Source organism: Hyphomicrobium sp. (assembly GCF_051860585.1).
Taxonomy (GTDB): Bacteria; Pseudomonadota; Alphaproteobacteria; order Rhizobiales; family Hyphomicrobiaceae; genus Hyphomicrobium_C.
On sequence record NZ_JBHYDS010000006.1, the window covers coordinates 57,374 to 111,705 of the forward strand.

Genomic DNA, 54,332 nt, shown 5'->3' on the forward strand with positions numbered 1-54,332 from the left:
CGGAATGGCATTCGGCCCTGTCCGGGGCCGAGCGCGGGCGCGTCTGGCGGGCGGCGGCGACAGGGGAAGCACGCGTCGTGGTCGGCGCGCGTTCGGCGCTGTTCCTGCCGTACAGCGACCTCGGCCTCGTGATCGTCGACGAGGAGCACGACCCCGGCTTCAAGCAGGACGACCGCGTGCACTACCAGGGACGCGATCTCAGCGTCGTGCGCGGCAGCCTCGGCAAATTTCCGGTCATTCTTGCGTCGGCGACGCCGTCGATCGAAAGTCACGTCAACGCACGCACGGGACGCTATCGGCACATTTTGCTGCCGGGACGATTCACGGGCGCGGATCTGCCCGAGATCACGCCGATCGACATGCGTACGCACCCGCCTGAAAAGGGCCAGTGGCTGTCACCCGTGCTGGTCGATGCGCTGAAGGAAACGCTTGGCGATCGCCAGCAATCTCTGCTGTTTCTCAACCGGCGGGGCTATGCGCCGCTGACGCTGTGCCGGAGCTGCGGCCATCGCTTCGAGTGTCCGCAATGCACGGCGTGGCTTGTCGAGCACCGCTTCCGCCGCAAGCTCAACTGCCACCATTGCGGGTTCTCGCTGCCGATGCCGGAGACCTGCCCAAAGTGCGGCGAGGAGGGCTCGCTTGTGGCGTGCGGGCCGGGCGTGGAGCGCGTGGCGGAAGAGGTTCGCGAGCGATTTCCGGAGGCGCGCCTGGCGCTGCTGTCGTCGGATCTCATTCCGGGCCTCGAGGAGATGCGCCGCATCATCGGCTCCATCGAGAGCGGGGAGGTGGACATCATCATCGGGACGCAGATCGTCGCCAAGGGGCATAACTTTCCGCTGCTCGCGACGGTCGGCATCGTCGACGGCGATCTGGGGTTGTCGATGGGGGCGGATCCGCGCGCGGGCGAACGCACGTTCCAGCTCCTGCATCAGGTGACGGGACGCGCGGGGCGCGCGCTGACCAAGGGACGCGGGTTCATTCAGACACACATGCCCGAGCATCCCGTGATGGAATCGATCATTCTCGGCGACCGGGAAGCGTTTCTCGATCGCGAGATCGACATGCGCCGGCGCGGAATGCTGCCGCCGTTCGGCCGATTGGCGGCGCTCGTAATTTCGGCGCGCGACAGGGATCTGGCGGAAAAGTTCGCGCGCGAAGTGGCGCGGCGGGCACCGCGCGCAGACCAGATCGAAGTGCTGGGCCCCGCCGAGGCGCCGATCTCGGTCGTGCGCGGGCGGCATCGCTGGCGGTTGCTCGTGAAAGCGCCCCGAGACAGGAATATTCAGGCCTATCTCAGGGCGTGGGGTGAGGCGCTTCCCAAAATCGGAGGGGACTTGCGCCTCACCGTCGATATCGATCCCTACAACTTTCTGTAGGGCTGCCTCTCTTAGCGGCCGTGCGCCAGGATCGAGCCGACCGCGAGAACGCCGAGGCCGATCGCGAGGCCCTTAGCGACGTCCCGGCCGTGGTGGTGGCGCTTGTAGCCATAACCGTAGCCGTTGCCGTAACGCGGGCCGCCATGATTGTGGAAGTGGCGCGGGCCGTTGTTGTAGTGGGCGCCGTATCCTGGGCCGTAGCCCTTGTTCCAGCTACCGTGCGCGCTTGCAGCGGTCGTAAGCGGGGCCATGCTGGCCGCGATAAGGCCGGCCATGACGGCTGCGGAGGTGGCGAATTTCTTGATGGTCATCTTTATTCCCCTTCCAACTGATCCAGGTGCCGAGGTCTTCGGGCACTTTGGAGAGCACGTTATCGGGGGCGCGCTGAACTCGCCCTGAATGGCGCGTGCAGCTTACGTTCATATTCGTTACCTTCCGGGAACAAAAAAAAGCCGCGCTGGAGAGCGCGGCTTTTTTCGTGTCGTGTTGGAAGTGGTTCGCTCCGCTATCTCAGGTAGGGGCAAAGCCGGCGTGGCCTGCCGCCGCCGGGATTGTACGTTCCCGTGCGGGCGTCGAACGAGCGATAACGGGATGCGCAGCGCGCGACGGCGTCGCCACTGTCGACGTATCCGCCGCCATTGTCGTAATAGTCGTCGTCGTAATAACCGTCGTAGTAGCCGTAGTCGGAATAGTACGGGACGCCGTACCAGCGCGGCCGATGGCGATGATGGTGGCCGTGATTGCCATGACCGTGGCCATAACCAGGACCATGACCAGGACCAGGATAACCGCCGGGCCGACCCGGCCGACCGCCGCCGCCTAAGGCTGGACCGCCGCCACCCCCGCCGCCTTTCCAGCCACCTCCGCCACCTCCTCCTCCGCCGCCACCGCCGCCGCCACCGCCGCCGCCACCACCGCCGCCAGCAGAGAAGCCGCCCATGTTTTTTTGGACCTTCACGATGTCGGTCGGTGCGCCGATTGCGATGCCGGCTTTACCCACGCTCGCGCCCGCAGGCGCAGCCGATGCCGGCGTCATGCCGGCCATGGGAAGCGCGACGAGCGCTGCGAGGGCAAATATCCTCGATCCACTCATGCCTTTATGCTCCTTGTTCGTCATTTCGTCCTTGTTCGGTCTCCGCGCTTCCGTCGGCGCGGGCATGCCGGATATGTGGGGTGGCATCCGTAGAAATCCCACCGGGACGAGCAAGGTTCTCTATAATTTCAAGAGGGCCGCCGACGGAGCGATGAAAGGCCGCGCAAATGCCGCGTCTCGCCCGCGCCTCGCCGGTTGATGCGCCGTGACGCACATGATACAGAACCGCGGGTTTTCAGGTGGGGTTCGCGCATGGTTCCCGCGCGGCTTTTGTTCCCGTCTGCTTTCCCAGATTCATGAAAAGGGCTGTGGCTTCGGCCGCGGGGCTTCCTCCAACCCCTTGAGCACGCGAGATTTCTTGACGTGGCGACAGATCAACCAATCGTTTCCGGTGTTGCGGGCCGCTATGCAGCCGCATTGTTCGATCTCGCGGTCGAGCAGAGCAAAGTTCCCGAGGTCGAGCAGGATCTCGCCAAATTTCAGCAACTTTACGACGAAAGCGCCGATCTGAAGCGCTTGGTGCGCAGTCCGGTCATCGCGGGCGAAGATCAGGCGCGTGCGCTGTCCGCCGTGCTCGACAAGGCCGGGGCCGGCGCGCTCTCGAAAAACTTCTTCAGCCTGGTGGCTCGCAACCGGCGCCTGTTTGCCGCGCCCGACATGGCGCGCGCTTTCCAGCAGTTGGCTGCCAAGGCTCGCGGCGAAGTGACGGCCGTCGTGGCGAGCGCTCATCCGCTCACGGATGCGCAGTCCACGGCTCTCAAGGCCGCTCTCAAGGATGCCGTCGGCAAGGACGTGACGCTCGCAACCAAGGTCGATCCTTCGCTGATCGGCGGTCTGGTCGTGAAGCTCGGCAGCCGGATGGTCGATTCGTCCCTCAAGACGAAGCTCGCCAGTCTCAGTCTTTCGCTCAAGGGAGGCCATTGACGCCGGGTTCGCCCGACGCCTTTTCCTCCCCCGCGATTCACGTACGTCAATGAGCAGGCCTAAGGTCCGCTCGCTCGAAGAAACAACCAGAGAAAACGCCCCAGAAGACGAGGTCAAGTTATGGACATCCGGGCTGCAGAGATCACCTCGATCCTCAAGGATCAGATCAAGAATTTTGGTAAGGAAGCCGAGGTTTCCGAGATCGGACAAGTGCTGTCGGTGGGCGACGGCATTGCACGCGTCTACGGTCTCGACAACGTTCAGGCCGGCGAAATGGTCGAGTTCCCGGGTGGCATCCGCGGCATGGCGCTCAACCTCGAAGCCGACAACGTCGGCGTCGTGATCTTCGGCGACGACCGCACCATCAAGGAAGGCGACACGGTCAAGCGGACCGGCGCCATCGTTGAAGTTCCGGTCGGCAAAGGCCTTCTCGGCCGCGTCGTCGACGGTCTCGGCAACCCGATCGACGGCAAGGGCCCGATCAAGTCCGACACCAAGAAGCGCGTCGACGTCAAGGCGCCCGGCATTCTGCCCCGCAAGTCGGTGCACGAGCCGATGGCAACCGGCCTCAAGGCCGTTGACGCCCTGATCCCCGTCGGCCGCGGCCAGCGCGAGCTGATCATCGGCGACCGCCAGACCGGCAAGACCGCGATCATTCTCGACACGTTCCTCAACCAGAAGGCCGCCAACGCCGGCACGGACGAGAGCGCGAAACTCTATTGCGTCTACGTCGCCGTCGGCCAGAAGCGCTCGACGGTTGCCCAGTTCGTCAAGGTGCTCGAGGAGCGCGGCGCACTCGAATACTCGATCGTCGTGGCGGCCACCGCTTCCGATCCGGCTCCGATGCAGTACCTGGCGCCGTTCACCGGCTGCACCATGGGCGAGTACTTCCGCGACAACGGCATGCACGCCGTGATCGCCTATGACGACCTCTCCAAGCAGGCCGTCTCGTATCGCCAGATGTCGCTCCTGCTTCGCCGCCCGCCGGGCCGCGAAGCCTACCCCGGCGACGTCTTCTATCTCCATTCTCGCCTTCTGGAACGCGCAGCCAAGCTCGGCGACGCTGCCGGCAAGGGCTCGCTCACGGCACTGCCCGTCATCGAGACCCAGGCCAACGACGTGTCGGCCTACATTCCGACGAACGTGATTTCGATCACCGACGGCCAGATCTTCCTCGAAACCGACCTTTTCTATCAGGGCATCCGTCCGGCCGTGAACGTCGGCCTCTCGGTGTCGCGCGTCGGCTCTTCGGCGCAGACGAAGGCGATGAAGCAGGTTGCCGGCAAGATCAAGGGCGAGCTCGCGCAGTACCGCGAAATGGCGGCGTTCGCGCAGTTCGGCTCCGATCTCGACGCGGCCACGCAGAAGCTGCTCGCTCGCGGCGCACGCCTGACCGAGCTTCTCAAGCAGCCGCAGTTCTCTCCCCTCAAGATGGAAGAGCAGGTTGCGGTGATCTTCTCGGGCACGCGCGGCTATCTCGATGCGCTGCCGGTGTCCGCCGTCGGCAAGTTCGAAGCCAGCCTCCTCACGGGGCTGCGCGACGAGAAGTCGATCCTCGGCGCGATTGCCGCCGACAAGGCGATGAGCGACGAAACCGAGAAGAAGCTCATCGGCTTCCTCGACACGTTCGCGAAGAACTTCGTCGCCTAATGGCTCATTCCGGCTGGCGGCGCGCGAGCGCTGCGGCCGGGATTTTAGAGTGAACGACCGGATCAAGCAGGGAAGCTAAGGCGCCATGCCGAGCTTAAAAGATCTCCGAAACCGCATCGCCTCCGTCAAGGCGACGCGCAAGATCACGAAGGCCATGCAGATGGTGGCGGCGGCGAAGCTGCGCCGCGCGCAGGAGGCCGCGACCGCCGCTCGGCCTTACGCCCAGCGGATGGATACCGTGCTTGCCGCTCTCAACCAGCGGGCCATCCGCGAAGGCGCCTCGCCGCTGCTCGTCGGCACCGGGCGCGACCAGGTTCATCTGCTGATCGTCATGACGGCCGAGCGTGGTCTCTGCGGTGGCTTTAACTCGAATATCGCCAAGCTCGCACGCGCCGACGCGCAGAAGCTTGTCGCGGCCGGCAAGCAGGTGAAGATCCTGACCGTGGGCCGCAAGGGCGCCGACAACCTGCGCCGCGACCTCGGCCGCAACATCATCGAGCGCATCGAGCTCAAGGGCATCCGCCATCTCGGATTCGTCAACGCCGAAGACATCGCGACCAAGGTGCTCGCGCTGTTCGAAGCGGGCGAGTTCGACGTCGCGACGCTCTACTTCTCGGAGTTCAAGAGCGTCATCGCGCAGAAGCCGACGGCGCTGCAACTCATCCCGGCCAAGCTGCCTGAGGCGAGCGCCGCGGACGACGCCAAGGCTGCCGGCGCGCAGGCGGTCGTCGAATATGAACCGGATGAGGATGCGATCCTCGGCTACCTGCTCTCGCGCAACATCTCGACGCAGATCTTTCGTGGTTTGCTCGAGAACGCGGCCTCGGAACAGGGCGCGCGCATGAGCGCCATGGACAGCGCCACGCGCAACGCCGGCGAGATGATCAACAAGCTGACGGTCAAGTACAACCGCCAGCGTCAGGCGAACATCACCAAGGAACTCATCGAAATCATCTCGGGCGCGGAAGCGCTCTAAGGGTTTCGGCGAGCTCCGCCAGCTCAGCGTCGAGGAGTAGACATGGCCTACAAAACGACAGCAACGACGAAGGGCGGCCGCGACGGCCGCGCGATCCTCGAGGATGGCAAGCTCGCGCTTGCCATGGCGCTGCCGAAGGATCTCGGCGGATCGGGCGAGGGCCACAACCCGGAGCAGCTTTTTGCGCTCGGGTATTCGTCCTGCTTCGGTCAGGCCATCCTGGTGCTTGCGAAAAAGCACGGGCTCGACGGCCAGGCCGCGAAAGTGACGGCCGAGGTCACGCTGAACACCACCGACGGCTTCTCGCTTGCCGTCGATCTCAAGGTTGCGCTTCCCGGCGCCGACAAGGCCGCACTTCAGGCCCTCGTCGAGGAAGCTCATACGATTTGTCCCTATTCAAAGGCGACGCGCGGAAACGTTCCCGTCACGCTGTCGATCGCCTGAACATTCGACTGGAGAGGAAAATGGCTAGCAAGGTTGGTAAGGTTCGCCAGGTTATGGGCGCCGTCGTCGACGTACAGTTCGACGGCGATCTGCCGGAGATTCTGAACGCGCTCGAGACCCAGAACCAGGGCAACCGCCTCGTTCTCGAAGTCGCGCAGCATCTCGGCGAGAACACGGTGCGCACCATCGCCATGGACAGCTCGGAAGGTCTCGTGCGCGGCCAGAAAGTCGTCGACACGGGTGCACCGATCGAGGTGCCGGTCGGCGAGGAAACGCTGGGCCGCATCATCAACGTCATCGGCGAGCCGGTGGACGAAGCCGGTCCGATCCCGACCAAGGCGCGCCGTGCGATCCATCAGACTGCTCCTACGTTTGCCGAGCAGGCAACGGACGCGCAGATCCTGGTCACGGGCATCAAGGTCGTCGACCTGCTGGCGCCTTACGCCAAGGGCGGCAAGATCGGCCTGTTCGGCGGCGCCGGCGTCGGCAAGACCGTTCTGATCATGGAGCTCATCAACAACATCGCCAAGGCGCACGGCGGCTACTCCGTGTTCGCGGGCGTCGGCGAGCGTACGCGTGAAGGCAACGATCTCTATCACGAGATGATCGAGTCCAACGTCAACGTGGACCCGAAGAAGAACAACGGCTCGACCAAGGGCTCCAAGTGCGCCCTGGTGTACGGCCAGATGAACGAACCGCCGGGCGCACGCATGCGCGTCGCGCTGTCGGGCCTCACGGTCGCCGAGGACTTCCGCGACAAGGGCCAGGACGTGCTGTTCTTCGTCGACAACATCTTCCGCTTCACGCAGGCCGGCTCGGAAGTGTCGGCACTGCTGGGGCGCATCCCGTCGGCAGTCGGCTATCAGCCGACGCTCGCAACCGACATGGGTGCTCTCCAGGAGCGCATCACCACGACGCAGAAGGGTTCGATCACCTCGGTTCAGGCTATTTACGTTCCGGCCGACGACTTGACCGACCCCGCGCCTGCCGCTTCGTTCGCGCATTTGGACGCCACCACGGTTCTCTCGCGTTCGATCGCTGAAAAGGGCATCTACCCGGCCGTCGATCCGCTCGACTCGACCTCGCGCATGCTGGATCCGCGCATCGTCGGCGAAGAGCACTACGCGGTCGCCCGCCAGGTGCAGTCGATCCTGCAGCGCTACAAGGCGCTCCAGGACATCATCGCCATTCTCGGCATGGACGAGCTGTCGGAAGAGGACAAGATCGCGGTCGCGCGCGCCCGCAAGATCGAGCGCTTCATGTCGCAGCCGTTCACGGTCGCCGAAGTCTTCACCGGCTCGCCCGGCAAACTCGTGTCGCTCGCCGACACGATCAAGGGCTTCAAGGGCCTCTGCGACGGCGATTACGACCACCTGCCGGAACCGGCATTCTACATGGTGGGTTCGATCGACGAAGCCATCGCCAAGGCAGAGAAGTTGGCTGAAGCCGCGTAACACGATTAGAAACACGGATAGGCTCCTTCGTCAGACGAAGAGCGGGAGATGACATGGCAGGGACATTCGGCTCGTGCTGCGAAGAACTTAAGGACGCGATGAGCGGCGAGGAATTCGAACCGCTGATCACGCTCGGAGACGACGGCGTTCTTTACATGTCGGTCGGCCTCGTCGAACTCGACGAGGAAGAGCCCGGCATGGTCGACCATCCGGTGTTCTTCTGCCCGTTCTGCGGCAAGGGCCTGCAGACGCCGGAAGAAGTCAAAGAAAAGACCGGCGACGACGATGAGGAAGAGGCCGACGCGTAAGGCGCAAGCCGGCGCGGTTGGTTCCCACGCTCGGGTGGCCTTAAGATCAGGACAGGAAGTCTATGGCTCAGACGTTTACATTCGAGCTTGTCAGCCCCGAAAAGGTTCTCCTTGCCGGTGAGGCGGAGCAGGTTCAGCTTCCCGGCGCGGAAGGCGACATGACCATTCTTCCTGGGCATTCGCCGCTGATCTCGACGCTGCGTCCGGGCGTGATCGACGTGATGCTCGGCGGGGCGCGTTCGCGCATCTACGTGCGTCAGGCGTTCGCGCAGGTCGAGCCGGACCGGTTGACGGTACTGGCCGAGAAGGCGCAGGACGTGGCGGAGCTGACAGGCGCCGTCATCGCGGAAGAAGTTGCGGCTGCCGAAGCGGAACTGGCGCAGGCCAAGACCGACGAGCAGCGTCTGGTGGCGAACCAGGCGATCGCAGCGCTCTCCAGTCTTCGCGGCTAAGCCGCTCGCGTCACAGGATCCACGAATTGAAAAGCGCCCGGGAAACCGGCGCTTTTTTGTTTTGGGGTTGCGGTGCCGGGATTGAAGGGCGTCGCGGTCTTCGAGGCTTGCGTGGGCCCCGACCTCCGTCGGGGTGACGTTGAGGTGAGGAGGCCCGGCCAGCACAATACGGACGTCATGCCGGCGTCATGGCGAAGCCGTGCTTCGCATGGACGGCCGACGCCCAAGCAAGTTTGCCGAGTGTGGGCCGATCACGTTGGTTCGGTTGTTATCGGCATGTCGAAGGGGGGTCGAAGGAGAACCGGCTAGCGCGCGCTATTTCTGCTCGGCCATGTCCAGCTTGCGGCCCATGCGGCGCAGGAGCTGGCCGACGTTGGCGATCAGATTGTGCTCGATCGCGAAGTAGATGCGCTCGCCCTTGAACTTCTTCTTGATCGGGTCCCAGGGGAACAGCAGCGCAACATCGAACTCGATCGGATGGTTGGTCGAAGGCAGCTCAAGGAGGCCCGCACCATCGTGCACGCCGTTGAAGTGGGCTTCTTCCACCACGCCCTGCGGGCCGATGAAGACGTTGGTGACGGCGAAGCAGTTCTCGGGGAAGCCGGTCAGGAAGGACTCGTAGAACTTGGTCGCGCCCTCGTGCCCATGCCACGTCTTGCCGTTGTTCAGCATCGTGTAGACGCAGTCTTCGGTGAGGGTGGCGAGGAGGCCCGGGATGTCACCCGCATGCTCGGCTGCGATGTGATCGAGCCAGAGTTCCTTGATGCGGTCGTATTCAGCCTGATCGAAGGGGTGTCCGGATTGATAGTTCGCGCCATCGGTGAACGGCGGAAGCGTTCTCGTGAACTTGCGCTCGGACATGGGACTCAACTCGATCAAATGGGCAAGGAATGACAGGCGTCTCGCTTCAAGACGCCCGCGGACGGACTATACCGCCCTTAATTTCAGGTTTGAGCAAGATATGCAAATCTCTCAACGACGGATTGGTAAACCGGCCGCTTGAAGTCCACGATGAGATCCGCCAACTCGGATATGTCGCGCCAGGCCCAGCGGTCGAACTCCGCTTTGCCGGATCGGGGCTGGATATCGATCTCGCTGTCGTCGCCCCAGAACCGCATCGCAAACCAGCGCTGCCGCTGGCCGCGATACTTGCCTTTGAGAGCGACACCCAGCAGCGGCTCCGGCAGGTCGTACGTCAGCCATTGATGAATTTCGTCGACCACGTCGGCGCTCGTGATGCCGGTTTCTTCGCGCAGCTCGCGGATCGCAGCTTCGACGGGTGGTTCGTCCTTGGCGATGCCGCCCTGGGGCATCTGCCAGATGTAGGCCGATGAATCGCCTGCCCATTTCGGCAAACGGCGGCCGGTCCAAACGCGCCCTTCCTTGTTCAGCAGCATGATGCCGACGCAGGTGCGGTAGGGAAGTTCGATCGGGACGGTTTCAGTGTTGTCGATTTGGGCGTGCTTCATGACGTGTTGGGACCTGGGAAAATGATTGCCCGGACGAGGAATGGCGTCCGCGGCTCTGCGCCGGCGGGCGAATCATCTCTCATCTAGCTGAGGAAGTTAGCGGATTTTTGACCGCCCGTCTGTGCCGTGAGGAATACCCCTAAAGGGGGGCTTTTGTGCGTCAGCTGTCCACGAGAAGCGGGCGGAACTGACGCAGCACCTCCAAGTACAGGTCGCGTTTGAACGGGACGATGGCGGCGGGCAGCTCTTCGATCGTGCACCAGCGCCAGGCGACGAATTCGGTGTGCGGATCGCCGGGCGCGCCGAGATCGATTTCGCTTTCGTCACCGGAAAAGCGAACGGCGAACCACTTTTGGCGCTGCCCGCGGAAGCGCCCGCCCCAGACCTTCGGGATCAGGTCGACCGGAAGGTCGTAGGTCAGCCAATTTTCCGATTCAGCAAGGAATTCCACGCTTGTGACGGAGGTTTCCTCGCGCAGCTCGCGGAGCGCGGCGAGGCGCGGATCCTCGTGCTCGTCGATGCCGCCTTGGGGCATCTGCCACCACGTCGCTTCGGCGTCGCCCGGGGCGTCGGCGCGGCGGCCGACCCAGATCTTGGAGGCCGGGCTCAGAACCATGATCCCCACGCAGGGGCGGTAGGGCAGGGATTCGACATCCGGCAAGGACTTGGGATCCCGCACGGCTTGAGGGTCGACGGTCGGCTTGGTCATGGGTCAGTTCCCGAAACGGCGATTGGGGGCCGTTAGCGCCCATCGGAGGTAATTCTTGAGGAGCGCGGTGCCTAGTTGGGGACCGTGCTCTTGTTGGCATCGGCCGCGCCCTCGGTGCCTGCGGCCGGCGGTGTGGCTGGCTTCTTGGCCACCGTCTCGCCGGTCGCCGTGCCGCGCAGGAAGCTCAGCGCATACTGGAGCTGCGTGTCCTTTTCGGGCTCCTTCGGCACGTAGGCCGACGAGCCGGACTCTTCCTTCACGGGCTCCTTGGACTCGCCGTCCTTAGCTGCGTCCTTAGCAGCGGCGTCCTTCGCCTCTTCGGCCTTCTTGGCGGCCGCTTCGGCTTCCTCGCCTCTCAGATGGCCGCGGAGGCTCGCTTCGCCGCGGGGCTTCTCCGGCGTCTTGCTCTTCAGCTCCTCCGGAAGCTCCTGCTCGATCACGATGTCGGGGTCGATGCCCTTGGCCTGGATCGAACGGTTCGACGGCGTGTAGTAGCGGGCCGTGGTGAGGCGGATGGCGCCGTTGGCACCGAGCGGGATGATCGTCTGCACGGAGCCCTTGCCGAACGAGCGCGTGCCGATGATCGTTGCGCGCTTGTGATCCTTGAGGGCGCCGGCGACGATTTCCGAAGCGGAGGCCGAGCCGCCGTTGATCAGCACGACGATGGGCTTGCCTTCGGCGGTATCGCCGGGGCGGGCCTGGGCGCGCTGGGTCTCTTCGTTGTTACGGCCCTTGGTGATCACGATGGCGCCGCGTTCGAGGAAATCATCCGACACGGCGATGGCCTGATCGAGGAGACCGCCGGGGTTGTTGCGCAGATCGATGACGATGCCGCGCAGCTTGGGACCGATCTCCTTCTTGAGGGCGTCCATCGCCTTCACGAGATTGGTGTGGGTCTGCTCGTTGAAGGTCGTCACTTTGATGTAGGCGATGTCGTCGCCTTCCTTGCGGGCCTTGATCGCGTTGATGCGGATGAAGTCGCGCACGATCTTGACGTCGAACGGCTCGTCCTTGCCCTTGCGGACAATGGTGAGGGTGATCGGCGTGTTGACCGGCCCGCGCATCTTCTCGACCGCCTGCTCGAGCGTCAGGCCGGAAATCTGTTCGCTGTCGAGATGGGTGATGAGGTCATTCGCCTGGACGCCGGCTTTCGAAGCTGGCGTCTCGTCGATGGGCGAGACAACCTTGACGACGCCGTTCTCCATCGTGACCTCGATGCCGAGGCCGCCGAATTCGCCGCGTGTCTGCACCTGCATGTCGCGGTAGTTCTTCGGGCTCATGTAGGACGAGTGGGGATCCAGCGCGGCGAGCATGCCGTTGATCGCGGATTCGACCAGCATCGTGTCGTCGGGCTTCTCGACGTAGTCGGACCGCACGCGCTCGAAGACGTCTCCAAACAGATCGAGCTGACGGTAAAGCTCGGAGTTGGGCGAATTCGCCGAATAGGTTTGCGTGACGTTGAGCACGGTCGTTGCGCCCGCGAGACCCGTCATCGTCAAAAACGTCCAGAATACGAGGTCGGTCTTGCGCATTAGTCCTGCACCTTCTGATGAGAGGCGGCCCACCATGGATTGGAGTCTATGGGTTGCCCGTCCTTGCGGAATTCAATGTAGAGAACTGGCGCGCTGGAGTGAGGCGCGGATTGGCTGATTTCCGTTTTTTCGGTTGCCAATTGTGCTGTGCGGGGCGCACCACTCATCGTCCCGATCGGCTCGGCAGCCAAGACAAATTGACCTGGCCCGACGTCCATTCGGGACAGTCCGGCCACGAGCACATGATACCCGCCGCCGGCGTTAATGATCAAGAGTTGCCCGTAGCTGCGGAATTCGCCCGCATAGACCACCCAACCGTCACAGGGTGAGGTCACCCGCGCACTGTAACGAGTTTCGATCACCAAGCCTTTCGACGTTCCACCATATTGGGTTTTTTCGCCGAAACCCAAGACCCGGCGGCCGCGGGCGGGCAAGGAAAGTTTGCCTCTGGCTTCGTGGAAGGCGATGGCCGGGCGGATGCGGTCCGGATTTCCGGGCATCAGGCTGGTTGCGGTCGGCGCCAGCTCGACGATGGACGACGATGGCGGTTCAGGCGCGGCAGCCGGCGTTCCGGGCGACAGGAGGGCCACTTCCTCGGCCTTTTCCGGCGGCGTCGCGGCGGCGGGCGGAATAGAAACGGCAGCATCGCGGGCGACGGCGTTGATGGCGGGGCTGCTCGGGACGGGTTCGGCCGGCGCGGGCTGGGCGGCAACGGTCGGCGGCAGCACGGCGACCACCTGATCGCGGCCTTCGCGCTCGACCTGCGGCATGGATGGCGCCGTATCGACCTGCTGGCTCAGCTTGGAAATCAGCTCGCTCAAGTCGCTGACGTTCTTGGAAATCTCAGCGGCCGCCTCGCGGACCTGGCGCAGCTCCGTCTGCCGTTCCGCCAGTGTCTGCTTCTTGGTTTCGAGCAAACTCGCCAGCTGGGCTTGCACGGCGTTGAATTTCTCGCGCTCGGCGCGCAGCGTTTCACCGTCGCGGCGAATACGGGTCATGATGGACACGAGGTCTGTGAGCTTCGTCGAGAGGGCCTTCGCCTCGTCCCGGAGGCCCGGAAACGCGACGCCGATCAACATGGCGCTGCGCACCATGCGAAGCGCGTCCTCGCGGCGTGTGATGATGACGGGGGGCGGATTGCGGCCCATGCGCTGAAGCGCGGCCAGCAGGCCCGAGATCTTGCCGTGCTCCTTGGCGAGGGACTCGCGGAGGGTCTTTTCCTGCCGTTCGAAACCGGCCAGCCGTTCCTCGACGGCCGTCATCTTTTCTTCGCTGGCCTGAACGCGGGCCGCCGTTTCGACCAGGCGCGCGTTGATTTCGCGGCGATCGTCGGTGAGGGTTGCGAGGTCTTTCTGAAGTTCGCGGTCGCGCAGTTCCTTGGCTTCGAGCTCGTGCTGCTGGCGGTCGAGCTTTTTCGAGGCCTCTTCGGCGGATTGCGGCGTCGTGGCGGTCGGGGCGGTGTTTTGGGCACGCACGGCCGGAATCGACACGCTCAGCGCAAGAGTGGTCAGCGCCGCAGCCGTCGCGAACGGCCGCTGGGGGCGCTTGGGTCCGGTCGAGGCCCGCATGCTCCGGGCCCGCTTGTTCGCCTCTGTTCGGCTCACGCCTTCGTCCACCTCATATGTCGTCAGAGCCCGCGATTGACGCGCTAAAACCGATCCGCACGTGACCAGCCCGTCTGCATTTGCCAGGCGCAGGACTTCGGTGAAACCGGCCGCCGGATTCGCAACCCGAAGCGTCCGCTACACTGCCTGTATCCGCAAGGCCGACGCAATCCCGTCCGTACGCCACCACGCCCGTATAAGTGGTTAGAATTAGGGCATGCAAATTACCAATGCGATAGGTGGCCCGCCTCATCCCGCGAAAGTCCCCGCCTTTTGCCGCGGCGCGTGGTATTTGAATGCCCCGCCTCCTAAATGCTAGGTCATTGCAGCTCAACTCTTCGAGGCGAAGGTTCCGATGCAGTCCGCCCTGTCCTTGTTTTCGCTCGCCACCATGCTGGCCGTTGCCCTCGTGCTGTTTGCGGGGCTCTGGGTGATGTTGCGGGGGAAAAACCCGAACCTCAGCCAGACCTTGATGCGCTGGCGCGTGGGGCTTCAGTTCGTGGCCGTGGTGCTGCTGGTCGTCTACGCGTACGTCGCGCACATGTAGCCGGACCTCCGGCGCCCGCCGCTTACCGCCAGCCCTCCTGCCGAAAGCGGTTTGCATAGGCCAGGAAGCTCTTTAGGGTGTGCGCCGAACAAGCTTTACGGCGCGCTCCGCACATTCTTCCGGGCGTGCGCTCCACACGTTGTTGGGGGCGTGCTCCGCACGCAGGGGACTACGGGACGACGCATGGTCAGGCTCAATAAAATCTACACAAAAACCGGCGATGCGGGCACGACGGGGCTCGGCACGGGCCAACGCGTGCGCAAGGACGATCTGCGGATTACCGCGTACGGCACGGTCGACGAGACGAATGCGACGCTTGGCGTCGTACGCCAGCACCTTTCCGGCCATCCGGGCCTCGACGCCAAAATTCTGCGCATCCAGAACGACCTGTTCGACCTCGGCGCGGATTTGTGCGTGCCGGATCGCGGCGAAAAGCTTGAGTTCGAGGCGCTGCGGATCACCGAGGGTCAGGTGACGCGCCTCGAGGCTGAGATCGACGAGATGAATTCAGAGCTTAAGCCTCTGAAATCGTTTATTCTTCCTGGTGGGTCGCCGGCCTCCGTGGCGTTCCACGTGGCGCGCACCGTCAGCCGTCGAGCCGAGCGCGACATGGTCTCGCTGGCGGCGGCCGAGAACGAGCCGGTCAGCGCCGCGGCGCTCAAGTACATCAATCGGTTGTCGGATTATCTCTTTGTGGCCGGACGGTACGTCAACGACCGCGGCAAGAGCGACGTGCTCTGGGTGCCGGGCCAGAATCGCTAGCCAGAATTACTAGGACGAACAAGGTTTTGACGGGGGTCACGATGTTTGTTCCGCTGCATGACGAAAACACGCTGAAGTCGATCCGCTTCCAGTTCGTCACCCTGGCGATCATCGTGATCAACATCGCGATTTATCTGCTCGAGGCGACCCGGCTCGAGGACGTCGCCATCGCCAGTTTCGCGATCATTCCCAGTGAGTTGTTCGACACCAGCCTGTTTCCCATTGCGACCGAGGCGGCGGGCCCCGCATTTCCGGAGCGGCTGACACTGCTGTCGTACATGTTCTTTCACGGCGACATTCTTCATCTGGCCGGTAACATGCTGTTTCTGTGGGTTTTCGGCGACAACGTCGAAGATGCGCTGGGGCACGTGAAGTTCCTGTTCTTCTATCTCGCCTGCGGGGTTGCGGGCGGATTGCTGCACGCCTGGATCGAGCCCACGTCGGGGGTGCCGCTAATCGGGGCGAGCGGAGCCGTGGCCGGCGTCATCGCCGCCTACCTCATGCTGCACCCGCGCGTTCGGGTCTGGGTGCTGGCGCTCAAGGCCATCCCGTTGCGCATTTCGGCGGCCTTCGCGCTCGGGATCTGGATCCTGATCCAGGTCGTCATGGTGTTCCTGCCGCAGGTGGGGCCAACCGCGTGGTGGGCGCATATCGGGGGGCTGTTGGCCGGCGCGGTGCTCGTTGTCTTCCTGCGGCGCCCTGGGGTCCCGCTTTTCGATCGCGGCCTTGGGTACGGGACCTGACGGCCACTGTACCTGACGGCATGGAACCGGAGGCCGGATCGTCCACTACGGCCGCGACTGTCGCGGGTTAGCCCGACGTTGGCCGCATTGACTTGGGGGGTAACGGCTCGTAATTTCGGCGTTCGCAACTGCGAAGAGCTCGAATTGTCACACGGTTGGCATTTTGCCCCGGTGACGGACAATGGGGGCGAGCGACGCGGTTCAACCGCACATCAACCCTCGCGGAATAATTCGGAAAAAACCAGGACACCAATGACAACAAAAAGGCAGTGCGCCGGGGAGCGTCGCGCATCATGAAGATACTCGTCGCGGTTAAGCGCGTCGTCGACTACGCGGTCAAAATCCGCGTCAAGGCGGATGGCTCGGGGATCGAGCTCGCCAACGTCAAAATGTCCATGAACCCGTTCGACGAAATCGCCGTCGAAGAAGCGGTTCGCATCAAGGAAAAAGACGCGTCGACGGAAGTGGTCGCGGTGTCGATCGGAACGGCGAAGTCGCAGGAGACCCTGCGGACGGCGCTCGCCATCGGCGCGGATCGCGCCATCCTGGTCGAGACCGACGATGCGGTCGAACCCTTGGCGGTCGCCAAGCTGCTGCGCGCCATCGTCGACGCGGAAAAGCCGGACCTCGTTGTGCTCGGCAAACAGGCAATCGACGACGACAGCAATCAAACGGGCCAGATGCTGGCCGCGCTGCTCGGATGGCCGCAAGGTACGTTCGCCTCGAAGGTCGTGCCCGAAGCGGGCGCCATCGCCGTGACGCGCGAAGTGGACGGCGGTCTCGAAACGCTCAAGCTGACGTTGCCGGCCATCGTGACCACCGACCTGCGTCTCAACGAACCGCGCTATCCTTCGCTGCCGAACATCATGAAGGCGAAGAAGAAGCCGCTCGACGTGAAGAAGCCCGCTGACCTCGGCGTCGATATCGCGCCGCGCTTGAAGGTCCTCAAGACGACCGAGCCGCCCGTGCGGAAGGCCGGCGTCATGGTCGCGGACGTGGCGGAGCTGGTGCGCCGTCTCAGGACAGAGGCGGGGGTGATCTAATGGCTGTTCTTCTACTTGCCGAACACACGAACGCGACGCTCAGCGGCGCAACGGCGAAAGCGCTGACCGCTGCGAGGGCGATCGGCGGCGACGTGCATGTGCTCGTTGCGGGCCATGCGTGCGCGCCCGCCGCGGAAGCGGCCGCCAAGCTCGACGGCGTCGCCAAGGTTCTGGTCGCGGATGCGCCACATCTGGCCAACGGTCTCGCCGAGGAAGTGGCGGCGACCGTCGTCGCGCTCGCCGGCGCGTACGATGCGATCCTGGCGCCGGCCACGGCCTCCGGTAAAAACGTTCTGCCGCGCGTCGCGGCGCTGCTCGACGTGATGCAGATCTCCGACGTCATCAAGGTTCTGTCGCCGGATACGTTCGAGCGGCCGATCTATGCCGGCAACGCGCTCCAGACGGTTCAGTCGGGAGAAGCGAAGAAGGTGATCACGGTGCGCACCTCGGCGTTCGCGGCGCAGGGCGAAGGCGGATCCGCCGCTATCGAAAGCGTGCCCGCGGCAGCAGCCGTCGGGCGCTCGTCGTTCGTCGGCGCGGAGCTCACCAAGTCCGACCGTCCCGAGCTGACGGCCGCCAAGATCGTCATCTCCGGCGGACGTGGCATGGGTAACGGCGAAAACTTCACGAAATACATCGAGCCCGTGGCCGTGCGCCTCGGCGCGGCGATGGGCGCCTCGCGCGCGGCGGTCGATGCCGGGTTCGTTCCGAACGATCTCCAGGTCGGCCAGACGGGCAAGGTCGTGGCGCCTGATCTTTATCTGGCGGTCGGCATCTCGGGCGCCATCCAGCACTTGGCGGGCATGAAGGATTCGAAGGTCATCGTCGCCATCAACAAGGATGCCGAGGCACCGATCTTCCAGGTGGCGGACTACGGTCTTGTCGCCGATCTCTTTCAAGCCTTGCCTGAACTCGACGCGGAACTCGGCAAAGCCGGCCTTTAGGCAAGCTGGGCAGCGGATCAAAAAGGACATTCACCATGGATGTTGCAGTCAAGGCCGATGCCAAGGGTAAACCGGCCCCGCGGCCCGTTCCCGTCATCAAGCAGGTCGGCGTGATCGGCGCGGGTCAGATGGGCAGCGGTATCGCTCATGTGATCGCGCTCGGGAAATACGACGTGCTGTTGACCGACATCCGCAAGGAAGCCTACGACAAGGCGATCTCGGTCATCGAAAAGAACCTGAGCCGGCAGGTCGCGAAGGGTGTCGTCAAGGAAGACGACATGAAGCAGGCGCTGGGGCGCATCAAGTTCGCGCCGAATCTTGATGCGCTCAGCGACAGCGACATGGTGATCGAGGCGGCGACGGAAGACGAATCCGTCAAGCGCAAGATCTTCCAGGAGCTGTGCCCGAAGCTGAAGCCGTCGGCGCTCGTTGCGACCAACACCTCGTCGCTCTCGATCACGCGCCTCGCGTCGACGACGGACCGGCCCGAGCATTTCATCGGCATGCACTTCATGAATCCGGTGCCGCTGATGGAGCTCGTGGAACTGATCCGCGGCATCGCCACCGAGGATGAGGTGTTCGGCGTCGCACGCGTGTTCGTCGAGAGCCTCGGCAAGACCACGGCGGTGTCGGAAGACTTTCCCGCCTTCATCGTCAACCGCATCCTGCTGCCGATGATCAACGAAGCCGTCTACACGCTGTATGAGGGCGTCGGCACGGTGGAGGGCATCGACAAGGCCATGCGTCTCGGCGCGCATCATCCGATGGGGCCGCTGGAACTCGCGGACTTCATCGGTCTCGATACGTGCCTCGCGGTGATGCAGGTGCTCTACGAGGGTCTTTCGGATTCGAAGTACCGCCCGTGCCCGCTGCTCGTGAAGTACGTCGAAGCGGGATGGCTCGGGCGCAAGACCAACCGCGGGTTCTACGACTATCGCGGCGAGAAGCCGGTTCCGACGCGCTGAGCGCGAGCAGGGCGGATGACGGGGAACGCCAGAGCGGCCGTGGTGACCGGCGCCGGAAGCGGGATTGGGCGCGCGGTCGCGGTCGCGTTGTTCGATGCCGGTTTCGATGTCGTGCTGGCGGGGCGCCGGCCAACGGCGCTGGATGAGACGGCGGCGCTATGCGCGCGTCATTCCGGCCGGCGGGCCATCGCCGTGCCGACCGACGTGGCCGACGAAGCTGCGGTGGCTCATCTCTTTCACACGGCTCAGGACGCATTCGGGCGCGTAGACGTGCTGTTCAACAACGCCGGGCTTTCTGCGCCCGCCGTGCCCATCGACCAGATCACGCTGGGCCAGTGGCGGGCCGTCGTGGACGTCAATCTCACCGGTGCGTTTCTCTGCGCGCAGGCGGCGTTCCGGATCATGAAGGCGCAAACGCCCATGGGCGGACGTATCATCAACAACGGATCCATTTCGGCCATCGCGCCGCGGCCGCTGTCGGCGCCGTACACGGCCACCAAGCATGCCATCACCGGCCTGACGAAGTCGCTGTCTCTCGACGGGCGCGCGCACGACATCGCGTGCTCGCAAATCGATATCGGGAATGCGGAAACCGACATGACGGAGCCGATGGCGCGGGGCGCGTTCCAGGCCGACGGGAGCGTGCGCCCGGAGCCGCGCATGGAGGTGTCCCACGTAGCCGAAGCTGTCGTCTACATGGCCAATCTTCCGCTTTCGGCCAACGTCCAGTTCATGACGCTGATGGCCACCAAGATGCCCTTTATTGGCCGCGGGTGAGACTCTCGGGCCACATATGCGTCTTGCGTGGGTTGCTTGGCTCACCTAAATCTCTGCGTGACGTTTCGCGTTCAGCATTCCAGGGTCGGGCTTAGATGCTGTCCAATGTCGCCACTTCTTTGGTGAGGCTGTCGCTCGCCGCCGTCATGGTGGCGGCTGGCGGCTGCGCGTCCGTGCAGGACATGGCGGGTGTTCCGCGCACCGGTCACCAGAAAGACGGAAGCTATCTCGTCAGTGCGGACGAAGAAAAGCTCGCGTGCCGGCAGATCCGGGACCGTCTCGAAGTGTTGAGCCGCCAGCTCAAGATGCTGCCGCAGAAAGCGGCCATCGAGGAGAAGAGCCGCCCCATGACGGTGACCGCTGCGTTCGGTCGCATGTTCGGCCAGCCCGGCGACGGCCTCAGCGCCACGAGCGAATACCAGAAGGCATCGGCCGAAACGGATGCGCTCAATGCGCTGCTCGTCAGGAGGCAGTGCATCTAAGCGGGTGATTGCATCGCGCCCCGTGCAAAGAAAAGGCGGCCCGTTTCCGGACCGCCTGTGCTCATTCATTTTTGGCGCGCGACTTATTCGCGTTCGCGCTTGATGATTTTGCCGCCGCGGATGTCGACGTCATAGACACCGCCGTCGGCGTGGCGCGCGTTGTCGACTTCGAACTTGCGGTCGTCGCGATCGAACTCGATCTTCTGCCAGGACGTGTAGCCGTTGGCGCGCAGCACGCTGCCGACGCTGGCCCGCTCCGCAGCCGTTGCAGGCCGATCGTCGGCCAGGGCGGGAGCGGCGAGGGTAGCGGCGAGAGCCAGTGAACCGGCGAGGGCGGCAATCTTCTGCATGGTTTCAATCTCCATCTGAAAAGTGGGATGGCTGCCCGATCGGCCAGCCTTGCGTTCAACATGGCCACCTTGCATCCGGGGCGCTGACGGTGCCCTGATGGAGATCGTCAGGGGATTGTCAGGCGCGCGGGGACCGGCTTGTTGGCTGGGTCATGGCGCGCGGGGCAGGCGCACGGTCGCGCAAAGGCCCGGTGCGGCGTCGGTGAGTGTCAGAGTGCCGCGCCAGGATTCGAGAATGTCGGTGACGATGGCGAGGCCGAGGCCCGCGCCCGAGCCGCGCTCGTCGAGCCGGCCGCCGCGGCGGAGGGCTTCGCTCAATCGATCGGCGGGAATGCCGGGACCGTCGTCGGCAATCGTGAGGACGGCAAAACCCTCCTCATCGCTCCCCGTGACCGAGATGGCGTGTTTGGCGTGGCGGGCCGCGTTCTCGATCAGGTTGCCGACCGCTTCCGAGAGATCGTCGCGATCGATGGCCGCCGTGAGGCCCGCGGGCAGTTCCACGATCCAGTCGAGGCGCTGGCCCTCTGGTGTCTTCTGGACGACGCGGACGATCTGCTCGATGGCGGTGGCGATGTCCGTCACGGCTTCGCGATGGGGCCGCGCGAGCCGGACGCGCGCGAGCTCCCGCTCAACCGTGCGCTGCATCGTGCGGATGACGGTCGACAAGCCGAGCGCGGCAGCGGTCTGCCCATCCTTGGCGAGGCGATCGACTTCCGTCTGGAGGACCTGGAGGGGCGTGCGAAGGCCGTGCGCGAGGTCGCCGGCGCGGGTCTTGGCGCGTGCGATCTCGATATCGCGGGCCGCGATCAAGGCATCGATTTCCTGGGCGAGCGGGCGGACCTCGTCCGGGAAGCCCGACGATCCCAATTGGCTTTCCTTGCCGGCGCGAACGGCCGAGAGGCGCGTGCGCACGGCGTCGAGGGGACGCAATCCGATGGTGACCCAGGCCCATGTCGCGGCCAGCAACAGAGCGCCGATGATGGCGAGCAGGGGCGCGAGGTCGAGTGCGAACTCACGCGTCGCCTTCGAGATTTCAGCCGCGTCGACGGCCGTCGCGATGCGCGCCGTGCCGCCGCCCATGCGGGCGGGTAGCTCGACGCGGCGTTGCAGGAGGTAGAGTTGCGTCTTGCCGGGTCCGGCGATGCGATGGTGATGGATCGCATCATCGACAGCGGTTTCGGCCGGAAGCGCCAGTTCCGCGTCCCACAGCGAGCGTGAGCGGAGCACGGTGCCGTTCTGCTCGTGGACGATCTGCCAATAGAGACCCGAGAGGGGGACCTCGAAGCGCGGGTCGGCAGGCGGCGCGGTGAGCCGAAGCTGTCCCGACGGGCCGCGCTCGATGTGGGCGGTGATCTGGTTGAGGTGCACGCTGAGTTCGGCGTCGATGCGCCGCCCGGCGTGCCGTTCGAACAGGATCGTCAGGCCGTAGGCCGCCAAGGCGAGAGCAACGAGCGTGGATGCCGCGCCGGCCAGCAGCAGACGTAACCGAAGCGAACCGAACGTCATTCCGAACCGTCCGATACGGCGTAGCCGAAACCGCGGCGGGTTTGGATGACGTCTGCGCCAAGCTTTTTGCGCAACCGTGTCACGACGGCTTCGAGCGCGTTGGCGTCGCGGGCGTCGTCGTCGCCATAGAGATGCTCGATCAGCTCGCCGGGCGGGACGACGCGGCCCTTGTGATGCACGAGATAGGCGACGAGGCGGTATTCCAGTGGAGAGACGGCCATGTTGGCGCCGTCGATCATGACCTTCATCTGGCGCGTGTCGATGGAGACCGGTCCGGCCTCGATGACCGGCGAGCCGTGTCCGGCGGAGCGGCGGATGAGTGCGCGGACGCGGGCCATCAGCTCTTCGACCTGAAAGGGTTTCGCGAGGTAGTCGTCGGCGCCGGCATCGATGCCTTCGACGCGTTCCGGCCAAGCGCCGCGCGCGGTGAGGATCAACACGGGCATCTGCCGGCCGGCTGTGCGCCAGCGTTTCAGGACTGTGAGGCCGTCGAGCTTCGGCAAGCCGAGGTCGAGGATGACGAGATCGAAGTCTTCGGTGTCGCCCAGGAACCAGGCGTCTTCACCATCGGCGGAGACGCGGCTCTGGTAGCCCGATGCGTCAAGAGCAGAGGAGATGCCCGTGGCAATGGCGGGTTCGTCTTCGACGACGAGGATGCGCATCAGTCGTCATCCTCGATGCTCAAAATTTTGCCGGTCGCTGCGTCGACGTCGACTTCGAGCAGCTTACCGCGCGCATCGATGACGTCGAACTCGTAGACGAAGCTGCCGTCGTCCTCGACCTCCAGTTCGACGCCAAGGATCTTGCCGGGCAGGTTCGGCTTCACGATCTCGGTGATCTCGGAGAGCGAGCGGATGCGCCCTTCGAGGAGCGCCTTACGCGCCACCTCCTGGTCGCGCGCATCGTCGCCGGCGCGGGCGGCTGGTGCCGGCGCGGCGAGAAGGCATGCTGAGACGAGGGCGAGTGTTTTCCAGTTCATCATGGCTCTCGTGGTGCGCTTTTTTGGCTGACAACGCGCTGACGGCCGCAGTCAGCGGAGGGTCAGCGCCACTCTCGCATAACGGGGCGTCGGCGGGTGCTTCCCCCCTCCCGCATTCAACTTATAAATGGAGATACCATCATGAAGAAGCTTTTGGCCGCATCCGTTCTCGCGCTCTCCGTTGCGGCTTCCGCCGCCGCCGTTCCGGCGCTCGCCGGCGATGACGATTACGCGGGTGTGCTCAATGTGCCGCGCGACCAGTGGATGACGACCTCGGCCGCTGTCCAGAAGATCGAGGCCCAGGGGTACAAGGTGCACGAGATCGAGGTTGACGACGGCGCGTTCGAGTTCGAGGCGACCAATTCGTCGGGTCAGCGCATCGAGGGGCACGCGCATCCCGCAACGGGCGAAGTGCTGAGCACCCGCCCCGACAACGACTAAAGGCCACTCCGGCGGCGCATTGCCGCCGGATTGCATCTTGGACGGTCAAGAGCCGCGGCGGTTGAGTCAAGTGCCGCGGCGCTGGCGGGTTGCCGCGGCTTTTCTTGCGGACGCGGATCTCGCGGCGGCCGGGCGTGCCGCCGCGGCGCGGCCGCCGGTCTTTCCACCTTTGCGCGCCGCCGGATGGCCGGTCTCCTTGCCGCGCCCCGATCCGCCCGGCTTCTTGCCGCCGCCGTCGTCCTTGTTGACCGTGGCCCACGCGCGGCGCTCCGCTTCCTTGGTCTTCACGCCCTTTTTCTTGTAGCCGCCGGCGATGTGGTCCGCCTTGCGTTCCTGCTTGGCGGTGTACTTTCCCTTGTCTCCTTGCGGCATGTCATCCTCCATTGAACACGATGCCTGATCAACAGCTCCTATGCAGTTGAGTTCCCACAGAGCTACGGCCGCATGAGCGGGGTGCGTCTCTTCGACTGTACCAAAGTCGAGAGCGCGAGTTAGACCTTGCTCTCAGTTCGTCACCCGGCAATGCTACGTGGTGCGCGTATCGCATGGCGGCGCGCCGCTCAGCATCGATCAAGGGACGGACGCATGACCGAAGCCTTTCGCGTGCTCATTGCTGACCCCATTCACGAGGACGGCCGCAAGCTTCTCGAGGCCTGCGGAGATCTGTCGGTCGATGTCGCGACAGGACTGGATGAAGCCGGTCTCGTTGCCCGCATTCCCAAATACGACGCGCTCATCGTGCGCTCCAAGACGCGCGTTACGGCGCCGGTGATCGCGGCCGGTGCGGCGCTCAAGGTGGTCGGGCGCGCCGGGATCGGCGTGGACAACATCGACGTTCCGGCCGCGACCGAACGCGGTATCGTGGTGTTCAACACGCCGGATGCAAACGCGACGACGACGGCCGAGCTGACCGTCGCGCATCTGCTGTCGTTGAGCCGTCATTTGCCACAAGCGGACCGCTCCGTGCGGAGCGGCGCATGGACGCCAACGAAGTTCGTCGGCGCGGAACTTGCCGGGAAAACAGTCGGGATCATCGGATTCGGCACGATCGGCCGCCTCGTCGCGCTCCGCTGCGCGGGCCTCAAGATGCGCGTGCTCGCCTATGACCCCTTTGTACAGCCGGACATCATGGCGCAATCAGCGGCCGAGCCGCAGGATCTCGATGGGCTGTTGGCCGCGTCCGACTATGTGACGCTGCATTGTCCGATGATCGACAAAACGCGCAACCTGATCGACGCAAGCCGCATTGCGCAAATGAAGCCCGGCGCGCGGCTGATCAATTGCGCGCGCGGCGGGCTGGTGGACGAAGCCGCGCTCGTCGATGCGCTGACACGCGGGCATCTGGCCGGGGCTGCGCTCGACGTGTTTGTGCAGGAGCCGCCGAAGGAGTCGCCGTTCTTCGCGCTCGACAACGTCGTGCTGACGCCGCATCTCGGCGCTTCGACCGAGGAAGCCCAGCAGGCGGTGAGCGTGCGGATCGCCGAGGACATCGCCCGGTTTCTGAAAACGGGGGCGGCGGAAACGGCCGTCAACCTGCCGCGGATTTCGAGCGAACAGTTCGGCCGGACGCGTCCCTACCAGGAGCTTGCGCACGCGCTTGGCCGGCTGGTCGGCGCGTTGAGCGACGGGCCGATCAGCGAGCTCGTGGTGCGCCTGTTCGGCGCGGTGGCCGAATTGGATGCGCGGCCGATCACAGCCGAAGCGCTCGTCGGCGTGCTGGACAAGCGCCTCGCGGGGCCGGTCAACAGAGTCAACGCGGCGCATCTCGCACGCGCTCAGGGGATCGAGTTTCGCGAGTCGCACTCGGAGCATTCGCGCGATTACGTGTCCCTGATCGAGGTGAGCGCCGTGTCGAACGGCGTGACGGCGACGGTAGCGGGCACGTTGCTTGGCGGGCGCTCGCCGCGTCTCGTGCGCATCGATACGTTCGACGTTGAAACCGTGCCGCGCGGTCATTTTCTCTTTACGCGGCATTCCGACCGGCCCGGCGTCGTCGGCGCGCTCGGGAGTATCCTGGCGAGCGAGGATCTCAACATTTCGCGCATGCATGTCGGTGTCGACGGCAACGGTGGGGGAGAGGCGGCGATCGCGCTGATCAGCATCTCGTCGCCGATCTCGGACAAGGGCCTCGCCGCGGTGCGGGCGCTACCCGCCGTCGACACGGTCGTGACGTTCGAACTTTGAGGGGCGAACTCTGACGGGCGACCTGTGACCAAACCGACGCTTCAAACCCGCATCAACGGTTCCACAAGATGACAACGAAGCCTGCTCTCAAGCCGTCCAACCCGCGCTTCTCGTCGGGCCCATGCACCAAACGGCCCGGTTGGTCAACGCAAGCGCTCGACGGCGCGTTTCTCGGCCGGTCGCACCGGTCGAAGGAGGGGCGTGCGCGGCTCAAACTCGCCATCTCGAAGACGCGCGCGCTGCTGGCGCTGCCCGACGACTTCCGCGTCGGCATCATGGCGGGCTCGGACACGGGCGCGTTCGAAGCGGCGATGTGGTCGCTGCTCGGCGCGCGGGGCGTCGACGTGCTGGCCTGGGAAAGTTTCGGCAAGGGCTGGGTGACGGACATCGTCAAGCAGTTGCGACTGCCGGACGTGCGCGTGCTCGAAGCCGACTACGGCGTGCTGCCGGATCTATCGGCCGTCGATTTCTCGCGTGACGTCGTGTTGACGTGGAACGGGACGACTTCCGGCGTGCGCGTGCCAGATGGAGAATGGATCCCAAGCCACCGCGAAGGTCTGACGCTGATCGATGCAACGAGCGCGATCTTTGCGCAGCCGATCGACTGGGCGAAGGCGGATGTCGTCACGTACTCGTGGCAGAAGGTGCTCGGCGGGGAAGGCGCGCACGGGATGCTGATTCTGAGCCCGCGCGCGGTGGCGCGCCTGGAAAGCCATGTTCCGGCGTGGCCCATGCCGAAGCTGTTCCGCCTGACGAAGACAGCCAAGATCGACGCCGCCATTTTCGAAGGCGACACGATCAACACGCCATCGATGCTGTGCGTCGAGGATTATCTCGACGCGCTCGCCTGGGCCGAGGGCGTGGGCGGGCTGGCGGGACTGATGGCGCGCGCGGACCGCAATGCGCGCGTGCTGTTCGATTGGATTGACCGCACGGCGTGGGTCGAAAATCTCGCCCGGGACGAGGCGACGCGCTCGAACACGTCGGTCTGCCTTCGCATCGTCGATCCGGCGGTTCTCGCGTTGCCGGATGCGGCGCAGGCCGCGTTCGCCAAGCGCATCGCGCAGACGCTCGAGACGCAAGGTGTGGCGCTCGACATCGGATCCTATCGCGACGCGCCGGCGGGCCTGCGCATCTGGACGGGCGCGACGGTCGAGAGCGCGGATCTCGAGGCGCTGACGCCCTGGCTCGACTGGGCGTTTGCAGACGCCAAGGCCGCGTTGGGCGCGTAGACGCGTTCACGTCTTCCTTTTCGGATCGCCGTGCGCAAAGCGGGCTGGGCTCGTGCATCCTCTGACGGACGCAGGACAATCCGCGGTCCGCTAGCTGTTTTACCCTGATAACCCGATGAAATTGCGAGACAATCTGTAATGCGGCATAAAGGTTGTGCCGGAGCGCGACGGCACATCTTTTAACCTCTCCCCCCAAAAAAAACCCTGAGGAAATTCCCAATGATGAAGTCGGCAAGCACTGCTCTCGTTGCAACGATGATCGTCGCCATGGCGGTTCCCGCCCAGGCTGGCGGCCGCGGTGGTCACGGTGGCGGCCACGGCGGTTCGGGCATCAACCTTGGCGCCATCGTCGGCGCGGGCGCAAAAGTCAACGTCCTCAACATCGTCAAGGTCAAGCTCGGCCTTGGGCTCGGCCTGGGCATCGGCGGGCGCTGATCCTTCGCTCATCCTTTCGGGGCGGCGTGACCTCCTTGCGCCGCCCTGGCTGCTACCTTGTGACGGCGTAAGACAGCCCGACCAATGCGGTGAGCGCGTCCGTCTCCAGGAAGCCGAACGAGCTTTCGTAGGCGAGATAAGACACCCGCGCGTTCAGCGAAATATTTTCCCCCACCGGCATGTCTCCACTGATGGCGAATTCCGTCTTGTCGTCGGCTCGGCCGATGGCGAGCAGGCCAAGACCGTCATAGGTGCGCCATGAGCGCGAGGCCGCGAACGTCAGCACGCCCTGCGGGAGCGTCAGCGTCAGTCCGCCCAGCATGACCCGCTCGTAGGCGGAACTTGCAATCAGGAAGTCGGTTTCCTCGAATCCATAGCGCGCAGCGCCGAAGGCCTTCCATTCGTCGGATAGTTTTGCTTCGCCCTCGATCTGGTAGCCGTGTTTCCAGGCATCATCGAACAGCGGTTCGCGGTACATGCGCAGAAACGGCGTGTAGACGGCGCGGAAGCTCGCGCGCTCACCGGCGTAGGCGAGGCCGATCAGCGGAAACACGCTGACGCTGTCGCGCTCGACGCCAAAATCATCGGTGCGTTCGAGGTAGGTTTTGACGTCGACGCCGGCGCCGGTCTCGAGCGTGAGGTGATCCGTGAGGGTGGTGCGCAAGCCTGCAAGCACGCGCGACGAGATGCGGTCGCGGTCGTCCTGACTCTGGAACGGGCCGGCGGGGCCGGGCAGATCGCGGTAATCCAAGAGTGCGGTCTCGGCCCGGACGTAAGGCTTCGTGCCGGACAGCGTCAGGACATGCTCGACCACGAGACTGGTTTCGGTGAGACGTTCCTCGACATCGCTGCTGTTTGCAGCGGTCAGCGCAACGGAGGTTTGCGCGTTGCCCCAGTCGTGCGTCAGCGCGGCGGCCGCGGTGCCGGTCAGTTCGTCGGCCTCGCTGAAGCTGGTGTAGGTTCGATTGGTGAGGTTGACGGCCAGGTCCACGCGTCCGAGTGCCGTCTTGACGATCTGGGCGTAGCCGAGCGAGGTGTCGAGAAAGGCGCTCGGCTTTTCGAGCAGCGTCGGTCCTGCATTGGTCGTCGCGCCCACGCTTGTGCCGTAGACGAGCGCGACGGTGGCACCATCCTCGCTGATGCGGCCTTTGAGGGAGGGTGGTTTCGATTGCGGAAGGTTGCTGCCGCCGAGGCGATCGGCGGCGGCCTGCGGCGCATGTCCGCATAGACCCGCGAGGGCGACGACTGCCCAAGGCGCGCTCGGCCAAGTTCTCACACGCGGCTGCGCCACGGATTACTCCTCTATCTTTCGGAGGACCACATTAATTTACTAAATAAAATCAATAACTAAGCATGCGGTTGTCGCCGCTAAAAGTAAGTAAACACGGACGGCGTCACATGCCGTGCGGCTCGTTTTTTCGTGCGCTCGCGTGCGTTTCCTGCGCGCTTAAACCTTTGCGCTTTGCCGGTCCGCTCGGTATCACGGGGCCCGCGCCAGTGACCGCTGGCTCCCAACGTCAAAGCCTGAAAGCCGAGCCTCTCTATGGCCCTCAGTCCCACACCACGACCGGGTGTTCTCGACATCGACGCCTACGTTCCCGGCGCCAGCCAGGTTCCGGGCGGTCAGAAGCCGATCAAGCTCTCCTCGAACGAAACGCCGCTCGGTCCAAGCCCGCAGGCGGTGGCCGCATTCTCGGCTGCCGGTGCAAAGGGTCTCGAACGCTATCCGGACGGTGAAGCGGCCGTGTTGCGCGCGGCGATCGGGCGGCGGTTCGGTCTCGCGCCGGAGCGGATCGTCTGCGGCGCGGGATCCGACGAACTCATCAGCCTGATCGCGCATGCCTATCTCGGCCCGGGCGACGAGGGTTTGTACACCGAGCACGGATTTCTGCTCTATCGCATCGTCGTGCTGGCTGCGGGGGCGACGCCCGTCGTGGCGTCCGAGACCAATCTCAAAGCGGATGTCGATGCCATCCTCGCCAAGGTGACGTCACGCACGAAAGTCGTGTTTCTCGCCAATCCGAACAATCCGACCGGCACCTATCTCGGCATCGACGAAGTGCGCCGGTTGCGGTCCGCGCTGCCGGGCAACGTGCTGCTCGTGCTCGATGCGGCCTACGCCGAATATGTGCGCCGCAACGATTATGAAGCCGGGCTCGAACTCGTGGCCACCACCGACAACACGGTGATGACGCGCACGTTCTCGAAGATCTTCGGGCTTGCCGGGCTGCGCATCGGCTGGGCCTATTGCCCGCCTGCCGTGGCGGATGCGCTCAACCGCATCCGTGGTCCGTTCAATCTTTCGGCGCCCGCCATCGCGGCCGGCGCCGCGGCCATGGCGGACTGGGCGCACATCGAAGCCGCCGTGCGCCACAACGACGAGTGGCTGCCCTGGCTGACGGCCGAGATCGAAAAGCTCGGGCTGAGCGTTACGCCGAGCGTCGCGAACTTCGTTCTCATCCATTTCCCGGACACACCGGGGAAGGACGCCGCCGCGTGCGATGCCTTCCTCAAGGGCCGGGCGATCATTCTCCGCCGCGTCGCGGGCTATGGCCTGCCGGGCGCGTTGCGGCTCACCGTCGGTTCGGAGGCCGAGAACCGCAAGGTGATCGAAGCGCTCGCCGCGTTCACGGGGGCGCGCTCATGAGCGGCAAGATGTTCGAACGGATCGCGCTGATCGGCATCGGCCTGATCGGCTCCTCCATCAGCCACGCCAGCCGGCGCGCAGGTCTCGCCGGGTCCATCGTCGGCTCGGCGCGCACGCCCGCGACCGTCGAAACGGCCATGCGCCTCGGCCTTATCGAGCAAGGGTTCGTTTCGCCGGCGGAAGCCGTCGAAGGGGCGGATCTCGTCATCCTCTGCACGCCCGTTGGTTTGTGCGGACCGATCGCCAAGGAAATCTCGCGCAGCCTGAAGCCGGGGGCGATCCTCACCGATGTCGGATCGGTCAAGGCCTCCATCGTGCGCGATGTCGCGCCGCACGTGCCGAAGGGCGTGCATTTCGTGGCCGGTCATCCGATCGCGGGCACCGAGCAATCGGGCCCCGAAGCCGGGTTCGCCGAGCTGTTCGATGGCCGTTGGTGCATCCTGACGCCCGAGGCCGACACGGACGGCAAGGCCGTCGAGAAGTTGCAGAGCTTCTGGGAGGCGCTGGGCTCCAAGGTCGAGGTGATGACGCCGGAGCACCATGATCTGGTGCTCGCGATCACCAGCCATGTGCCGCATTTGATCGCCTACAACATCGTCAACACCGCGGCGCATCTCGAAAAGGTGACGGACAGCGAGGTCATCAAGTTCTCGGCCGGCGGGTTCCGCGATTTCACGCGCATCGCCGCCTCCGATCCGACGATGTGGCGCGACGTGTTCCTGAACAACAAGGATGCGGTGCTCGACATGCTCGGCCGCTTCTCCGAAGATTTGTCGACGCTTCAGCGCGCCATCCGGTTCGGTGACGGCGACACGTTGCACGAGATGTTCACCGATGCGCGCGCCATTCGCCGTGAAGTCATCCAGGCCGGCCAGGATACCGCGACCGCCGATTTCGGACGCGGCGCGGTGCGCAAGGTGACGGAGCGGACCGAGACCAAGGCGAAGACCGAGACCTGAGCGAAAGGGAGCGGCGGGATGACGCTCAAGCCTGCCGAAACGTGGGTCTTCGGTTACGGGTCGCTGATGTGGAATCCCGGCTTCGCGTATGCCGAGGCGCGACCCGCGACGCTGCGCGGCTTTCATCGCGCGTTCTGCATCTACTCCGTTCATTATCGCGGTACGGCGCGCCAGCCCGGGCTGGTGCTCGGGCTCGACCGCGGCGGCGTCTGCCATGGCATCGCCTTTCGGATCGCGCCCGATACGCATGCCGAGACGCTGGCTTACCTCCGGCGACGCGAGCTGATCTACGGGGTCTACCGGGAAGCATTCATTCCGGTCGATCTTGCCCAGGACCCTTCCGGCGCGCCGCTGCAGAGCGTGTTCGCGCTCGCCTACATCGCGGAACGGGCGCATCCGGCCTATGCCGGCGTCCTGACGCTCGCCCGCGAGGCCACGCTCATTCGCCGGTCGGCCGGGCGGAGCGGCACCAATCTCGATTATCTCCTGAGCACGCACCGGCATCTGCGCAGCCTTGGCATCCAGGACGCGCGACTGGATCGTCTCGTGGCGCTGACCGGCGCGCTGGCCGGACGCGCCGTCTTGCGGGATGGGGCGCCCCGCAGCACGGTGGGCCTCACGCGCGCCTGGGCTTCGCGGCCGACGCATCTGCCGCGCACCGTGCAGGACAATCGCTTCGGGTTTCGCGCCAAGTGCGTGCGAGCCGGGAGGCGCACCGAACAGACGCCTGAGGAGCAGGAGTGACGTCATGAACGCCGTGATTGCGATTTTCGTCGGCGCGGGCCTCGGCGGCGTGCTGCGTCATGGGCTGAACGCCTGGATCACGGCTGCGCTCGGGGCGGCGTTTCCGTACGGGATCCTTGCCATCAACGTCATCGGGTCCACGGTCATGGGGCTTGTCGCGGCGTGGTTCGCGTCGTCTGGAGATGGGGATCCGTCGCTGCGGCTGTTCTTGGCGACGGGCGTGCTCGGCGGCTTCACGACGTTTTCGGCGTTCTCACTCGATACGGTCGCGCTGATCGAGCGCGGCGAAGCCGGGACTGCCGCGATTTACGTGGTGGCGAGCGTCGGACTCTCGATTCTCGGGCTGTGTGCCGGTTTGTGGGCGATGCGAGCATGGCTCGCGTAGAGCAGCGCTCGGCGCAAAAAATCGCGCCGGCTGGGAGCGGCGCGATGTGTTGGCTTTAACGGGGAGACGTCTCGTGACGTGTGGCCGATTTTTCTAGTGACGCGTCGCCACTCTCTTAATGACGCGTGGCCGCGATGCGATCGTCCGATACTCCGTCGATCTTGCCGGCGCGCAGATCGAGCTCGATCATGCGGCGCTGCTGGGCGGACGGCGCGAGAAGATGAACGTGGACCTCGTTGGCGCCGAGGCGCGCGGCGCGCTGGCGGATCTCGGCGAGATTGAGCGAACCGGAGGCATGCGTGGCGTGGCCGATGGCGAGGACCGTGCGGCGGCCGGATTTTTCGCGATGGACGAGCAGGAAGTTCGCGGCCGGGATTTCGGGGCAGTCGATCAGATCGTAGACCGTGTGGACGTAGCGCTGGCCGGACGCGCCGCTCCAGAAGTGGAAGCGATCGGTCAGCTCGGACGTTGTGTCCAGGATGGCCAGCTCGGGGTTCAGGGCCGAGCGGCGGGCTCTATAGTCTGCGAGTTGAATGACACGCGCTCCCATGACCGAAAATCCTTTGCCGTTTACGCGGCGCTCGACGCTACAAACCAACCACTGAACTGTTCCCAGAGTGCTGAGCATTTTCAGCCGAAATGTGGCTCCATCTCAGTCATTTCTGGGCATTTGCGACTGTCTGCACCCTAACAATGGCCGTCGCTCTGCTGCTGTTCCCTGCGGAACGTGTCCCGTAAGTCATGGGGTTAACCACATGCGTCCTTGCAACACCCTCCGTGTGCCGTCCGTAGGCCCGGGGCGGATTTCGGGCATCTGCCATGGAACGGTCACGATCTCCTGTCCGTCCTCCGGCTCGTTCCCTCATCTCCTTCCCGCGAGGCTCTCCGGCTAGTCGCAGCGCGAGAAGCCGCAGGCGCGGCAGGTCCAGCAGCCGCTTTCCTTGATGAAGGCCTGGGCCGCACAACGGGGGCAGCTGCGGCCGCCGTGCACGCCAAGGCCGCCGCCGGCCGTGGATGCGCCGGGGCTCCCTCTCTCTCCAACGGAGGCGAGTGAGGTCGTTGCGGGAACATCCTGCGCGTCGTCCGGCGTCATGAAGCCGATGCGGCGCATGTGCGTTTCGATCACCTCGCCGATGGCGGCCAGCAGGCTCGGCACGTAGCGCCCGCCAATCCAGCGGCCACCCTGCGGATCGAAGACTGCCTTGAGTTCATGGGCAACGAACGAGACGTCGCCGCCGCGGCGGAAGACGGCGCTGATCATGCGCGTCAGCGCGACGGTCCACGCATAGTGCTCGAGGTTGCGCGTGTTGATGAAGATCTCGAACGGGCGGCGGCGGCCACCCGAGTCTATGTCATTCAGCGTGACGTAGATGGCGTGGTCGCTCTCGGGCCACTTGATCTTGTAGGTGTAGCCGGCGAGCACGGGATCGCGCTCCAGCGGCTGCGTCATGTAGACGATGTCGCCGTGCCGGGCGGCGGCGGGCATCGCGGGCACGGCGAGTGGAAGTGTGCTTGCGGGCAGAGCGGTGGCCGCCGCACGCTCTGCCTCTTCCGCCTCCACCTGCTCAACAACGGGCGACGAGATGGGCGCGAGGATCGCGCCCGTGATGTCGTTCGGCCGGTAGGCGGTGCAGCCCTTGAGGCCGAGGTCGAAGGCTTCGAGATAGATCGTCTCGAAGGCCTCGAACGAAATATCGGGCGGGCAATTGATCGTCTTCGAGATCGAACTGTCGACGTGGCGCTGGAGCGCCGCCTGCATGACGAGATGCTCATGCGGAGTCAGGTCCGCGGCGGAGACGAACGCGCGTCCGAGAGCGGCGTCGGCGCCGTGCGCGCGGCGGAAACGCGCGTGGGCGAGATCCTCGACCTCCTCGATGCGGTGCGCTCCGTCCTTGCCGAGAACGCGGCGCGTATAGCGGAAGTCGAACACGGGCTCGACGCCGGACGACACATTGCCGGCGAAAAGCGAGATCGTGCCGGTGGGTGCGATCGACGTGAGACAGCCGTTGCGGATGCCGTTGCGCGCAATCGCCTCACGCACGTCCTCGGGCAGGCGCGCGACGTTGGGCGACGCCAGGAAGCGCTTTTTGTCGTACAGCGGAAAGGCGCCCTTCTCGGCGGCAAGCTCCGCGCTGGCGAGGTAGGCCGAACGCTCGATGACGGCCATCCAGGATTGGGCCAGCGCCTCGGCCTCCGGGGTGCCGTAGCGCACGCCGTGGGCGATCAGCGCATCGGCCAGCCCGGTCACGCCGAGGCCGATGCGGCGCTTGGACTTTGCTTCCTCGCGCTGCGCCGGCAGCGGATAGCCCGAGACGTCGATGACGTTGTCGAGGAAGCGGATGGCCGTTTGCACGCGCTGTTCGAGCGCGGCGGTCGCGATGGCCGCGTTGGCTTCGAACGGCTGCGTCACGAGTTCAGCGAGATTGATCGAGCCCAGGAGGCACGCGCCGTAGGGCGGCAAGGGCTGCTCGCCGCAGTTGTGCACAATCAAGCCACCGGCATCGAAGGCGTTCCGGCCCGGCACGCTCACGTCGTAGACGTCGGCTTCCCCGTCGGGTTCAACCGAATGAACCTCGGCGCAGAATCGTTCCCGATTGAGCGAGCGGGAATAGCTGGCCAGTATGATCGCGAGCTTTCGACTTTTTTCCTCGTCCGAGAAGCCAACGCGAGCCGCGAATTGAGCGAGGTTGTCGCCGGCTATGACCAGCTCATGGTGGGCCTTGGCCGGGTAAAGGCCGATGCCGCCTTTGCCGTCGGGCATCTTCCTTGCGCCTGCCGTGCGGCGATTGCGATAGAGCTTCGCGCAGATTCCCAATCTCGCGAGCATGCGCTGGACGGCTTCGAGGCGCGGCAGGTCCGACTGAGCGAGGCGGACGCTCGCCCCTTTGAGCTGCGTCCCCTGAACGGATCCGTCGGTATCGAAGAAACCTCGAAGCAGTCCGCGATGGAACGCCGACGATGTCTGCTCCGCCCTGGGGGCGATGTGTTTGTCTCCCGGCATCATACCGAACGTGCCGGCAAGATCTCGCAACGCGGCGAGCTTGAGCCGCCACTCCGAGCGCCCGGCCACCTCGAACCAGCCGACAAAATCCGCCCGATGCCGCAAGGTGCGTGCCGCGCGCTCCGCAGCCGCCATCACGCCATCGACACCGTGCGGTCCGGAGTCCCCGTTTCCGACTTTGAGCGGTTTCCACACTGACAGGACGGCGCCGTCCTGTTTCAGAGTGCCGTCGCCGATCAAAAGCCCGAGCAAGTAGCCTTGCTCGAATGTCTCCGGTCCGCCCCATTCGGCGTTCGGCCGATGATTGGACAAGACCACGCTTTCGCCGGGCCGCAGGCTGCGGGCTTCCCGCCATGTCGTGGTGCGGTCGTCCCTGGTTAGCGAGCCGACCGCGAGGACCTTGTGATCTCCGGTCAGCCGGACGGTGAATCCGTCCTTGGTTTGCAGCTTGACCACAGGCTTTCGACCGGTTTTGAAGAACCCGGTTTCGGAGTGCCAATCCTCGCCGTCCACCCGTGCCGTGAATGGCGTTCCGATCAAGTCGGAGACCTGGCGCGGGCCGAGGCCGGTATGCACCCAGGTGTCTGCCGTCACGCACGGGTTCGTGGCGCGGATCTCCTCGCAGTAGGAAAGATTGTTCCGGGCGTTGACGCGATCGATGAAGATCACGCCGGGCTCGGCATAGTCGTAGGCGGCGCGCATCAGGCGGCGCCAGAGATCGCGGGCGCGCACCGTGCGGACCACGGTGCCGCCGAAGACGAGGTCCCACGGCCGGTCGGCGCGCACGGCGGCGATGAACGCATCGGTGACGAGCACCGAGAGATTGAAGTTGCGCAGCCGGGCCGGGTCCGACTTGGCGTCGATAAACGCTTCGATATCGGGATGATCGCAGGCGAGCGTGCCCATCATCGCGCCGCGCCGCTGGCCGGCCGACATGATGGTGCGGCACATCGAATCCCAGACGTCCATGAAGCTGACGGGACCGGACGCGTCGGCTCCGATGCTCTTGACGCGTGCGCCGCGGGGGCGGAGCGTCGAGAAGTCGTGGCCGATGCCGCCGCCCTGCTGCATCGTCAGGGCGGCTTCCTTGACGTTTTCGAAGATGGCGCCGAGGTCGTCGTCGATCCGGCCCATGACGAAGCAGTTGAAGAGCGTGACGGCGCGGCCGGTGCCGGCGCCCGCGAGGATGCGGCCGGCAGGCAGGAAGCCGAAGTCGGACAGGCTGTCGTAGAACGTCTCGCTCCAGCGCGCGCGCGCGCGCTTGCCCTTCTCGACCGACGCGGCCGCCTTCGCGACGCGCCGGAAGGTATCCGCCAGCGTCTCGTCGCCGCCGGATTCGCCCTCGAAGCGGTATTTCAGCCGCCAGATCTCTTCCGAGATCGGGGCCAGGAAGTCCGGAGTGTCCGTCATTCGCGCCTCACCCTCTGTGCGCCAAATATAGGGGCGAGGTGGGGCGTCGTCAAACAAATGTTCTTTTTATGTTCTCATTTGTTCTGGATTACGGTTAGCGGAATGGGGTGGTGCCTCAGTTTGAAATTTTACCGATGGCGTCATGAAGTTTGACAGAGACATCCGTGCCTTTGATCAGGTCATCGATGGCCGCGCAGACGCCCGCCCTCGCTTCACGTTCCAAAGCGGAGTCAGTCATATCCAGGATCAGTGGGTCGTCCGCGTCAATGAGGATCGAGAGCCCTTCACGGGTATGGGTGGCTATTGGAATTCCAGTCACGCGGCAAAGCGCAAGTGCTGGAGGCAGGGGCAACCGAGTGAGACGGTTGCAGATGACCCGAGCGTCGATCAATCCCCAAAGGGCGCAACAATCGTAATGATCGACTGGACAAGGCAAAGCCCGTGAAGCTAGAGCGGACTCGGTGTTGCGGAAACTAACAGACCTGCCGCCTTTTAGTTCCGCCGTATGATGATTAACGGTGGTCCACTACCCGAAATGAAGTCGTGTCGTAGCCCCGATGAGCAGATCAATCTGCCCGCGCGTTCGTGCCATTAATGAGCTTTTCGACGGCCGCGACCAGCATTTCGGCAGTCGCCGGCTTCGTCAAATACGGCACGTGGGTGCAAGGGCCTTCGATGTGATTGTAACCGCTGTAGATCAAGAACGGTACACCGCGCTCCGTGAGGCGCGCGCACAGGTCCGAGCAGTCGCCGTCGGGCAGCGCATGATCGAGGATGGCTCCGGCCAAACCATTATGCTCCACGAGCAGCATGGCGTGCTTGACGGTGTTGGTAGAAGTTATTGCGGCTCCGGTGCACTTAAGCGCATCAGTCATGTCCAAGACAATCAACGGCTCGTCCTCCACGATGAGGATGAACCGCCCTGCGAGGGTCGGGTGCGGCATCAGATTTCCAGTCACGCGGCAAAGCGCAAGCTGCCAGAGGCAGGGCGACTTCTAGGTCGCGGATGTCCCGAGCGTCGATCAATCCTCAAACGCGCAACAAAAAGAGATGGTCGACTGGGAAAGGCAAAGCCCGTGAAGCTAAAGCGGGCTCGGTGTTGCGGCCGTGTCGGACCCTAGCACGTTTATTGCCCTGGCGGCGCGTCAGGGTTGGGCGCCGCCGTGCGTTCAAGGATTCTCAAACTGTGACGCGCGCCCTTCGGCGACGAGACGCTGGGCCGCCTCCTCCAGGCGGGCTTCGAGGATCTTGCGGAAGTCCTTGCGCGGCAGGCCGGGCGGGATCGGGTCGAGGAATTCGACGACGATGGTGCCGGGGTAGCGCAGCAGCGTGCGGCGCGGCCAGAAGAGGCCGGAGTTGAGCGCCAGCGGTACGCACGGAAGCTCCAGCGCCTCGTAGAGCGCGACGTAGCCGGGTTTGTAGTCCGGCGGCGCGCCGGGGGCCTGGCGCGTACCTTCCGGGAAGATCACGATCTCGCGGCCTTGCGCGGCGCGCGCTTGGGCGTCCGCCGTCATTTGCTTCAGGGCTTTCGCCGCCTTGTCGCGCTTGACGAGGATGTGCTCGAACTTGACGCAGAACCAGCCGTAGAACGGAATCCATTTCAGCTCGTCCTTGAGGACGATGGCGGGATCGCGGAACAGCGGCACGAGGCCGAACGTGTCCCAGGCGCTTTGATGCTTGGAGACGACGAGGTAGGCGCCGCCGGGAAGCTTTTCGCGGCCGCGCACCTCGAGCTTCGTGCCGGCGATCACGCGCAACAGCCAGACGCAGATGATGCCGTGCAGCTTGAGGCCGGCCATCGCCCAACTCCGTGGTGCGATCAAAAGCCAGGAGCCGAAGACGAGCATCAACGCCGTCGTGACGTAGAAGGCCAGGGCGAACAGCAGAGAGCGGAGAAGAAGCATCTGAGGGTGATCGGTCGCTAAGAGTTGGCCAGGCGTGCGCTGATGGCTGGAAGCGGGCGTATGCCGGGATTGCGTATTCGTCGATGGGTGAGGCCGCTGTCAGGATCCGAGTGGCGTGGCCTCATTTTCTGCTCCGCGTAGCCCCATGACTTGCTCGGTCGGCGTAGGCCTCACGACTTTCACGGCATGACTTCGTCATGACTTGCTCGGCGTAGCCGATGATGCCGTGACGGAGTCGGCTTGCCAAGGGGCCATGCCGCGCGTCACGGCGAGGCGGATCGCGGCGGGCAGGAACTTCACGTATTCCTGGGCGAGCAGGCGCGTCGTGGTGGGGTCGAGCCACCAGACCTTGTGGCGCAGGTCGTCGGGTGCGACGGGATGCGGCAGGAGTTCGATATTCGGCATGGCGCGCGCTAACTCGGCCAAGCTGCGCGGCATGTGATAGCTCGCCGTCACCACGATGAGCCGCTCATAGCCGAAGGCTTCCGCCCAGCGGCGCGTCTCGTCCGCGTTGCCGACGGTGTTCAGTGCCGCGTAGCCGAGGTCGACGCAGCAGCTGAAGGTCTGTTCGTCGAGGCCGGAAATCTTGATGAGCGACGAGCGGCCGATCTTGGTGTTCACGCCCGAGATCAGGAGACGCTCGCCGCGACCGTCCTTGAGCAGGCGGGCGGCCTCTTCGATGCGGGTCTGGCCGCCGGTGAGGACAACGATGCCGTCGGCGCGCTGGTCACGCGTTTCCGGCTGTCGCATGACGGCGTTGGCGAACAGCACGAAGCCGAACCCGACGACGAACAGCGACAGTCCAAGGATGCCGACGATGGCGCGTCTCGACCGCATTCCGCTTTCAAGGTTTCCGCATGCGCCGGACCGCACGCGCGTGTTTCTCTGAGGTCAGCAGACTAGCTGATTTGGCCGGCCTTGTGACAGATGCCGGTTTGGCCAACCGAGGCGTTGATTAACCGATAAAAAACGCCGCAAATCCACCGGTTTGTCAGGGGGGAAATTAGTGCCGGCTGTTCAGGATCCGGAAGACGCCGAATCGGGACGTGAGCATGCAGATGGCCGCCACGACGACCACCACGATCCCCATCAGGACGTAGCCCGCGAGATCGAGGGAGCCGGAGCCCACGAGGCGGTGCAATTCCGTCAGGGTCATGCTGCCGCCGCCCAGGACCTGCACGAGGGTCGGCATCAGGATAAAGACGGAGAGCGCGAGGGACGCGCCGACCAGTCCGGCACGGACGCCGAGGCGCAGGAAGTGCTTTTCGAACTCGCGCGCGATGAAGCGGTCGTTGGCGCCGACGAAGTGGAGGACCTCCACGATTTCGCGGTTCGAGGCCATCGAGCTTTTGGTGGCCGAAACGATGATCGCCGTCGTGGCCATGGCGACGAGCGCCAGGATGGCGAGCCCGCCGAGCGAAAAGCTGTTGGTGATGGTGGCTATCTGCTGCTGCCAGCGCCGGTGGTCGTCGAGGGTGGCGCCGTCGAACTGCGCCGCGAGGCCCGTGCGCATCATGTCGACGTCGGGGGAGCCGGCGCGATCCAGCTCGATGGCGATGAGACGCGGCAGCGGCAAGGCCGAGAGGTCATCCATGGAACCGAGCCACGGCTCGAGCAGGGCGGCGGATTCAGCCGTCGAGAGCACCTTGACGGAGCTGACGCCGCTTTGCTGATTGAGATACGCGGCGACCTGCTGGACAACCTTTTCGGTATCGGTGCCGTCCTTGGGAATGACCTGGACGGTGATCTCGCTGGCGATGTCCTTGAGCCACGAATTCGCCGACTGGCGGATCATGTAGACCGCGCCGACGGTGAGGCAGGCCAGGAAGCACATGATGGTGATGACGAGGGTCAGCGACCGGCCCGTGACCGATCCGGCCGGCACGATCGGCGCCGCCATCGACTGCTCTTTCCGCGCCTCACGCGGGGGCGCGAAGATGTCCGGGCGGGACTGACGCTCGTACTCCGATCTCAGAGCGGCCTCGGAGTTGGGATCGTAGGTGCCCTGCGTATGACCGCCCTGCGTCACGGCGACGTCTTCGTACTGATCATACTCGTAGCCGCGTTGCGGCTGGTCGAGGCCGCGCAGCATCGGTCGGTCGGGTTTATCATACGATGCGGACATGACCGTCGTACAGCTCCAGGCGAGAGGCTTTGAATTGCCGCATCAGTTGATGGTCATGGGTGGCGATCAGAACAGATGTGCCGAGCCGGTTCAATTCGATGAAGAGACGCAGCAGGCGCCGCGCCATCTGAGGGTCGACGTTGCCCGTCGGTTCGTCGGCGAGCAGCAGCTCGGGCTTGGCGATGACGGCGCGCGCGATGGCGGCACGCTGCTTCTCACCGCCCGACAGCACCGAGGGATAGGCGTGCATGCGATCTCCGAGGCCGACCCACTGTAAAAGGTCCGTCACATCCTCCTTGTAATCGTCGAGGCGTTTGCCGACGACGCGCAGGGGAAGGGCCACGTTCTCCCAGGTGGTCAAGTGCTCCAGCAGCCGGAAGTCCTGGAAGACGATGCCGATGCGGCGCCTGAGCGGCGCGCGTTTGCTGGTCGTGATGCGGCTCACATCCTGCCCAAACAGCTCGATCTGACCGCGTGTGGGATGGAGCGACATGAATAGCAGCCGCAGCAGCGAAGATTTGCCCGCACCGGACGGGCCGGTGAGAAAGTGAAACGAGCCCGGGCGAAGGTGAAAATTGACCTCCGACAGGATCTCCGGACCGCTATCGTATTTGAGACCGACATTGTTCAACCGTATCACGGTCTCTGGCTCCGGATCATCTCATGAGGGTCTGGCATCAGTGCGCCTATATGCGTGAAGCTTGGGGCCGTATCAATTGGTTACGAATATGGCGGCGGCATGTACAAGAGTGACCGTTGTTCACGACATCTCATCGGGCCCACTTGCGCTGCCCGTCCCTTGACCCAATAGTCCGGAACAGGGCCTGCGGCGGCTTGCCGGACATCGGGTTCGAGCAAGCATCGCCCCGCAAACTCATGATTTCAACGGTGATTCGTAGCCCGATGTGGCTGCAATCGGGTGCGCCGGAGGGCGCCAAGAAGGGGTGCGCCGGAGGGCGCCGAGAAGGAGAAGGCATGACGGATATGACATCCGGCGCGCAGACCGACGTGGAAGTGATCTACTCGGCAGACATGATCGCGACCCGTCTCGAGGGACTGGCGCAGGAAATTATCGCGCGCAAGCTCGAGCGGCCCCTGGTCGTCGCCGTTCTCAAGGGCAGCTTCGTGTTCGCGGCCGACCTGATCCGGGCCCTGCACCGGTCGGGCTTCGAACCGGAGGTCGATTTCCTGACGCTGTCGAGCTACCGCAAAAGCCGGACGTCGTCGGGCAAGGTGGAGATCCTGCGCGACCTCGATCTCGGCGTGGAGGGGCGCAACGTGCTGCTCGTCGACGACGTGCTCGATTCCGGCCGTACGCTGGTGTTCGCCAAAGACCTGATCTCAGCGCGTGGCGCGAAAGAGATCCTGACCTGCGTGCTGATCGACAAGAAGGTGCCGCGCGCCGTCAACGTGCAGGCCGACTTCAGCGCTTTCGAAGGCGGGGACGAGTACGTGGTCGGCTACGGCATGGACGTGGCGCACCGGTTTCGCGAGCTGCCGTTCGTGGGACGGATGACGCAAAAAGAGACCTAGGTTTTTCGCAGGGTCGTTCGGGGGAGCGCACGATGGCACGGATCCTATTGGCCGACGACGACGAGGCGACCCGGGATCTCGTCAAGCGTGCGTTGGAGACGGACGGCCATACGGTGTCGATCACCCAGGACGGCGCGGAGGCGCTCGACACGTTGACCTCGGCGGCGGCAACGTTCGATGTCCTCGTCTCGGACGTGCACATGCCGGGGCTCGACGGTGTGGCGCTCGCCAAGCGGGCGATTGCGGCGGCTCCGGACCTCAAATTGTTGCTGATGTCCGGCTTTGCCGAGGAACTGGACCGGGCGCAGGCGCTCAAATCCGCGAACCTCGGTGTCATCATCAAGCCGTTCACGCTCGATCAAATCCGGGCTGCCGTGCGCGCCTTGCTCGCTTGAGCGCGCCTACAACGCGTTCTTGCGCTGCTGGATCATCATGTAGGTGTCCATCGTGTGCTCCGAGAGCTGGAACCACAGGAACTGCTCGGCACGAACGGCCGTCATCGAATCGTAGATTTTCTTGAAGCCGGCATTCTTGGCCGAAAGCTCCGCGTAGATATCGTTCGAGGCCTTGAAGCAGGCGTCTAAAACGGTCTCGGAGAAGGGCTTCAGGATCGCGCCCGCCTTGACGAGGCGGCGCAGGGCGGCGGGGTTCTGCATGTCGTAGCGCGCCATCATGATGGTGTTGGCGGTCTGGGCGGCGCTGCGCAGAATGGCCTGATACGTCTTCGGCAGGCTTTCCCATTTCTCCAGGTTGAAGAAGAAGTGCAGCATGGCCTGCCCCTCCCACCAGCCGGGGTAGTAGTAGAACGGGGCGACGCGATAGAAGCCGAGCTTCTCATCGTCGTAGGGGCCGACCCACTCGGCCGCGTCGATGGTGCCCTTTTCGAGGGCCTGATAGATCTCGCCGCCGGCGATCTGCTGGGGCACCGCGCCGAGCCGGGACATGATCGCGCCGCCGAAGCCGCCGATGCGGATCTTGAGGCCCTTCCAGTCGTCGGCAGTGTTGATTTCTTTCCGGTACCAGCCGCCCATCTGCGCACCCGTATTGCCACTCGGCAGGCCGTAGATGTTGTAGCGCCGGTAGAACTCGTTCATGAGATCGATGCCGCCGCCTTGGTACATCCAGGCGTTCTGCATGCGGCAGTTGAGGGCGAACGGAACGCAGGTGGCGAGGGCGAAGGTGGGGTCCTTGCCCCAGTAGTAGTAGGACGCGGTATGGGCCATTTCGACGGTGCCGTCCGAGACGGCGTCCATGGCTTGCAGGCCGCCCACGATCTCGCCGGCGGCGAAGACCTGGATGGTGAACCGGCCGTCCGTCATTTCGCCGACGACTTTGGCGAACACTTCGGCTGCGCCCTGGATCGTATCCAGCGATTTCGGGAAACTCGACGTGAGGCGCCAGTTCAAATTCGGCATGCTCTCGTGGACGGCCGGGGCCTTGGGCGCATCGCATGCGGCGAGGCCGGCCGCTGCGCCGCCCGCGCCCGCAACCTTCAGGAATTTGCGGCGATTCACTTTCGTCATCTTGGTCCCCGTGCCCATTTCCGGCGGGACTATAGACAAGTCGCGCCGCGAAATCAGCCCGCGTACCGGTTCGTCAATCGAGAACCTGTTGCGCTCCGTTGTCCTTGAAGTAGGCTGAGTATCTCGATGCGCGATCTCGAAGGGTGCTCCCCCATGCGTCAACGCCGAACCGTAGGCCCGGCCGTTCTTGCCGTGGCGTTTTTTGTCCTGCTGGCGCCTCAGGCGGGCGCTGCCGACTGGTGGATGCTTCAGCAGACGGAAAAAGGCCGGGAGTGCTCGCTGCCGATCGAGGCCGACGGCATGACGCTCACGCCGGACGTGCTCATGAAGCAATATCCGGAATGCAAACTGATGGCCGAAACGCCGTTTCTCGACCTCGAGACCGTCATGGTCAACTGCGAGGGCGACATCGGCCGCGTGTTCATCTTCAGCAAGAGCAAAGCGGCGTGCGAGCGGCTGGCTCAGGAGTGACGTCTACGGCACGTCCCACGGCCGGCGAGATCGCCGGTGTGCTGCTCGCCGGAGGGCGGAGCGTGCGCATGGGCGGCGGCGACAAGGCGCTGCGGGCGCTGGGCGGGCGTCCCCTCATCGCGCACGCCATCGAGCGGTTGCGGCCGCAGGTCGGCCCTCTCGTGCTGAGCGCGAACGGAGACCCGGCGCGTTTTGCGGCGCTGGGGCTTCCCGTCGTGGCCGACGAGACGGAGGCCTATCAGGGGCCGCTCTCGGGCGTGCTCGCGGCGCTGCATTTCTTTGCCAAAGCCGATCCGGGTATCCGCATGATCGCGAGCGTTTCGACGGATGCCCCCTTCATTCCTCGCGATCTCGTTTTGCGGCTGCGCGAGGCACTCGATGCCGAGCCGAAGGCGCGCGTTGCGGTGGCCTGTTCGCGCGGGCAGCGCCATCACGTCATCGGGCTCTGGCGGATCGACGCCGCGGACGAGATTGCCGGAGCCCTGGCGCGCGGCGAACGCAAGGCCGAGACGATGGTCGACCGCCTCGGCGCCGTTTCGGTGACATTTCCGGATGCGGCCGTTGGCCGGCGGGACATCGATCCGTTCTTCAACATCAATACGCCGGACGATCTAGGTTTTGCGGAGGCCGTGCTGGCCGAGGCGGAGCAGATGCTCGCGGCGGAGGGTTCTGGTTCGCAACGAAGTTCCTTCCCCCTCGTGGGGGAGGTTAGGAGGGGGGGAACCCTCAGCATTTCCGTTGGGGTTCCCCCCACCCCTAACCCCTCCCCACAAGGGGGAGGGGAATCCCGCGAGCTACAAATCAGGGGCGCAACCAGGGAGCGACAACGACCCTTCGTGGTGGGTGTCGCCGGATGGAAGAATTCCGGCAAGACGACGCTCGTCGCGCGGCTGGTCGCGTATCTGGTCGAACGCGGCTTCCGCGTTTCGACCGTCAAGCACACGCATCACGATATTTCTCCCGATGAAGCGGGCACCGACAGCGACCGTCATCGGGCCGCGGGCGCGCATGAGGTGGCATTGGTCTCGCCACGGCGCTGGGTGTTGAACGGGACGATCCGCGACGAGGAAGAGCCGCCGCTTGCCGCCATCGTCGCCGCGCTTGCGCCAGCCGACATCGTTATTGTCGAGGGCTACAAGCAGGCCGCGATTCCGAAGATCGAAGTGCGCCGCGCGGGGCAGGGCGAGGGCGCGCCCCTCGCAGATCGCGATCCGCTCGTGTTCGCCGTTGCATCGGATAGCTCGACCAGCGTCGGCGTGGAGGCGTTCTCGCTCGACGACGTCGCAGGTATCGCCGCGGCGTTGCTCGCGAAGGGCGGGTTTTCCGAGGTTGCGCGATGACCGGCCGAGCTGTCGCGTGGGGCATGGCGTTTTTCTTTTGCAGCGGAAACGCCATGGCCGGCGATCCTCCCTTGAAGCCGGGGCGCGATCCGGGGGGAGTCGCGGTGGCCGTGCTGGCGGACGGGTTCGACTACCGGCTGCGGGATGTGGCCGATGTCTTGGCCCGCGACGGGGAAGGTGTGGCGATCGCCTGGGACAGCGTCGATCAGGATGCGCTTCCGTTTCGCGCGGATGGAAAGGGGGCGGACGCCGTGCGTGCGGCCGCGGCGCTCGGCGGCGTGCGCGTGATAGCCACGCGCGTGGATCTCCGCCAGCCGGTGACAGTGATCCAGGGCATCGCGTTCGCAGCAAGCACGCCCGCGCGGATCGTCACCGCGGATGTGGGGGATGACGAGCAGGCCGCTCTCGGTGTGCTGGTGGCCGCGGCGAAGAATTTCACGGATCACGTTTTCGTCGTCTCGTTGGCGCGAACTGAACTGCCGCCGGGAGCGAAAGGCGTCGACAATTTTGTTCTCGTGCCGCGAGGAGCGTCTGGCTCCCCGGCTGCCGAGGCCGTCGCGAGAGTTCTCGGCTGCGGGCGCGGCGAGCTAGGCGGGGGAGACGGCGCGCAACGCGGACGTGAATTTCGCAAACGCCTGGGTCAGTGGGAGAGTTTGGCCCGGCAGCCCGGCGCGGATGCCGCATCCTGCGATCACAAGCGCGGTCCCGATGCCGGTCAACAGAAGTAGCCACGGGCCGATGTTCTCGTGGGCCGGCCGGGACGCATGCGCCTGTTGCCGGCGCGGTGTGTCGTCGATGCGGACGAGGCGCGCGCGGCGGAGCTGAGATGGATCGGATGCCCGCCAAGCGGCTTCGGAGGAGATGGCCGAGGGGCCGGGTGGTCCCGCGGGCAGGCTCGCCGCGACGGAGATCGCGAGCGCGCAGCCCAGAAACATGATCGACGTCCGCATGAGCGTCCCTCTCCGCGGGGAGAGGAACGCTCCCCGGACGTTATTGGAACAGCACGAGCGCCTTAACGGCGGTCTGCCAGACGCCCCACGCAAGCGGCACGCCAACCAGCGACCAGAAGAGAACGGCCTTGGCATCCAGGCCGCCCTTGCCAATTCCGAACGATCCGGTCGTGGCGCTGGCGGTCGCGGAGGTCAATTTGGCTTGCTCGGCGGCAACCTCGGCCTCGCTCATGTGCCATTTCGGATCGACGGGACGGATCAGAAGGTTGGCGATGAAGCCAATCACGAGCATGCCGGCCAGAATGTAGAAAATCTGGCCGTAGAGCTGATCCGGCGCGATGCCCTCGGCATAGCGGGTGTCGTGGAGGTAGTTCACGACCACCGGGCCGACGATGCCCGCCGTGGACCAGGCCGTGAGAAGCCGGCCATGGATCGCGCCCACGAACTGCGTGCCGAAGATGTCGGCGAGGTAGGCGGGAACCGTCGAGAAACCGCCGCCGTACATCGATGCGATGAGGCAGAAGCAGGCGACGAAGAGCGCTAAGATCTTCCAATCCGCCGAGAACGCGGCCAGCACGTAGAGGGCCGCGCCCAGCGTGAAGAAGATGAAATACGTGAGTTTCCGGCCAAGCTTGTCGGAAGCAGACGCCCAGGCGATGCGGCCGAAGATGTTGAAGAGAGAAATGAGGCCGACGAAGCCGGCGCCCACGGCTGCGGCCGCCGCGGCGAGTGCTACATCTTTCTTCATGTCGAGATAGCCGACGCCGGCCTGGCCCGCGAGCGCGCCGCCGAACGTTTCCTGAAGCATGGGCGAGGCTGCGCCGATGATGCCGATGCCTGCCGAGACGTTCATGCAGAGCGCAAGCCAGATCAGCCAGAATGCGGAGGTCTTGTGCGCATCTTTGAGATGAACGTGGTTGGAGGTGATCATCGACTTCGCGCTTGGCGGCGGAGTCCAGCCTTCGGGCTTCCAGCCCGGAGGCGGGATGCGGTAGCCGAATGAGCCGATGGTCATGAACACGACGTAGATGGCGGCCATGGCGACGAATGTCTGCCAGACGCCGGGCTCAGTTGCGGTCTTGAACACCTTGTCCATGAGAAAGGTCGCGAGCGGCGAGCCGATCATGGCGCCGCCGCCGAAGCCCATGATGGCCATGCCGGTGGCCATGCCGCGCCGGTCGGGAAACCACTTGATCAAGGTCGAGACCGGCGAGATGTAGCCGAGGCCAAGACCGATGCCGCCGATGACACCCGAGCCGAGCCACATCAACCAGAGCTGATGGGAGTAGACGCCGAACGCGGAGATCAGGAGGCCGCCGCACCAGCAGAGCGTGGAGACGAGGCCTGCTTTGCGGGGTCCCGCGCGCTCGAGCCAGCCGCCCCAGATCGCTGCAGAAACGCCGAGCAGCACGAAGAAGAATGTGTACATCCAGCCGAGGTCGAACTGGCTCCAGTTGCAATCGGTGGCGGTGAGCGCTGTCAGCGTGCCGGCCGCCTTCTCGCCGAAGGTCACAGCGCCGGCAGAACACTCCGCGAGCGGCTTGCCGTCCGTTCCGAGCAGCGCGCCCTGCAGCGGCTTCCAGAAAACGGAAAAGCCGTAGGCCATGCCGATGCAGAGATGGATGCAGAGGGCCGCCGGGGGAACGAGCCAGCGATTGAAGCCGGCTTTGGCGACAATCGTCTCGCGATCGAGCAGGCCGGGTGCGCGCAGCCCCGCCGCCACGTTGGTATTTGCCATTGCGTTTCTGTCCCCCGAAGTCGATGTTCGCCCAGATTGCCGGGCAATTTTGGCCTAGCAGTACCGTGCTGTAGGAGTACGAACAAGCCCCCGGCGGGGTTGAAGTCGCCGCCAACGCCGCTACTCTATAGGGGGCAGACTGCGCCGGGGCCGGTACAGCCGCGTGAATCCGGGATCGGATGGCGCGGCCGCGGGTCATAAGGATCATTCATGACGTTTTCGCCGCCACCTCAGACGTCAGACAAATCGGCGTCGCCCTCGGAGCTGATCGACCCGTTCGGCCGGCACGTCAGCTATTTGCGCGTTTCCGTGACGGATCGCTGCGATTTTCGCTGCGTCTACTGCATGAGCGAGCACATGTCCTTCCTGCCGAAGAAGGACCTGCTGACGCTCGAGGAGTTGGACCGGCTGTGCTCGGCTTTCATTTCGAAGGGTGTGCGGAAGCTTCGCATCACGGGCGGCGAGCCGCTCGTGCGCAAGAACATCCTGTCGCTCTTCAAGTCCCTGTCGCGCCACCTCGAAACCGGACGCCTGGAAGAGGTGACGCTGACGACCAACGGCAGCCAACTCGCCAAGTTCGCGGGTGACCTGCGGGCGGCGGGGGTGCGGCGCATCAACGTCTCGGTCGATACGCTCGATCCGGTGAAGTTCAAGGCCATCACGCGCTGGGGCGATCTCGGCAACGTGCTCGACGGCATCAAGGCCGCGCAGCGCGAAGGGCTCGCGATCAAGATCAACGCGGTCGCGCTCAAGGACGTCAACGAGCACGAGATCGACGACCTGATCCGGTTCGCGCACGGCGAAGGGCACGACCTGACGCTGATCGAGACAATGCCGCTCGGCGATATCGAGGGCGACCGGACCGACCAGTATCTGCCGCTGTCCGTCGTCCGGGCGCGCCTGCTCGACAAATGGACGCTCGAAGACATTCCGTTCCGCACCGGTGGGCCGGCCCGCTACGTGACGGTGCGCGAGACCGGTGGCCGGCTGGGCTTCATCACGCCGCTGACCCATAACTTCTGCGAGAGCTGCAACCGCGTGCGCGTCACCTGCACGGGTACACTGTTCATGTGCCTTGGGCAGGAGGACGCTGCCGACCTGCGTGCGCCGCTGCGTGCCAGCCCCGACAACGGCCTCTTGTTCGAAGCCATTGACGAGGCCATCCTGCGCAAGCCGAAGGGGCATGATTTCGTGATCGACCGGCGCGCTCAAAAGCCCGCCGTTGGACGACATATGAGCATGACGGGGGGCTAGCTCCGCGTCGGCATCAGGGGGGCGAAGGGCATGTCGAGAGCACTGCTGCGTCATGCCCGCCTCTCGCGACGCCAACTCATCACATTCGCGCTCGCGTCCGCAATCCTGAACGGCATCATCACCGCCAGCGTCGGCGCATGGCTGGCGCAAACCTACTCCGCCTATCAGGCGCGCCGGCACGCCATCGAGACCATCGCCAATCTCGTCTACGAGCGCCGCACGCGGGCGGGGATGGTCGCGTCCGCCATCCGCCGCAATGCCGACGTCGAGGAAGTGCGCCATCGCAAGCAGGCGTATGACGAGGCGTACGTCGAGTGGAACAAGAACGTGATGCTCAATCTGTTCGCCATTCGCGAGGCGGCGGGCGATCTCAAGTTCTCGGCGTTGGAGCCGCTGTTCGAGGATCACCTGATCGCGGCGATGGCGGATGTCGATCGCTGCGTGACGAAGGCCTACGACGCTCGGGTGGCCGACGGCGACGCCAAGGCCGTCCTCGAGAGCTGCCGCATGGCGGATCTGCATCAGTTCGTGCTCGATTGCGGGGCGACATTCACGAACGAGCTCTACAAGCTCACGCGGCTGACGTTCATCCCGTTCACGGGGGAGTTCGATCGGACCAAGGCGTTGGCGGAAACGCATATTCGCGACGCCTGCCTGGCGGTGCCAAAACCGGTCGCTCCGGCGCCCGCTCCCGCGTCCACGCCCACGTCGCCCGAGGTGTCGGCGGCGCCACCGGCGATGCAGCCGGTTCCAACCGACGCGTCGGCCGCGCCTGCCGCGACGCCGCCGGCTCCTGCGCGGCCCTAAGTGATCGAGGACCTTGGCTCGCTAGGGGCGTGCCTGCATGGCTTCGAGGGCACTCGGCACTCCGAGGACACCGGGGGCGACGGCTAGATAGCGCCCCGTGACGCCGATGATGGCGCCGGCGACCACCAGCGTCATGGCCCAGCCGAACGTATTCATCATGCGGGCACGACGGCGTCCGCGACGGGCCGCGCGCATCCACGGCGGCGGAGATACGACGCCCTGCGCCGGAGGCTCGCCCCGCGCGGGTTTCCGGTTGAGCTCCTTGAACATCTCGAGGGTTGGGCTCGTGACGGCCGAGCTGAACACCGGGGGCACTAACGGCGAGTCCGTTGCAGGTTTCGGCGCATCCGGCGCGTCGTATCCGGACGCCTCCGACGGGTCGTATCCGGACGCCTCCGGCGCGTCGTATCCCGACGCCTCCGGCGCTGGGGCGCGGCGCGTCCTGGCGGCGGGCCAATGGGTGGTCGCAGTCGCGGCTCCACGGGCGGCCGCCGGCGCGGCTCCATGGGTGGCCGCCGGCGCGGCCGTGCGCGGCGCTTCAGGCGGGCGCTCGCCGAGCCCTGCTTCGAAAAGCGCGGCTTTGAGGGACTTGTTGCCCGCTCCTGCCATGGACCAATCTCCGCCTGTGCGGCGCGTATGCAGACTCCCGCTCGTTGCCACAACCTCGTTGCCACAACGGCGTCAATCGGGACGCGTTCCGCCTGCGCGCGATTATGCTAAAAAGCTTCGCATCGAGCAATGTTGGTGCACTGCGAAATTTTCGATTCGCTTGCCTCGCCGCGCCGGCAACTCACTTCGGGGGATGATCACGATGCTTTTGTTGACGCTCGGCCTGTTGCTTTTCTTCGCCATTCACCTCGTTCCGACGTCGCCCAGCCTGCGCGACGGATTGGTCGAGCGGTTCGGCGCCGGGGCCTACAGAATCGCGTTCTCGGTGGTTTCGCTGATCGGGTTCGCGCTCATCGTGATGGGCTACCACAAGCTGCAGCTAATGCCGGGCAAGAACCCGGTGCTGTTCGATCCGCCATCGTGGACGCGCCACATCGCGTTCCTTCTGATGATCCCAGCGATGATCTTTATCGTCGCCGCGTTCGTGCCGTCGCGCATCCGCACGGCGGTCAAGCATCCGATGCTGGCGGCCATCAAGTTGTGGGCGTTGGCGCATCTGCTGGTGAATGGCGATCTCGGGTCGCTGCTGCTGTTCGGAGGATTCCTCGCCTTCGCCGTCTACGACCGGATTTCCGTGAAACGGCGGCCGGGCGTGACGATCCCGCCGGCACCGGCAAGCCCGCTCAATGACGTGCTGGTCGTCGTGGCCGGGCTCGCGCTCTACGCCTTCCTGATGTTCGGCGGCCATGGCGCGCTGATCGGCGTGCCGCTGACGAGCGTCAGCTTCGCGCCGTGACGGCTGCCCCCACATCGGGGCGGTTGATCGGGGGGCGGTTGATCGGGATCGCGCGCCGGCCGGCGGTGCGCGCACCGATGGAGGAGATCGGGACGGGTACCATCTCCCTTTCGGGTGGGCTCGACGGCGATCACAAGGGGCCGAAGTTTCCGAAGCGCCGGATCACGGTGATGGCGATCGAGGACTGGCGCGCGGCTCTGGGAGACCTCAATGCCGACGACGGCGGGCCGGTCGATCTGCCGTGGACGACGCGGCGGGCGAACCTGCTCGTCGAGGGCGTGCGTCTGCCACGGGCGCGCGGCGGCGTCCTGCGGGTCGGACCGGTGACGCTCGAGGTGACGTACCCGACGCAGCCGTGCCGGCGGATGGACGAGGCGTTCGGCGGCCTGCTGAAGGCGCTGCATCCGGAGTGGCGCGGCGGCGTGACGTGCGCTGTGCTCGAAGGCGGGGAGGTGACGCTCGGCGATGCAGTCGACGTGCTCGTGTCGCCGCCGGAGATCGTCCCGCGCTTGCCGTGACGTTGCGCTAGAGCAAAATCCGATCATACGGAATCGCAAGCACTTCCCCCTCCCCGTCATGGCGAAGCCATGCTCCGCATGGACGCGGGGAGGGCTAGGGGCGGGGGGAGTTACAATACTCACGTTTGTTCTCTGGCTTCACCCCACCCCGCGCATTCGCGCGACCCTCCCCGTCAAGGGGAGGGCATAAACACTGGCGGGTCCGTCTGATCGGAAATGGCGCTAGCGCAGCGGGACGATGAAGTCGGTGTATTCGCCGGTCTCGTTGCCGATGCCGGTGTCGGAAATGATCAGCGACGAGCCCGGCTTCATCACGTCCGCAATCTGCTCGCGCACGTCTTCGGGAATCGTGACGCGATCGAGGGCGGCGGCTGCGGTTTGATGCGAAGTGGATACCGGCGCGGGCTGCTCCTTGATTTTCGCGGTCTTGTCCTTCTTCGATTTCTTGACGTCCCGCGCCTTGTCGTAGGCGATGGACGCGACGCTCCACTGCATGCCCGTCCGCTCCGCATTGTAGGCCAACGCCGTGAAGACGTGCGTGCCGATCGGCTCGTCGGGGTTGTCGAAGGCGACCTCGACGTCGAACATGTCCTCGTAGCCCTGGCGGACGTAGAGACGCTTCTTGGAGCGGCTGACGAGCACCGAGACAGGAAGGTTGCGCTTCTGCTCCATGCGCTTGGCGGCCAGTTCCTTCGACAATCCCCGTTGCAGGCGGTTGTTGGCCTCCGCGAGTTCGTTCATGGCGGCGGTGCGCTTGGCGTCGGCTTCGGCGGCGGCGGCCTGCGCGGCCTTGAGTACGGCGTCCGCCGACGCCCACGCGATGCGGGCCGCTTCGGCGAGTGCCGGGTATTCCTTCAACTCATCCTTGAGTTCGGCGATGCGCGCCTCGCGCGCGGCCGGGTCCATCGTTTTTTTCGCGATCGATTTCTTGGCGGTCTTGTTTGCCGTCTTCTTGGACTTGCGCTCCTCGCGATCGACGGGCGGCGCGTCCGGCTTTTCGAGATCGGCGATTTCGCGATCGGCGCGGGCCTTGGCCTGCTCCAATTCGGTCATCTCAGCCTGGGCCTTGTCGGCGTCGGCCCGTGCGGCGGCGAGCATCGGACGTGCCGCGGCGGCCGCCTTCTGGGTTTGAGCGAGGTTGTAGGTTTTCTCCGCCCGGTCATATCCGGCCTGACGGATCTCGCCGTTCAGCGCTTCCATCTCCAGGCGGCGGCGTTCCCGGTAGGCCGATCTCGGGCTCGCGGCCTCGGGGGTTTCGGATGCGACAGCGGCGGAGACGCCGAGCACCTGCGAAACGGGCGAACCGCCGGTGGCGCCCGATGCATCGGCGACCTTCACGTTAGCCGTCGCGGTGGCGACTGGCTCCGGCGGGAAGGCGGCAAACAGGCGATCGTGGGCAATCGGAACGGGCGTCACCGGATCGCGGCTGACGATCACGCGCGTGCCCATGCTCGTCAGACCGAACAGCTTGCCGGAGAAGCCATGCGGGAGACGGATGCAGCCGTGCGAGGCGGGATAACCGGGGAGCGCGCCAGCGTGCAGGGCCACGCCTGACCATGTGATGCGCTGCATGTTCGGCATCGAGGCGCCGGCATAGAGGTTGGAATAGTGCTGGCGCTTTTTCTGAACGATCGAATAGACGCCGGCCGGCGTGCCGTATCCGACGCGGCCGGACGAGACCGGCGATTCCGCGATGGGGCCGTTCGCGTCATAGACGACGAGGCGCTGGCGCGAGAGGGACACGTTGATCACGAGCGGACCCGAGGCCGCACGCCCGGCGGCTGTCTCGGCGCCCTTCTTCTTGCCGGATGGCTTGACCTCGTCGTCTTCGCTGGCGGCCGGATCCACGCGGCGCTTCGCTTTGCGCGGCGGCTTGGCCGGTGGCGCCGCGTCGTCCCAGGTGCCGAACAGGCCTTGGGCCGCCGCGTGCGGCGGGGCCAAGCCCGGACCGGCGACGAGCACGGCTGCCAGCGCAGCCAGGGTGAGGGCGCGTGCCGCTGCGGGAACGTAGCCGTTTGCGCTCTGAGGTTTTGCGATGAGGGGCACGGTACAACCATCCCTGTCAGTTGATTTCGGCAAAAATCGAAGTGAAACAAGGATTAATGAGGCGTTCTTGAAAGTTATTTATAAGGCCTCAAGGTTACCAGATCATTTTCCCACTGCGCAATTCGGGAGATTACCGGTGTGAATTCGGGATGCTCAGTGTGGCTGCAATGTCAACGAAGTGGCCGTTGACG

At 65.0% G+C, this 54,332-nt stretch carries 57 protein-coding genes (1 of these 57 cut by a window edge); 33 read left to right on the forward strand and 24 right to left on the reverse strand.

Annotated elements, in window-relative coordinates; genetic code table 11:
* A protein-coding gene (locus tag ACTIFK_RS11030) for a primosomal protein N' (RefSeq protein WP_439543119.1) crosses the window boundary here: on the forward strand, positions 1-1,376 show its 3' portion. The gene continues 850 nt to the left of window position 1, outside the view; only the last 1,376 of its 2,226 coding nucleotides appear in the window; the start codon falls outside the window, past its left edge; the stop codon is at positions 1,374-1,376.
* 11 nt (positions 1,377-1,387) lie between these two features.
* Here the strand turns inward: ACTIFK_RS11030 and ACTIFK_RS11035 are convergent, their stop codons facing one another.
* Both ACTIFK_RS11035 and ACTIFK_RS11040 read right to left on the reverse strand, forming a co-directional pair.
* Complete coding sequence (locus ACTIFK_RS11035; protein WP_439543120.1) at positions 1,388-1,687, reverse strand: hypothetical protein; 300 nt, start codon at positions 1,685-1,687, stop codon at positions 1,388-1,390.
* A gap of 194 nt (positions 1,688-1,881) precedes the next feature.
* Positions 1,882-2,469, reverse strand: coding sequence for a BA14K family protein (locus ACTIFK_RS11040; RefSeq protein ID WP_439543121.1), 588 nt, complete (start codon positions 2,467-2,469; stop codon positions 1,882-1,884).
* Positions 2,470-2,832: 363 nt separating this feature from the next.
* On the opposite strand from ACTIFK_RS11040, the gene ACTIFK_RS11045 reads away from it, so the two are divergent.
* The 7 genes from ACTIFK_RS11045 to atpC all read left to right on the forward strand — a co-directional run bounded on the left by ACTIFK_RS11045 (position 2,833) and on the right by atpC (position 8,677).
* Complete coding sequence (locus ACTIFK_RS11045; protein ID WP_439543122.1) at positions 2,833-3,393, forward strand: F0F1 ATP synthase subunit delta; 561 nt, start codon at positions 2,833-2,835, stop codon at positions 3,391-3,393.
* Between the two features lie 120 nt (positions 3,394-3,513).
* Positions 3,514-5,043, forward strand: a complete 1,530-nt coding sequence (gene atpA, locus ACTIFK_RS11050) for a F0F1 ATP synthase subunit alpha (RefSeq protein WP_439543123.1) — start codon at positions 3,514-3,516, stop codon at positions 5,041-5,043.
* Between the two features lie 85 nt (positions 5,044-5,128).
* Positions 5,129-6,019, forward strand: coding sequence for a F0F1 ATP synthase subunit gamma (locus ACTIFK_RS11055; protein ID WP_439543124.1), 891 nt, complete (start codon positions 5,129-5,131; stop codon positions 6,017-6,019).
* 42 nt (positions 6,020-6,061) lie between these two features.
* Positions 6,062-6,463, forward strand: coding sequence for an organic hydroperoxide resistance protein (locus ACTIFK_RS11060; protein WP_439543125.1), 402 nt, complete (start codon positions 6,062-6,064; stop codon positions 6,461-6,463).
* A gap of 20 nt (positions 6,464-6,483) precedes the next feature.
* Positions 6,484-7,917, forward strand: a complete 1,434-nt coding sequence (gene atpD, locus ACTIFK_RS11065) for a F0F1 ATP synthase subunit beta (RefSeq protein ID WP_439543126.1) — start codon at positions 6,484-6,486, stop codon at positions 7,915-7,917.
* A gap of 53 nt (positions 7,918-7,970) precedes the next feature.
* Positions 7,971-8,225, forward strand: coding sequence for a hypothetical protein (locus tag ACTIFK_RS11070; protein ID WP_439543127.1), 255 nt, complete (start codon positions 7,971-7,973; stop codon positions 8,223-8,225).
* Between the two features lie 62 nt (positions 8,226-8,287).
* Positions 8,288-8,677: an ATP synthase F1 subunit epsilon gene (gene atpC / locus ACTIFK_RS11075; RefSeq protein WP_439543128.1), complete on the forward strand. Its 390-nt coding sequence runs from the start codon at positions 8,288-8,290 to the stop codon at positions 8,675-8,677.
* A 315-nt stretch (positions 8,678-8,992) separates the two neighbouring features.
* Here the strand turns inward: atpC and ACTIFK_RS11080 are convergent, their stop codons facing one another.
* The 5 genes from ACTIFK_RS11080 to ACTIFK_RS11100 form a co-directional block, all read right to left on the reverse strand.
* Positions 8,993-9,538 carry a nuclear transport factor 2 family protein gene (locus ACTIFK_RS11080; RefSeq protein ID WP_439543129.1) on the reverse strand — a complete coding sequence of 182 codons (546 nt, stop codon included), beginning with the start codon at positions 9,536-9,538 and terminating at the stop codon, positions 8,993-8,995.
* Positions 9,539-9,621: 83 nt separating this feature from the next.
* Positions 9,622-10,146 (reverse strand): RNA pyrophosphohydrolase, encoded by a 525-nt coding sequence (locus ACTIFK_RS11085; protein WP_439543130.1) that lies wholly within the window; start codon positions 10,144-10,146, stop codon positions 9,622-9,624.
* 160 nt (positions 10,147-10,306) lie between these two features.
* Positions 10,307-10,855 carry an RNA pyrophosphohydrolase gene (locus ACTIFK_RS11090; RefSeq protein WP_439543131.1) on the reverse strand — a complete coding sequence of 183 codons (549 nt, stop codon included), beginning with the start codon at positions 10,853-10,855 and terminating at the stop codon, positions 10,307-10,309.
* 71 nt (positions 10,856-10,926) lie between these two features.
* On the reverse strand, positions 10,927-12,387 hold the full coding sequence (locus ACTIFK_RS11095) for a S41 family peptidase (RefSeq protein ID WP_439543132.1): 1,461 nt from the start codon (positions 12,385-12,387) through the stop codon (positions 10,927-10,929).
* Positions 12,387-13,991, reverse strand: a complete 1,605-nt coding sequence (locus ACTIFK_RS11100; protein ID WP_439543133.1) for a peptidoglycan DD-metalloendopeptidase family protein — start codon at positions 13,989-13,991, stop codon at positions 12,387-12,389. The genes ACTIFK_RS11095 and ACTIFK_RS11100 overlap by 1 nt, the downstream gene beginning before the upstream one ends.
* 355 nt (positions 13,992-14,346) lie before the next feature.
* Between ACTIFK_RS11100 and ACTIFK_RS11105 the strand changes: the two genes are divergently transcribed.
* From ACTIFK_RS11105 to ACTIFK_RS11140, 8 genes are all read left to right on the forward strand, one after another.
* Complete coding sequence (locus ACTIFK_RS11105) at positions 14,347-14,538, forward strand: twin transmembrane helix small protein (RefSeq protein WP_439543134.1); 192 nt, start codon at positions 14,347-14,349, stop codon at positions 14,536-14,538.
* Between the two features lie 183 nt (positions 14,539-14,721).
* Positions 14,722-15,300: a cob(I)yrinic acid a,c-diamide adenosyltransferase gene (locus tag ACTIFK_RS11110; RefSeq protein ID WP_439543135.1), complete on the forward strand. Its 579-nt coding sequence runs from the start codon at positions 14,722-14,724 to the stop codon at positions 15,298-15,300.
* A gap of 41 nt (positions 15,301-15,341) precedes the next feature.
* Positions 15,342-16,043, forward strand: coding sequence for a rhomboid family intramembrane serine protease (locus tag ACTIFK_RS11115; protein ID WP_439543136.1), 702 nt, complete (start codon positions 15,342-15,344; stop codon positions 16,041-16,043).
* Between the two features lie 293 nt (positions 16,044-16,336).
* Positions 16,337-17,086 carry an electron transfer flavoprotein subunit beta/FixA family protein gene (locus tag ACTIFK_RS11120; protein ID WP_439543137.1) on the forward strand — a complete coding sequence of 250 codons (750 nt, stop codon included), beginning with the start codon at positions 16,337-16,339 and terminating at the stop codon, positions 17,084-17,086.
* Positions 17,086-18,030 carry an electron transfer flavoprotein subunit alpha/FixB family protein gene (locus ACTIFK_RS11125; RefSeq protein ID WP_439543138.1) on the forward strand — a complete coding sequence of 315 codons (945 nt, stop codon included), beginning with the start codon at positions 17,086-17,088 and terminating at the stop codon, positions 18,028-18,030. The genes ACTIFK_RS11120 and ACTIFK_RS11125 overlap by 1 nt, the downstream gene beginning before the upstream one ends.
* Before the next feature lie 35 nt (positions 18,031-18,065).
* On the forward strand, positions 18,066-18,995 hold the full coding sequence (locus ACTIFK_RS11130) for a 3-hydroxybutyryl-CoA dehydrogenase (protein ID WP_439543139.1): 930 nt from the start codon (positions 18,066-18,068) through the stop codon (positions 18,993-18,995).
* A gap of 15 nt (positions 18,996-19,010) precedes the next feature.
* Entirely contained in the window at positions 19,011-19,772 is a 762-nt protein-coding gene (locus ACTIFK_RS11135) for an SDR family oxidoreductase (RefSeq protein WP_439543140.1), read from the forward strand.
* A 95-nt stretch (positions 19,773-19,867) separates the two neighbouring features.
* Positions 19,868-20,254, forward strand: coding sequence for a hypothetical protein (locus ACTIFK_RS11140; protein WP_439543141.1), 387 nt, complete (start codon positions 19,868-19,870; stop codon positions 20,252-20,254).
* An 83-nt stretch (positions 20,255-20,337) separates the two neighbouring features.
* Here the strand turns inward: ACTIFK_RS11140 and ACTIFK_RS11145 are convergent, their stop codons facing one another.
* From ACTIFK_RS11145 to ACTIFK_RS11160, 4 genes are all read right to left on the reverse strand, one after another.
* Positions 20,338-20,604, reverse strand: a complete 267-nt coding sequence (locus tag ACTIFK_RS11145; protein ID WP_439543142.1) for a PepSY domain-containing protein — start codon at positions 20,602-20,604, stop codon at positions 20,338-20,340.
* 150 nt (positions 20,605-20,754) lie between these two features.
* A complete protein-coding gene (locus tag ACTIFK_RS11150; protein ID WP_439543143.1) occupies positions 20,755-22,110 on the reverse strand; it encodes a sensor histidine kinase in 1,356 nt (451 codons plus the stop codon).
* On the reverse strand, positions 22,107-22,772 hold the full coding sequence (locus ACTIFK_RS11155; protein WP_439543144.1) for a response regulator transcription factor: 666 nt from the start codon (positions 22,770-22,772) through the stop codon (positions 22,107-22,109). The genes ACTIFK_RS11150 and ACTIFK_RS11155 overlap by 4 nt, the downstream gene beginning before the upstream one ends.
* Complete coding sequence (locus ACTIFK_RS11160) at positions 22,772-23,089, reverse strand: PepSY domain-containing protein (RefSeq protein WP_439543145.1); 318 nt, start codon at positions 23,087-23,089, stop codon at positions 22,772-22,774. The genes ACTIFK_RS11155 and ACTIFK_RS11160 overlap by 1 nt, the downstream gene beginning before the upstream one ends.
* Before the next feature lie 141 nt (positions 23,090-23,230).
* On the opposite strand from ACTIFK_RS11160, the gene ACTIFK_RS11165 reads away from it, so the two are divergent.
* Positions 23,231-23,530 carry a PepSY domain-containing protein gene (locus ACTIFK_RS11165; RefSeq protein ID WP_439543146.1) on the forward strand — a complete coding sequence of 100 codons (300 nt, stop codon included), beginning with the start codon at positions 23,231-23,233 and terminating at the stop codon, positions 23,528-23,530.
* Between the two features lie 66 nt (positions 23,531-23,596).
* On the opposite strand, the gene ACTIFK_RS11170 is transcribed toward ACTIFK_RS11165, so the two are convergent.
* Complete coding sequence (locus ACTIFK_RS11170) at positions 23,597-23,902, reverse strand: plasmid stabilization protein (RefSeq protein ID WP_439543147.1); 306 nt, start codon at positions 23,900-23,902, stop codon at positions 23,597-23,599.
* Between the two features lie 213 nt (positions 23,903-24,115).
* Here ACTIFK_RS11170 and serA point away from each other — a divergent pair, with 213 nt between their 5' ends.
* From serA to ACTIFK_RS11185, 3 genes are all read left to right on the forward strand, one after another.
* A complete protein-coding gene (serA, locus tag ACTIFK_RS11175) occupies positions 24,116-25,714 on the forward strand; it encodes a phosphoglycerate dehydrogenase (protein ID WP_439543148.1) in 1,599 nt (532 codons plus the stop codon).
* A gap of 68 nt (positions 25,715-25,782) precedes the next feature.
* Positions 25,783-26,946, forward strand: a complete 1,164-nt coding sequence (locus ACTIFK_RS11180) for a phosphoserine transaminase (protein ID WP_439543149.1) — start codon at positions 25,783-25,785, stop codon at positions 26,944-26,946.
* Positions 26,947-27,165: 219 nt separating this feature from the next.
* Entirely contained in the window at positions 27,166-27,381 is a 216-nt protein-coding gene (locus ACTIFK_RS11185) for a hypothetical protein (protein WP_439543150.1), read from the forward strand.
* Positions 27,382-27,433: 52 nt separating this feature from the next.
* Here ACTIFK_RS11185 and ACTIFK_RS11190 read toward each other — a convergent pair whose 3' ends face one another.
* Positions 27,434-28,672, reverse strand: coding sequence for a hypothetical protein (locus ACTIFK_RS11190; RefSeq protein ID WP_439543151.1), 1,239 nt, complete (start codon positions 28,670-28,672; stop codon positions 27,434-27,436).
* A gap of 252 nt (positions 28,673-28,924) precedes the next feature.
* Between ACTIFK_RS11190 and hisC the strand changes: the two genes are divergently transcribed.
* From hisC to crcB, 4 genes are read left to right on the forward strand one after another with little or no spacing between them, the layout of a single operon-like run.
* Entirely contained in the window at positions 28,925-30,028 is a 1,104-nt protein-coding gene (gene hisC / locus ACTIFK_RS11195; protein WP_439543152.1) for a histidinol-phosphate transaminase, read from the forward strand.
* Positions 30,025-30,987: a prephenate/arogenate dehydrogenase family protein gene (locus ACTIFK_RS11200; RefSeq protein ID WP_439543153.1), complete on the forward strand. Its 963-nt coding sequence runs from the start codon at positions 30,025-30,027 to the stop codon at positions 30,985-30,987. The genes hisC and ACTIFK_RS11200 overlap by 4 nt, the downstream gene beginning before the upstream one ends.
* Positions 30,988-31,005: 18 nt before the next feature.
* The gene (locus tag ACTIFK_RS11205; RefSeq protein ID WP_439543154.1) at positions 31,006-31,731 is read left to right on the forward strand and encodes a gamma-glutamylcyclotransferase; all 726 of its coding nucleotides are present in this window, start codon (positions 31,006-31,008) and stop codon (positions 31,729-31,731) included.
* 4 nt (positions 31,732-31,735) lie between these two features.
* Positions 31,736-32,116 (forward strand): fluoride efflux transporter CrcB, encoded by a 381-nt coding sequence (crcB, locus tag ACTIFK_RS11210; RefSeq protein WP_439543155.1) that lies wholly within the window; start codon positions 31,736-31,738, stop codon positions 32,114-32,116.
* Positions 32,117-32,231: 115 nt separating this feature from the next.
* Here the strand turns inward: crcB and ACTIFK_RS11215 are convergent, their stop codons facing one another.
* The 7 genes from ACTIFK_RS11215 to ftsE all read right to left on the reverse strand — a co-directional run bounded on the left by ACTIFK_RS11215 (position 32,232) and on the right by ftsE (position 41,196).
* Complete coding sequence (locus tag ACTIFK_RS11215; RefSeq protein WP_439543156.1) at positions 32,232-32,666, reverse strand: hypothetical protein; 435 nt, start codon at positions 32,664-32,666, stop codon at positions 32,232-32,234.
* 339 nt (positions 32,667-33,005) lie between these two features.
* On the reverse strand, positions 33,006-36,527 hold the full coding sequence (locus tag ACTIFK_RS11220; RefSeq protein ID WP_439543157.1) for an LAGLIDADG family homing endonuclease: 3,522 nt from the start codon (positions 36,525-36,527) through the stop codon (positions 33,006-33,008).
* Between the two features lie 566 nt (positions 36,528-37,093).
* Positions 37,094-37,471, reverse strand: coding sequence for a response regulator (locus ACTIFK_RS11225; RefSeq protein ID WP_439543158.1), 378 nt, complete (start codon positions 37,469-37,471; stop codon positions 37,094-37,096).
* A gap of 225 nt (positions 37,472-37,696) precedes the next feature.
* Positions 37,697-38,431, reverse strand: a complete 735-nt coding sequence (locus ACTIFK_RS11230) for a lysophospholipid acyltransferase family protein (protein ID WP_439543159.1) — start codon at positions 38,429-38,431, stop codon at positions 37,697-37,699.
* A gap of 195 nt (positions 38,432-38,626) precedes the next feature.
* Complete coding sequence (locus ACTIFK_RS11235) at positions 38,627-39,268, reverse strand: YdcF family protein (RefSeq protein WP_439543160.1); 642 nt, start codon at positions 39,266-39,268, stop codon at positions 38,627-38,629.
* A 166-nt stretch (positions 39,269-39,434) separates the two neighbouring features.
* Positions 39,435-40,556: a cell division protein FtsX gene (locus ACTIFK_RS11240; RefSeq protein ID WP_439543161.1), complete on the reverse strand. Its 1,122-nt coding sequence runs from the start codon at positions 40,554-40,556 to the stop codon at positions 39,435-39,437.
* On the reverse strand, positions 40,540-41,196 hold the full coding sequence (gene ftsE / locus ACTIFK_RS11245) for a cell division ATP-binding protein FtsE (RefSeq protein ID WP_439543162.1): 657 nt from the start codon (positions 41,194-41,196) through the stop codon (positions 40,540-40,542). Before ftsE ends, ACTIFK_RS11240 begins: the two co-directional genes overlap by 17 nt.
* Before the next feature lie 335 nt (positions 41,197-41,531).
* Between ftsE and hpt the strand changes: the two genes are divergently transcribed.
* Entirely contained in the window at positions 41,532-42,089 is a 558-nt protein-coding gene (gene hpt, locus ACTIFK_RS11250; RefSeq protein WP_439543163.1) for a hypoxanthine phosphoribosyltransferase, read from the forward strand.
* A gap of 32 nt (positions 42,090-42,121) precedes the next feature.
* Positions 42,122-42,484, forward strand: coding sequence for a response regulator (locus ACTIFK_RS11255; protein WP_439543164.1), 363 nt, complete (start codon positions 42,122-42,124; stop codon positions 42,482-42,484).
* A 6-nt stretch (positions 42,485-42,490) separates the two neighbouring features.
* Here the strand turns inward: ACTIFK_RS11255 and ACTIFK_RS11260 are convergent, their stop codons facing one another.
* Positions 42,491-43,603, reverse strand: a complete 1,113-nt coding sequence (locus tag ACTIFK_RS11260; RefSeq protein ID WP_439543332.1) for a TRAP transporter substrate-binding protein — start codon at positions 43,601-43,603, stop codon at positions 42,491-42,493.
* Positions 43,604-43,765: 162 nt separating this feature from the next.
* On the opposite strand from ACTIFK_RS11260, the gene ACTIFK_RS11265 reads away from it, so the two are divergent.
* The 3 genes from ACTIFK_RS11265 to ACTIFK_RS11275 are packed head-to-tail and all read left to right on the forward strand — an operon-like array spanning position 43,766 to position 46,151.
* Entirely contained in the window at positions 43,766-44,083 is a 318-nt protein-coding gene (locus tag ACTIFK_RS11265; protein ID WP_439543165.1) for a hypothetical protein, read from the forward strand.
* Entirely contained in the window at positions 44,080-45,423 is a 1,344-nt protein-coding gene (gene mobA / locus ACTIFK_RS11270; protein ID WP_439543166.1) for a molybdenum cofactor guanylyltransferase MobA, read from the forward strand. Before ACTIFK_RS11265 ends, mobA begins: the two co-directional genes overlap by 4 nt.
* Entirely contained in the window at positions 45,420-46,151 is a 732-nt protein-coding gene (locus ACTIFK_RS11275; protein ID WP_439543167.1) for a hypothetical protein, read from the forward strand. Before mobA ends, ACTIFK_RS11275 begins: the two co-directional genes overlap by 4 nt.
* Positions 46,152-46,413: 262 nt before the next feature.
* Here the strand turns inward: ACTIFK_RS11275 and ACTIFK_RS11280 are convergent, their stop codons facing one another.
* Positions 46,414-48,111: an OFA family MFS transporter gene (locus tag ACTIFK_RS11280; protein WP_439543168.1), complete on the reverse strand. Its 1,698-nt coding sequence runs from the start codon at positions 48,109-48,111 to the stop codon at positions 46,414-46,416.
* Positions 48,112-48,321: 210 nt separating this feature from the next.
* On the opposite strand from ACTIFK_RS11280, the gene moaA reads away from it, so the two are divergent.
* Both moaA and ACTIFK_RS11290 read left to right on the forward strand, forming a co-directional pair.
* Positions 48,322-49,365: a GTP 3',8-cyclase MoaA gene (moaA, locus tag ACTIFK_RS11285; protein ID WP_439543169.1), complete on the forward strand. Its 1,044-nt coding sequence runs from the start codon at positions 48,322-48,324 to the stop codon at positions 49,363-49,365.
* A 30-nt stretch (positions 49,366-49,395) separates the two neighbouring features.
* Positions 49,396-50,172: a hypothetical protein gene (locus tag ACTIFK_RS11290; RefSeq protein ID WP_439543170.1), complete on the forward strand. Its 777-nt coding sequence runs from the start codon at positions 49,396-49,398 to the stop codon at positions 50,170-50,172.
* 21 nt (positions 50,173-50,193) lie between these two features.
* Here ACTIFK_RS11290 and ACTIFK_RS11295 read toward each other — a convergent pair whose 3' ends face one another.
* Complete coding sequence (locus ACTIFK_RS11295; protein WP_439543171.1) at positions 50,194-50,781, reverse strand: hypothetical protein; 588 nt, start codon at positions 50,779-50,781, stop codon at positions 50,194-50,196.
* 202 nt (positions 50,782-50,983) lie between these two features.
* Between ACTIFK_RS11295 and ACTIFK_RS11300 the strand changes: the two genes are divergently transcribed.
* Both ACTIFK_RS11300 and ACTIFK_RS11305 read left to right on the forward strand, forming a co-directional pair.
* Entirely contained in the window at positions 50,984-51,577 is a 594-nt protein-coding gene (locus ACTIFK_RS11300) for an NnrU family protein (protein WP_439543172.1), read from the forward strand.
* 77 nt (positions 51,578-51,654) lie between these two features.
* Positions 51,655-52,095, forward strand: coding sequence for an MOSC domain-containing protein (locus ACTIFK_RS11305; protein ID WP_439543173.1), 441 nt, complete (start codon positions 51,655-51,657; stop codon positions 52,093-52,095).
* Positions 52,096-52,317: 222 nt separating this feature from the next.
* On the opposite strand, the gene ACTIFK_RS11310 is transcribed toward ACTIFK_RS11305, so the two are convergent.
* Positions 52,318-54,141, reverse strand: a complete 1,824-nt coding sequence (locus ACTIFK_RS11310; protein WP_439543174.1) for a L,D-transpeptidase family protein — start codon at positions 54,139-54,141, stop codon at positions 52,318-52,320.
* Positions 54,142-54,332 lie beyond the last annotated feature (191 nt).

What these genes read in the sequence shown, in the direction of transcription:
- ACTIFK_RS11035 (WP_439543120.1), bottom strand. Translation starts at nt 1,687, where the DNA reads ATGACCATCAAGAAATTCGCCACCTCCGCAGCCGTCATGGCCGGCCTT.
- ACTIFK_RS11040 (WP_439543121.1), bottom strand. Translation starts at nt 2,469, where the DNA reads ATGAGTGGATCGAGGATATTTGCCCTCGCAGCGCTCGTCGCGCTTCCC.
- atpA (WP_439543123.1), top strand. Translation starts at nt 3,514, where the DNA reads ATGGACATCCGGGCTGCAGAGATCACCTCGATCCTCAAGGATCAGATC.
- ACTIFK_RS11055 (WP_439543124.1), top strand. Translation starts at nt 5,129, where the DNA reads ATGCCGAGCTTAAAAGATCTCCGAAACCGCATCGCCTCCGTCAAGGCG.
- ACTIFK_RS11060 (WP_439543125.1), top strand. Translation starts at nt 6,062, where the DNA reads ATGGCCTACAAAACGACAGCAACGACGAAGGGCGGCCGCGACGGCCGC.
- atpD (WP_439543126.1), top strand. Translation starts at nt 6,484, where the DNA reads ATGGCTAGCAAGGTTGGTAAGGTTCGCCAGGTTATGGGCGCCGTCGTC.
- ACTIFK_RS11070 (WP_439543127.1), top strand. Translation starts at nt 7,971, where the DNA reads ATGGCAGGGACATTCGGCTCGTGCTGCGAAGAACTTAAGGACGCGATG.
- atpC (WP_439543128.1), top strand. Translation starts at nt 8,288, where the DNA reads ATGGCTCAGACGTTTACATTCGAGCTTGTCAGCCCCGAAAAGGTTCTC.
- ACTIFK_RS11080 (WP_439543129.1), bottom strand. Translation starts at nt 9,538, where the DNA reads ATGTCCGAGCGCAAGTTCACGAGAACGCTTCCGCCGTTCACCGATGGC.
- ACTIFK_RS11085 (WP_439543130.1), bottom strand. Translation starts at nt 10,146, where the DNA reads ATGAAGCACGCCCAAATCGACAACACTGAAACCGTCCCGATCGAACTT.
- ACTIFK_RS11090 (WP_439543131.1), bottom strand. Translation starts at nt 10,855, where the DNA reads ATGACCAAGCCGACCGTCGACCCTCAAGCCGTGCGGGATCCCAAGTCC.
- ACTIFK_RS11095 (WP_439543132.1), bottom strand. Translation starts at nt 12,387, where the DNA reads ATGCGCAAGACCGACCTCGTATTCTGGACGTTTTTGACGATGACGGGT.
- ACTIFK_RS11105 (WP_439543134.1), top strand. Translation starts at nt 14,347, where the DNA reads ATGCAGTCCGCCCTGTCCTTGTTTTCGCTCGCCACCATGCTGGCCGTT.
- ACTIFK_RS11110 (WP_439543135.1), top strand. Translation starts at nt 14,722, where the DNA reads ATGGTCAGGCTCAATAAAATCTACACAAAAACCGGCGATGCGGGCACG.
- ACTIFK_RS11115 (WP_439543136.1), top strand. Translation starts at nt 15,342, where the DNA reads ATGTTTGTTCCGCTGCATGACGAAAACACGCTGAAGTCGATCCGCTTC.
- ACTIFK_RS11120 (WP_439543137.1), top strand. Translation starts at nt 16,337, where the DNA reads ATGAAGATACTCGTCGCGGTTAAGCGCGTCGTCGACTACGCGGTCAAA.
- ACTIFK_RS11125 (WP_439543138.1), top strand. Translation starts at nt 17,086, where the DNA reads ATGGCTGTTCTTCTACTTGCCGAACACACGAACGCGACGCTCAGCGGC.
- ACTIFK_RS11130 (WP_439543139.1), top strand. Translation starts at nt 18,066, where the DNA reads ATGGATGTTGCAGTCAAGGCCGATGCCAAGGGTAAACCGGCCCCGCGG.
- ACTIFK_RS11135 (WP_439543140.1), top strand. Translation starts at nt 19,011, where the DNA reads ATGACGGGGAACGCCAGAGCGGCCGTGGTGACCGGCGCCGGAAGCGGG.
- ACTIFK_RS11140 (WP_439543141.1), top strand. Translation starts at nt 19,868, where the DNA reads ATGCTGTCCAATGTCGCCACTTCTTTGGTGAGGCTGTCGCTCGCCGCC.
- ACTIFK_RS11145 (WP_439543142.1), bottom strand. Translation starts at nt 20,604, where the DNA reads ATGCAGAAGATTGCCGCCCTCGCCGGTTCACTGGCTCTCGCCGCTACC.
- ACTIFK_RS11150 (WP_439543143.1), bottom strand. Translation starts at nt 22,110, where the DNA reads ATGACGTTCGGTTCGCTTCGGTTACGTCTGCTGCTGGCCGGCGCGGCA.
- ACTIFK_RS11155 (WP_439543144.1), bottom strand. Translation starts at nt 22,772, where the DNA reads ATGCGCATCCTCGTCGTCGAAGACGAACCCGCCATTGCCACGGGCATC.
- ACTIFK_RS11160 (WP_439543145.1), bottom strand. Translation starts at nt 23,089, where the DNA reads ATGAACTGGAAAACACTCGCCCTCGTCTCAGCATGCCTTCTCGCCGCG.
- ACTIFK_RS11165 (WP_439543146.1), top strand. Translation starts at nt 23,231, where the DNA reads ATGAAGAAGCTTTTGGCCGCATCCGTTCTCGCGCTCTCCGTTGCGGCT.
- ACTIFK_RS11170 (WP_439543147.1), bottom strand. Translation starts at nt 23,902, where the DNA reads ATGCCGCAAGGAGACAAGGGAAAGTACACCGCCAAGCAGGAACGCAAG.
- serA (WP_439543148.1), top strand. Translation starts at nt 24,116, where the DNA reads ATGACCGAAGCCTTTCGCGTGCTCATTGCTGACCCCATTCACGAGGAC.
- ACTIFK_RS11180 (WP_439543149.1), top strand. Translation starts at nt 25,783, where the DNA reads ATGACAACGAAGCCTGCTCTCAAGCCGTCCAACCCGCGCTTCTCGTCG.
- ACTIFK_RS11185 (WP_439543150.1), top strand. Translation starts at nt 27,166, where the DNA reads ATGATGAAGTCGGCAAGCACTGCTCTCGTTGCAACGATGATCGTCGCC.
- hisC (WP_439543152.1), top strand. Translation starts at nt 28,925, where the DNA reads ATGGCCCTCAGTCCCACACCACGACCGGGTGTTCTCGACATCGACGCC.
- ACTIFK_RS11200 (WP_439543153.1), top strand. Translation starts at nt 30,025, where the DNA reads ATGAGCGGCAAGATGTTCGAACGGATCGCGCTGATCGGCATCGGCCTG.
- ACTIFK_RS11205 (WP_439543154.1), top strand. Translation starts at nt 31,006, where the DNA reads ATGACGCTCAAGCCTGCCGAAACGTGGGTCTTCGGTTACGGGTCGCTG.
- crcB (WP_439543155.1), top strand. Translation starts at nt 31,736, where the DNA reads ATGAACGCCGTGATTGCGATTTTCGTCGGCGCGGGCCTCGGCGGCGTG.
- ACTIFK_RS11215 (WP_439543156.1), bottom strand. Translation starts at nt 32,666, where the DNA reads ATGGGAGCGCGTGTCATTCAACTCGCAGACTATAGAGCCCGCCGCTCG.
- ACTIFK_RS11220 (WP_439543157.1), bottom strand. Translation starts at nt 36,527, where the DNA reads ATGACGGACACTCCGGACTTCCTGGCCCCGATCTCGGAAGAGATCTGG.
- ACTIFK_RS11225 (WP_439543158.1), bottom strand. Translation starts at nt 37,471, where the DNA reads ATGCCGCACCCGACCCTCGCAGGGCGGTTCATCCTCATCGTGGAGGAC.
- ACTIFK_RS11230 (WP_439543159.1), bottom strand. Translation starts at nt 38,431, where the DNA reads ATGCTTCTTCTCCGCTCTCTGCTGTTCGCCCTGGCCTTCTACGTCACG.
- ACTIFK_RS11235 (WP_439543160.1), bottom strand. Translation starts at nt 39,268, where the DNA reads ATGCGGTCGAGACGCGCCATCGTCGGCATCCTTGGACTGTCGCTGTTC.
- ACTIFK_RS11240 (WP_439543161.1), bottom strand. Translation starts at nt 40,556, where the DNA reads ATGTCCGCATCGTATGATAAACCCGACCGACCGATGCTGCGCGGCCTC.
- hpt (WP_439543163.1), top strand. Translation starts at nt 41,532, where the DNA reads ATGACGGATATGACATCCGGCGCGCAGACCGACGTGGAAGTGATCTAC.
- ACTIFK_RS11255 (WP_439543164.1), top strand. Translation starts at nt 42,122, where the DNA reads ATGGCACGGATCCTATTGGCCGACGACGACGAGGCGACCCGGGATCTC.
- ACTIFK_RS11265 (WP_439543165.1), top strand. Translation starts at nt 43,766, where the DNA reads ATGCGTCAACGCCGAACCGTAGGCCCGGCCGTTCTTGCCGTGGCGTTT.
- ACTIFK_RS11275 (WP_439543167.1), top strand. Translation starts at nt 45,420, where the DNA reads ATGACCGGCCGAGCTGTCGCGTGGGGCATGGCGTTTTTCTTTTGCAGC.
- ACTIFK_RS11280 (WP_439543168.1), bottom strand. Translation starts at nt 48,111, where the DNA reads ATGGCAAATACCAACGTGGCGGCGGGGCTGCGCGCACCCGGCCTGCTC.
- moaA (WP_439543169.1), top strand. Translation starts at nt 48,322, where the DNA reads ATGACGTTTTCGCCGCCACCTCAGACGTCAGACAAATCGGCGTCGCCC.
- ACTIFK_RS11290 (WP_439543170.1), top strand. Translation starts at nt 49,396, where the DNA reads ATGTCGAGAGCACTGCTGCGTCATGCCCGCCTCTCGCGACGCCAACTC.
- ACTIFK_RS11295 (WP_439543171.1), bottom strand. Translation starts at nt 50,781, where the DNA reads ATGGCAGGAGCGGGCAACAAGTCCCTCAAAGCCGCGCTTTTCGAAGCA.
- ACTIFK_RS11300 (WP_439543172.1), top strand. Translation starts at nt 50,984, where the DNA reads ATGCTTTTGTTGACGCTCGGCCTGTTGCTTTTCTTCGCCATTCACCTC.
- ACTIFK_RS11305 (WP_439543173.1), top strand. Translation starts at nt 51,655, where the DNA reads ATGGAGGAGATCGGGACGGGTACCATCTCCCTTTCGGGTGGGCTCGAC.